The 40,669-nt window shown below is 65.0% G+C and carries 36 protein-coding genes, 1 tRNA gene and 1 pseudogene; 7 read left to right on the top strand and 31 right to left on the bottom strand.

Translation table 11 applies throughout. The features are described from left to right. Together FNL14_RS23640 and FNL14_RS13330 are read right to left on the bottom strand one after the other, a co-directional pair. Positions 1-109 (bottom strand): annotated as a pseudogene (locus FNL14_RS23640) (co-chaperone YbbN); the annotation flags it as partial. Between the two features lie 52 nt (positions 110-161). Then, complete coding sequence (locus FNL14_RS13330; protein ID WP_181762627.1) at positions 162-1,865, bottom strand: hypothetical protein; 1,704 nt, start codon at positions 1,863-1,865, stop codon at positions 162-164. A gap of 191 nt (positions 1,866-2,056) precedes the next feature. Here FNL14_RS13330 and FNL14_RS13325 point away from each other — a divergent pair, with 191 nt between their 5' ends. Further along, entirely contained in the window at positions 2,057-3,364 is a 1,308-nt protein-coding gene (locus FNL14_RS13325; protein ID WP_142060753.1) for an AI-2E family transporter, read from the top strand. Positions 3,365-3,417: 53 nt separating this feature from the next. Here FNL14_RS13325 and FNL14_RS13320 read toward each other — a convergent pair whose 3' ends face one another. Together FNL14_RS13320 and FNL14_RS13315 are read right to left on the bottom strand one after the other, a co-directional pair. Beyond that, complete coding sequence (locus FNL14_RS13320; protein WP_142060751.1) at positions 3,418-4,218, bottom strand: alpha/beta hydrolase; 801 nt, start codon at positions 4,216-4,218, stop codon at positions 3,418-3,420. A 35-nt stretch (positions 4,219-4,253) separates the two neighbouring features. Continuing rightward, positions 4,254-4,610 carry an ATP/GTP-binding protein gene (locus FNL14_RS13315; RefSeq protein ID WP_142060749.1) on the bottom strand — a complete coding sequence of 119 codons (357 nt, stop codon included), beginning with the start codon at positions 4,608-4,610 and terminating at the stop codon, positions 4,254-4,256. Between the two features lie 138 nt (positions 4,611-4,748). Here FNL14_RS13315 and nucS point away from each other — a divergent pair, with 138 nt between their 5' ends. Then, positions 4,749-5,444, top strand: a complete 696-nt coding sequence (gene nucS, locus FNL14_RS13310; protein ID WP_142060747.1) for an endonuclease NucS — start codon at positions 4,749-4,751, stop codon at positions 5,442-5,444. Between the two features lie 324 nt (positions 5,445-5,768). Beyond that, positions 5,769-5,972 carry a cold-shock protein gene (locus FNL14_RS13305; RefSeq protein WP_011692441.1) on the top strand — a complete coding sequence of 68 codons (204 nt, stop codon included), beginning with the start codon at positions 5,769-5,771 and terminating at the stop codon, positions 5,970-5,972. Positions 5,973-6,128: 156 nt separating this feature from the next. Here FNL14_RS13305 and FNL14_RS13300 read toward each other — a convergent pair whose 3' ends face one another. The 26 genes from FNL14_RS13300 to argS all read right to left on the bottom strand — a co-directional run bounded on the left by FNL14_RS13300 (position 6,129) and on the right by argS (position 35,535). Continuing rightward, the gene (locus tag FNL14_RS13300; protein ID WP_370455858.1) at positions 6,129-8,678 is read right to left on the bottom strand and encodes a bifunctional lysylphosphatidylglycerol flippase/synthetase MprF; all 2,550 of its coding nucleotides are present in this window, start codon (positions 8,676-8,678) and stop codon (positions 6,129-6,131) included. Then, a complete protein-coding gene (locus FNL14_RS13295; RefSeq protein WP_142060743.1) occupies positions 8,675-9,985 on the bottom strand; it encodes an alpha/beta hydrolase family protein in 1,311 nt (436 codons plus the stop codon). The genes FNL14_RS13300 and FNL14_RS13295 overlap by 4 nt, the downstream gene beginning before the upstream one ends. Before the next feature lie 5 nt (positions 9,986-9,990). Then, positions 9,991-10,422 carry a DUF2550 domain-containing protein gene (locus FNL14_RS13290; RefSeq protein ID WP_091415706.1) on the bottom strand — a complete coding sequence of 144 codons (432 nt, stop codon included), beginning with the start codon at positions 10,420-10,422 and terminating at the stop codon, positions 9,991-9,993. A gap of 10 nt (positions 10,423-10,432) precedes the next feature. After that, on the bottom strand, positions 10,433-10,717 hold the full coding sequence (locus FNL14_RS13285) for a F0F1 ATP synthase subunit epsilon (RefSeq protein WP_013601509.1): 285 nt from the start codon (positions 10,715-10,717) through the stop codon (positions 10,433-10,435). A 1-nt stretch (position 10,718) separates the two neighbouring features. Continuing rightward, positions 10,719-12,173 carry a F0F1 ATP synthase subunit beta gene (atpD, locus tag FNL14_RS13280; protein ID WP_050054634.1) on the bottom strand — a complete coding sequence of 485 codons (1,455 nt, stop codon included), beginning with the start codon at positions 12,171-12,173 and terminating at the stop codon, positions 10,719-10,721. Between the two features lie 81 nt (positions 12,174-12,254). Beyond that, on the bottom strand, positions 12,255-13,145 hold the full coding sequence (locus tag FNL14_RS13275) for a F0F1 ATP synthase subunit gamma (protein WP_050054633.1): 891 nt from the start codon (positions 13,143-13,145) through the stop codon (positions 12,255-12,257). Positions 13,146-13,218: 73 nt separating this feature from the next. Continuing rightward, the gene (gene atpA, locus FNL14_RS13270) at positions 13,219-14,856 is read right to left on the bottom strand and encodes a F0F1 ATP synthase subunit alpha (protein WP_050054632.1); all 1,638 of its coding nucleotides are present in this window, start codon (positions 14,854-14,856) and stop codon (positions 13,219-13,221) included. 81 nt (positions 14,857-14,937) lie between these two features. After that, positions 14,938-15,765: a F0F1 ATP synthase subunit delta gene (locus tag FNL14_RS13265; protein ID WP_091415705.1), complete on the bottom strand. Its 828-nt coding sequence runs from the start codon at positions 15,763-15,765 to the stop codon at positions 14,938-14,940. Beyond that, positions 15,765-16,316, bottom strand: a complete 552-nt coding sequence (locus FNL14_RS13260; RefSeq protein WP_091415703.1) for a F0F1 ATP synthase subunit B — start codon at positions 16,314-16,316, stop codon at positions 15,765-15,767. The genes FNL14_RS13265 and FNL14_RS13260 overlap by 1 nt, the downstream gene beginning before the upstream one ends. 52 nt (positions 16,317-16,368) lie before the next feature. Continuing rightward, entirely contained in the window at positions 16,369-16,572 is a 204-nt protein-coding gene (gene atpE, locus FNL14_RS13255; RefSeq protein WP_009356484.1) for an ATP synthase F0 subunit C, read from the bottom strand. A gap of 79 nt (positions 16,573-16,651) precedes the next feature. Continuing rightward, positions 16,652-17,452, bottom strand: a complete 801-nt coding sequence (atpB, locus tag FNL14_RS13250; RefSeq protein ID WP_091415702.1) for a F0F1 ATP synthase subunit A — start codon at positions 17,450-17,452, stop codon at positions 16,652-16,654. Positions 17,453-17,533: 81 nt separating this feature from the next. After that, the gene (locus FNL14_RS13245; protein WP_091415700.1) at positions 17,534-17,872 is read right to left on the bottom strand and encodes a hypothetical protein; all 339 of its coding nucleotides are present in this window, start codon (positions 17,870-17,872) and stop codon (positions 17,534-17,536) included. Then, positions 17,865-18,347 carry a hypothetical protein gene (locus FNL14_RS13240; protein WP_091415699.1) on the bottom strand — a complete coding sequence of 161 codons (483 nt, stop codon included), beginning with the start codon at positions 18,345-18,347 and terminating at the stop codon, positions 17,865-17,867. The genes FNL14_RS13245 and FNL14_RS13240 overlap by 8 nt, the downstream gene beginning before the upstream one ends. Positions 18,348-18,444: 97 nt before the next feature. Then, positions 18,445-19,467, bottom strand: a complete 1,023-nt coding sequence (locus tag FNL14_RS13235; protein ID WP_170850657.1) for a glycosyltransferase family 4 protein — start codon at positions 19,465-19,467, stop codon at positions 18,445-18,447. After that, on the bottom strand, positions 19,467-21,335 hold the full coding sequence (locus FNL14_RS13230; RefSeq protein ID WP_091415696.1) for a nucleoside-diphosphate sugar epimerase/dehydratase: 1,869 nt from the start codon (positions 21,333-21,335) through the stop codon (positions 19,467-19,469). Before FNL14_RS13230 ends, FNL14_RS13235 begins: the two co-directional genes overlap by 1 nt. A 99-nt stretch (positions 21,336-21,434) precedes the next feature. Further along, positions 21,435-22,394 carry a glycosyltransferase gene (locus FNL14_RS13225; protein WP_142060741.1) on the bottom strand — a complete coding sequence of 320 codons (960 nt, stop codon included), beginning with the start codon at positions 22,392-22,394 and terminating at the stop codon, positions 21,435-21,437. Between the two features lie 6 nt (positions 22,395-22,400). After that, positions 22,401-23,312, bottom strand: a complete 912-nt coding sequence (locus tag FNL14_RS13220) for a glycosyltransferase (protein ID WP_091415692.1) — start codon at positions 23,310-23,312, stop codon at positions 22,401-22,403. 1 nt (position 23,313) lies between these two features. Then, positions 23,314-24,138, bottom strand: a complete 825-nt coding sequence (locus tag FNL14_RS13215; protein ID WP_255470826.1) for an L-threonylcarbamoyladenylate synthase — start codon at positions 24,136-24,138, stop codon at positions 23,314-23,316. Then, positions 24,135-25,022 (bottom strand): peptide chain release factor N(5)-glutamine methyltransferase, encoded by an 888-nt coding sequence (prmC, locus tag FNL14_RS13210; RefSeq protein WP_142060738.1) that lies wholly within the window; start codon positions 25,020-25,022, stop codon positions 24,135-24,137. Before prmC ends, FNL14_RS13215 begins: the two co-directional genes overlap by 4 nt. Positions 25,023-25,057: 35 nt before the next feature. Next, positions 25,058-26,131: a peptide chain release factor 1 gene (gene prfA / locus FNL14_RS13205; protein WP_091415689.1), complete on the bottom strand. Its 1,074-nt coding sequence runs from the start codon at positions 26,129-26,131 to the stop codon at positions 25,058-25,060. Between the two features lie 368 nt (positions 26,132-26,499). Continuing rightward, a complete protein-coding gene (rho, locus tag FNL14_RS13200; protein ID WP_142060736.1) occupies positions 26,500-28,695 on the bottom strand; it encodes a transcription termination factor Rho in 2,196 nt (731 codons plus the stop codon). A gap of 299 nt (positions 28,696-28,994) precedes the next feature. Next, positions 28,995-29,969 carry a homoserine kinase gene (gene thrB / locus FNL14_RS13195; protein ID WP_142060734.1) on the bottom strand — a complete coding sequence of 325 codons (975 nt, stop codon included), beginning with the start codon at positions 29,967-29,969 and terminating at the stop codon, positions 28,995-28,997. Positions 29,970-29,971: 2 nt separating this feature from the next. Further along, a complete protein-coding gene (gene thrC, locus FNL14_RS13190; protein ID WP_091415685.1) occupies positions 29,972-31,078 on the bottom strand; it encodes a threonine synthase in 1,107 nt (368 codons plus the stop codon). After that, entirely contained in the window at positions 31,079-32,395 is a 1,317-nt protein-coding gene (locus FNL14_RS13185) for a homoserine dehydrogenase (protein WP_142060732.1), read from the bottom strand. It abuts the gene before it with no gap. Continuing rightward, positions 32,396-33,865 carry a diaminopimelate decarboxylase gene (gene lysA / locus FNL14_RS13180; protein WP_142060730.1) on the bottom strand — a complete coding sequence of 490 codons (1,470 nt, stop codon included), beginning with the start codon at positions 33,863-33,865 and terminating at the stop codon, positions 32,396-32,398. It lies immediately after the preceding gene. Between the two features lie 5 nt (positions 33,866-33,870). Continuing rightward, complete coding sequence (gene argS / locus FNL14_RS13175) at positions 33,871-35,535, bottom strand: arginine--tRNA ligase (RefSeq protein ID WP_142060728.1); 1,665 nt, start codon at positions 35,533-35,535, stop codon at positions 33,871-33,873. Between the two features lie 173 nt (positions 35,536-35,708). Here argS and FNL14_RS13170 point away from each other — a divergent pair, with 173 nt between their 5' ends. The 4 genes from FNL14_RS13170 to FNL14_RS13155 all read left to right on the top strand — a co-directional run bounded on the left by FNL14_RS13170 (position 35,709) and on the right by FNL14_RS13155 (position 38,814). Next, positions 35,709-36,185: an FMN-binding protein gene (locus FNL14_RS13170; protein ID WP_142060726.1), complete on the top strand. Its 477-nt coding sequence runs from the start codon at positions 35,709-35,711 to the stop codon at positions 36,183-36,185. A gap of 3 nt (positions 36,186-36,188) precedes the next feature. Continuing rightward, entirely contained in the window at positions 36,189-37,061 is an 873-nt protein-coding gene (locus FNL14_RS13165; protein WP_142060724.1) for an FAD:protein FMN transferase, read from the top strand. Continuing rightward, positions 37,058-38,602, top strand: coding sequence for a ferredoxin--NADP reductase (locus FNL14_RS13160; protein WP_142060722.1), 1,545 nt, complete (start codon positions 37,058-37,060; stop codon positions 38,600-38,602). The genes FNL14_RS13165 and FNL14_RS13160 overlap by 4 nt, the downstream gene beginning before the upstream one ends. A 136-nt stretch (positions 38,603-38,738) precedes the next feature. Next, positions 38,739-38,814: transfer RNA gene (locus tag FNL14_RS13155), tRNA-Arg, on the top strand. 230 nt (positions 38,815-39,044) lie between these two features. Here the strand turns inward: FNL14_RS13155 and FNL14_RS13150 are convergent. Further along, a complete protein-coding gene (locus tag FNL14_RS13150) occupies positions 39,045-40,667 on the bottom strand; it encodes an HNH endonuclease signature motif containing protein (protein ID WP_255470825.1) in 1,623 nt (540 codons plus the stop codon). Positions 40,668-40,669 lie beyond the last annotated feature (2 nt).

Below are 40,669 nucleotides of genomic sequence, written 5' to 3'. Positions count from 1 at the left end.
GGGCGGACGGGGCCGGGCGCTGCTTCAGGGAGGAAAGATCGACGGCGCCGCGCAGGTTAAGCAGGTTGGCAGCGGCAGGAGGGACTGGGCGGGAAGCTGGCGAACTCATGCTTTCCACTCTAGCCACTCCGGCCGCTGCCGGGGGTACAGCACAATCGGGACTACTTGAAGCTGGCCCCTACGAGCCCGCGGGTTGCCGCCACAAGCTTCATGGGGTCGCTGGAGCCTGCGGGCGGAACGTAAACGGCCATTGATTCGGCAAAGCTGAGGACCATCCCGGTGGTGGTTTCCTTGCCGCCGGCCAGGGCGGCGGCGTCGTCGCCGATGGTCAGCTTGTCGCCGGCAGCCTTGGGGGTTCCCTCGAAGCCGAAGTTGATCCGGCCCAGGACCAGCGCGCCGCCGTCTGCGGTGCGGAACACAACGGTGCTTTCCGGAACCACCTTGTGCGTGAACGAGAAGTTTCCGTTCTCGCCGGCCTTGACCACCTCGGACTGGTAGGACAGGGTGTCGGCGATGTACGGCGAGGACTCGCCTTCCACCAGTTTGTCCTTGAAGGCGGAATCGGCGCTGGTCAGACGGTCGGCCAGGCCGGACATGGCTTCTTCACCGCTGTAGAGCAGCCCTGTCTTGTCCGCCGCGGCCAGGGTTTCGGTCCCGCGGTTGATGCTGGGGAAGGTAGTGCCGGGCTGCAGCGGATTGGTTTCCACCAGCTTGTAGTTTTCGCGCGGTGACGCCTGGACGAGGGTCAGCAGCTGCGGCACCACGTTTCCATCACCCTGGGTCACGGCAAGCACGGACCGGGGCCACTCGCGGTCTTTGGTGACCACCGTGGTGAGGAGCTTGGTGGAGCGGACGGGCATGCGTGGCTCGTACGATCCCACCTGGGAGCGGATCTTGTAGTTCTGCGTCCGGACCTCAAGTTCGGTTCCGCCGACGCGCTCTGCCAGCTTCGCTGCGTCCTTGGCTGCGTCACCGGTGTCCGCTGCACTGGAGACCTGCTCCAGGATGCGGCGGAACTGCGCATCCAGCAGCACCGGGGAGCCGGCCTGCTCCTGCCCGGCGGCCGGTGCTGTTGATGCCGGATCCGATGAGGGTGCGGGCGACGCCGCCTGCGCGGCGGTGCCGGCTCCGGCAACCACAGCCACCGAGACCACTCCGGCGGCCACCATACCCAGTCGGCTGGACGTGCGGGCTTCGGACCGGGCACGGGCACGCTGGGCAAACCCGCTGCCCTTGCCGCTGCCTTCACCGTCGCGCTTGCGGGCCGAGAGCAGGGCCAGGACGATGCCGGCCAGGATCAGGAGCGAGCCCAAGACCATCAGCGGGATGGCCCAGGGGGTGGAGGTATCGTTCGGGAACGTCATGGAGATGGAGGCCGGCGCGGGCCGGGTTCCGTCCGAGGCCAGCAGGAGCGTCCAGTCACCGTCGGCAGGCGGTGTCCAGGAGTATTCCAGCTCACCACTTGCGTTCTCGGTGGAGACCCACAGATCGGAGCCGGCCGGGCTGGGAGCCGTGGCTTCGCCGTCGGCGTGATCAACCTGGAGGGACTTTCCGTCCTCCGAAACCCCCGTGATGGTGTTGTGCGCGGCTTGACCCACCCAGGCGTCAACGTCGTCGGGGCGGCCGGCTGTGAGCAGGAAGTTGCCGTCACCCTCGACGTTGATCTTGACGGTGCCGCCGTGCAGCGTGCGCAGCTTCTGGTCAATGACGGTCAGCGGCGCCGCCTGCCCGTCTGCAGGCGCAGAGGCCGTGAACGTTTCGGAAGGGGCCCAGATGGTTCTCTGGCCGATGCCGGCCAGCAGTGTCAGGAGGCCGAGCAGCACGAGTGCGACTGCAGTCTTTAAACGCAAGGGAACACCTATCATCAGCGGGGGTTTAGCTTCAATAGTAACGGTTTTGTTACCACGGCCCCGGACCGGCAGGGGTAACCGCGTCCGGCGGGGCCCACGGAGAACGCCCTTCCGCGGGTGTTGACAAGGCTGCTGATAGTGTTTGCGATGATCATCACACCGGCCCGCAGCAGCGGCGCCACGCACCGAACAGGCCCCACATCCCAGTGACTGACAAGACGGACGAGTCCTCCGCGGCATACGAGAATCCGGAGGGTGCAGAGCCTTCGGCGAAGGCGCCCCAGGACCCTGCCCCGACGCACCGGAGGGGGGCGGCCGCAGCCCTCGGACTGGTGGTCCGCCGCCTTCGCCAGCCGCTGCCAGGAGCCCAGCCGAGGCTCCGGTTCGAGATGCCGCCGGAGTATTCACAGCACGAGGAGCCCAGCGCGGATCCCGACGGCGTGAGCCGGCCGCAGTTCGGTGACCCCGGGCCCCGCATGTCCCCCCAGCACCCGCTGTATATGGGCTTTATGGGCACCGTGGGCGTGGGGGTGGCGCTGCTGGTCTACTGGATCGGGTCCCACACCACCCAGCTGCTGCTGTGGATCGTCGCCGCCCTCTTCATCGCCCTGGGCCTTGAACCGGTGGTCGGGTGGCTGGAACGCCGCAGGATTCCCCGCCCGGCCGGCATCCTGGTGTCCGTCAGCGTGCTAGTGGCGGCCGTCGTCGGCTTTTTCGCCACCCTCATCCCCACCATCGTGGACCAGGTCACCGAGATTGTGGAGCAGGCACCGGTATGGGTCAGGGACTTTATGAACTCGGACCTGTTCCGTACCCTCGATGACCAGTTCGGCGTCCGGGACCGGATCGCCGAGGAAGTCAACAAGTTCGTCAACGACCCCGAAGCCGTGGGCGGCATCGCGGGCGGAGTGGTGGGATTCGGCTCCACGGTGGCCAACGGACTGTTCGGTGCCCTGATCGTCCTGGTGCTGAGCCTGTACTTCCTGGCGGCGCTGCCGGCCATGAAGAGGTGGGGCTACCGGCTTGCGCCACGTTCGCGCCGCCACCGGGTGGAGGCCTTGTCCGAGGAGATCACCAAGTCGGTGGGCAACTACGTCATCGGCCAGGCCTGCGTGGCACTGCTGAATGCCACGTTCGCCTTTATCGTGATGACGATTGTGGGGGTTCCCTTCGCCCTGCTGCTTGCCTTTGTGGTGGCACTGCTCGCCTTCATCCCCCTGGTCGGGGCCATGATCGCCGGCGTGGTGGTGGTCCTCATCGCCCTCACCGTGGGCTGGCAGACCGCCGTCGTCTACGGCATCTGCTACTTTGCCTACCTGCAGTTCGAGGCGTACTTCATCTCGCCGCGCATCATGCAGAAGGCCGTGGCCGTCCCCGGCGCGGTGGCCGTCATCTCGGTCATCGCAGGCGGCAGCCTACTGGGTGTCCTGGGCGCCCTGATCGCCATTCCCACCGCGGCGGCCATCCTGCTGCTGATCAAGGAAATCTATATCGTACGGCAGGACAAGCACTAGGAACCGGAGCTCCGGGGCACCGGAGTTCCCAAGGCACCGGAGCGGCCAATCCGCTAGGCCGGCGCGTTGGCCACCGGCCCGTCCCATTCCTGCGGAAGGCTGGTTCCCGCTGATCCTGCGCCGGTCACTTCATGCACTATCTCGTTCAGGACCCGCGCGGCGTACTTCTCCCCCACCCACAGGTGTTTGGCACCCTTGACGCCCACCAGGCGGGCCTGCGGCACCAGGCTGAAGCGCTCCTTCGCGGCCTCCGGCTGCAGGTAGTCGTCATGCTCGGGCACCAGCACCGTGAGCGGCTTCCCGGACTGTGCCCACTGCTTAAGGTGGGAATCCTTGGCCCGGTGCAACGGGGGCGAGAGCAGGATGGCACCCTCGATCTGCGCCGCCACCGGTTCAACCGCCCCGTACATCAGGGCAAGCTCGGTGCCAAAGGACCAGCCCACCAGCCACCGGTTGGGCAGGCCGCGTTCCACGGCGAAGCGGACGGCCGCGTCCACATCGTGCTGCTCCCCGATGCCTTCTTCAAAGGCTCCCGTGCTGGTGCCACGGGGGGACTCCGTGCCGCGGGTGTTGAACCGGAGCACCGCGATACCGGCCAGGGCCGGCAGCCGGTAGGAGGCCTTGCGGTACACATGCGAATCCATAAAACCGCCGTGGGTGGGCAGCGGATGCAGGGTAATAAGGGTGGCGTTGACCGGTCCGGATTCCGGAAGCGCCAGTTCTCCCACCAGGGTATGCCCGTCCTGCGTCTTCAGCTCCACGTTTTCACGCCTGGCCGGCAGGACAGTGGAAGCACGGATGGGCGTGGGGCCCGTGGACTGGCTGAATTCGTACGACGACGGATCAAAAGTCATGCCTGCCAGCTTAGCGACAGCCGCGCCGCGTGCCGTTACCGGTACCGGTAGCTGCGGGTCTGCCAGCAGTTGGTGTGCCAGTGCCGCCGTTCCGCCAGGCCGGCTGCCGCGCCGAAAAGATGGTCATCCTTCCACACCACCAGGTGGGCAACTCCGGGCAGCACGGCGGTGGAGCACTCAGGGCAGATGTAGGTCTTTTCCGCGTTTTTGGCGGTCATGGTGCGGACCATCCACTCACCGTCGGGAGCACTCTCCCGGCGGGCAATGCCTGCACGCGCGCGTTCCAGGTCCAGCTCGGGAACGTCAGCGCTTCCTTTCTTTCCCCCCGCCGGGCCGGACCCGGCTCCGGCTTTTCCGGACACTGGACGGCGGGGTCGGTTGGAACGCGGCATGCCTCCATTCTGCCCCAGCCCGGCCCGTGCCAGCTCCCGCCTGTCTTCTCCCGGACGGCTGGTGCCGCCGTGGCAAAATCCCGTCCGCAGACCCGTCCCGGGCGGGCACTTGCCGCGCCAGACGGTAGTCTGTACGGCGTGCGACTTGTCATAGCCCGATGCTCTGTTGATTACGTTGGCCGGCTTAAAGCCCATCTTCCCCTTGCCACCAGGCTCCTGCTGGTCAAGGCCGACGGCTCGGTCCTGGTCCATTCGGATGGCGGCTCCTACAAGCCGCTGAACTGGATGAGCCCGCCGGCCACCCTACGGGTTTCGTCCCCGGAAGACGTGGACCTGGAACTGGGCGTTGTTGAGCAGTGGACCGTGCAGTCTGCCAAGACCGATGACCGCCTCATCATCAACATCCACGAAAAGCTGAACGACTCCTCCCACGACCTGGGCGTGGACCCTGGCCTCATCAAGGACGGCGTGGAGGCGGACCTGCAGCGGCTTCTGGCCGAGCAGATTGAAACGCTGGGCGAAGGGTATTCGCTGATCCGCCGGGAATACTTCACGGCAATTGGGCCTGTGGACATCCTGGCCAGGGACGCGGACGGTGCAACGGTGGCCGTGGAACTCAAGCGGCGCGGCGATATCGACGGCGTTGAGCAGCTCACCCGGTACCTTGAACTGCTGAACCGGGATCCGCTGCTGGCGCCGGTCCGCGGAATCTTCGCGGCCCAGCAGATCAAGCCCCAGGCCAAGGTCCTGGCAAACGACCGCGGCATCGACTGCGTAACCCTCGACTACGATGCAATGCGCGGCGTGGACGACGTTGAGTCCCGGCTTTTCTGACGCTGCTTTTAATCAGGACTCAGATAATCAGCAGACTGCCCTTCCCGGGGCGTTGAATTCGTTCCAACAAGGACATTTAACCGGCCTTTTACCTAAAATTTATGCGTTTGACCGCCCAAACCGTTGACCTCCGCCTACTGGCATGAAATTCTTATCTCAGTCTTTGTGTAGGTGTTTTTCATGCTCGCAAGACATGTTGCGAGCGCGAAGCTCCTGCAGCGCCAGTCCCTTTCCGGACAGGCAATCCAGGATTCTTCTCGCGGAGTGACCAAGGCCGGCACGAGGTGTGCCGATCTTAAAAAGTTCCACAATGAGGAGAAATAAATGGCACAGGGAACCGTCAAGTGGTTCAACGCTGAAAAGGGCTTCGGCTTCATTACCCCGGATGACTCCGATGGTGATGTCTTCGTTCACTACTCCGAGATCCAGACCGGCGGCTTCAAGACCCTCGACGAGAACCAGCGCGTTCAGTTCGAGATCGGCCAGGGCGCCAAGGGTCCCCAGGCTACCGGCGTCACGCTGGTTTAGTCCCCGCCTGCCGCCCGCTTAATGCGGCCGGCAGCGAAACAAAGGCCTCCGGCAATTCTGCCGGAGGCCTTTGTTGTTTAATTCAAACCCGTCCTGCACCACTAGCAGACTGTATTATCCGGGGCAATGCGGATTGTGCGTGTGAATGCAGCCGCATCAGTTCACCAATTTGCCGACCAGCCGGGCGCCCTGCGGAAGGGAAAGCCCGGGCAGGTAGGCCCGCGTCAATGCCCGGCCTATCGCCGGCAGGTGCAACGGATCCTGATAGTAAAGATAAAGGGCGCGGTACTCGGGTTTGAACCGCGACTTGAATGCGGCCAGTGATCGGAATCCGTAGATCGGTTCAAGGGCGTGCCCCACCAGGTCCAGGATGCGGACCAGGTTGTCCGCCCGGTCCTGCCCGTCCGGATTGGCCTCGGCCCCGGAGCCGGGAAGGCTCGCCAGCGGAGACCCCGAGAGGGAGATGACCTCAACGGAATCGCGCAGCTCAAGTACCGCGGAGGCGATCAGGAATTCCATCACGCCCGGAAATCCATCAGCACCCCGGCGCATAACATCCAGCGTCCTGCTGACCAGCCGCCCGCCGTCGTACACCGGCAGCCAGCTGGTCACGCCATGGACTGTACCGCTGGCATCCACGGCGAGGCAGCACAGCACCTCAGGGTCGTCGAGCTCGTCGATCCCGCCCAGGGTAAAGCCCATTTCGGGAACTGTTTTTCCGGCTGCCCATTCCTCCGAGACTTCGCTGAGCTTTGAACGGAGGACGGCCGGCAGGGAGGCATACGTTCCCCAACGGGCTTCGACCCCCAGCTTCGCGGCGCGGTTCAAGGCGGTCCGGACGTTCTGCCATTCCTTCCCCTTGAACTCCAGTTCGCGGATGGCCAGGCGGGTCTCCTGGGCCACGGCGACCCGGGAATACCCCCGCTCCTGCAGCATCGGCCAGACCGCATCGTCGCAGGAGTAGAGCGCCGGGATCATGGCCTCGCGCCTGCAGTAACCAAGAAACTCCTCGGTCACGCGGACTTGGGCGTCTGCGGACCCAAAAGCGCCGCCGAGTGTCAGTGCCACGCTGCCGTGCCGCTGGAATGCGAATGCGCCCCGGCCGTCGGGGCTGAACCAATACATGTTCGGTTCCCACAACGCCATCCAGGAGAGCGGTCCGCCGCCCTGGTGGAGCAGATGCCGCGCCTTGATCCTGTCCTGACGCCCGGAATCGTTGCCGTGGTGTCCGCTCAACAGGGCCCACCAGACAGTCACCAGGGCAATAACCCAGAACACTGGGCCCGAGTAGGCAAAGAGGACCGCTTCCACCGTGTTCCGGTCGGCAAAAACGCGGTGGTACTGCTGCGGAATAGGTACCGGCACGTACTGCCGGGCCAGCTCGGCAAAGAGCCCCAGCAGGCCGCCGTCGCGCATCAGTCCCCCGGCCCACAACCAGGCGATGGCGTAGCCGGCGGCCAGGACAAGCCACGAACCTCCCACCACGAAGGCCAGCATCCGGCGTGCGGCCGGAACTGTCTGGACGCGGAACTGACGCCGGTTCAGCCAGAGGAGCACCGCCAGCAGCAGGGGTACGCAGACCAGTGGAAGCACGTGGGCAAAGGCCGAACCCATGGGCGGCGCGGAGGTACCGTGCGGCCGGGACGGAACCAGGGCGAAAAGGGCGAGATAGACGGCCGCCAGCGCGGTCACGGCCAGTTGGATGGCAATGGCGATGTTCAACGCAAGGCGGCGGCCCCGGCGTATCCCGTCGGCGCAGATCAGCAGCAGCACCACCGGGACCACCGCCAGGGCGAGGCCGAAGGGCCCGGCGAAACCCGCCCTTCCGGCTTCCAGGCAGGATGCCTCCACCGTGGTGCCGCAGTTGAATGCCAGCTGAGCAAGGGTGGGCATCGGATTCAGGACCACCTCCCGCAGGAGTGCCAGCGGACCTGTGGGCGCACGCGCGATGCCCGTCAGGATCGGGCCCACCGCAAAGACGGCAACCGTGAGGGCAAGCAGGTTCCGGGCCTCACGGCCGGTGGAACGGTGCCGGTGCAGCTGGCCGTGGTCACCCTGGATCCACCAACCCACGAGGAGTCCCAGGACGGCGCCAATCAGGCCGATGACCGTTTCGGCATGCCCGACATACAGCACCAGCAGGAGCGAAATCGAAAGCACGCCGGTCCGCAGCCGGCGCTGCCAGAGGACGGGCAGCCGTCCGGTGGCTGCAAGGCCTGCCGCCAGGACTGCCGGGTAGGGTCCGATCAGGATGTCCTCTGCCATCCGGTCGAGCCATCCGTCACCAACGTAGCCGGCCAGTTGGGTGATCAGAAGGAAGATCGTGACGGCCCCGAACTGGCCGCCGAGGAACAGCGCCACCGTGGCGGGTGTTCCCAGCCTCCGCTCCGCCAGGCCCAACAGCAGGAGGATCATCAGCGACGCGGAGATGTAGGCCAACGGGTTGGTGGCGAAGAAGAGGCTGGTAAAGAGGGACCACCAGTTCCCGGCACGCAAGCCCGGTCCGCTGACTCCGGCCCCGTCGAGCAACTGCTCCGGCGGCCCTGCCAGGAAGCTGCCCGTGACGGCGCCGGTGACCAGGAGCACCGCGAGCACCGCCACCGAGAACGGCATCGATTTCAATCCGGTAAGGATCCGGTCCCGTGCGGGGCGTACCACTGTTGTCCAGGCCAGGGATGCCGTTCGTATCTGCTGTCCGGAAGTCACTGGCCCAACCCCCATCTGTCGGAAAGGAACTGCAGGGCATCGGCAATCCGCTTGGAGGACGTGTCCCAGGAATGGCCCGTATGCTCCACCGTGTAGGCGCGGACGTCGAAGCCGGCGTCCCGGGCGGCAGCGGCAAGCGTATTAAGGTAGGCCACAAACTCCGGGTCGTCCTGTCCCGCCGTCAGGTACACGCCGCTGGACTCGAAGCGCCGGTCTTTCATCAGGGCCAAGGGGGTCTGCCGCTCGAACTCCTCAGGTTTCCCCGGGAAGGCGGCATCAATCGTCTTTTGCCGCTCCTTGGCAAGAGCCGGCTCGGCTTCGCCGGAGAACGAAAGGATGGCGGGGAACAGGTCGGGGTGCCGGGTTCCCATCTGCAGCGCGCAGGTGCCGCCGAAGGAAAAGCCGCCAATAGCCCATTGGTGGTGGTTGGTGTCTACGGCCAGCGTTGAACTGATCCAGTCGGGGACATCGCGGGAAAGGAACGTATCGGCCTGCGCTATCCGGCTGTCCATGCACATTGTGTTTGCGGACTGGGAACCGTTGGGATCGGGAATGACCACCACCGGCGCCAGGCCTCCATGGGCCGCGGCGAAGGAGTCCATGTGTCCGTCCAGCGCCCCGCCGGTGAGCCAGTCCGGGGGCCCGCCCGGCTGGCCGGCAATCAGCACCAGCACGGGCAGGGCAGGCCGGTTCCTGGCGAAGTACGCAGGCGGCAGGTAGATATACGCGTCGCGGGTGGCCATGCCGGAAGCGGTGCCCGGAATGGCAGCCTTGCGCAGGACTCCCCCGGCCGGAAGCTCACCCTGCGGCGCCCACCCGTGGAGCGGGACGCCGTCGGCCGCTCCGTCCTGCCGCATCAGCCCAGGTTCAAGCATGGGGATTCGGGCCACGGCAGTGCCGAGAAGGTCACTGACGGTCCGGTTCAGGCCGAAGTAGGCGTTGACCTGTACGCAGGACAGGGCCGCGACCAGCAGAACCGCGGCCAGGCCGGTGGCGCGGCGGGGCCAGCTGCTTCGGGGCAGCCGGAGCAGGAGCAGGAGCAGGGCGGCCACGGCGGGCACCACCCAGAGCAGGACGGCATCGGGGATGTTTTCCGGGAAGACGGAGAAAAGATTAATCAGCGCCCAGTGGACCGTGGCCACCAGGGCGAAGGCTGCTGCAACGGCGGCAACCACCTGGACAAGCCAGCGCCGTCGGCCCGTCGGTGCGGGAGGTGCGAGCAGATACACGGCACCCGCCAGGCCCAGGACCAGGGAAGCCCAGTACACCGGGCCGTCGGTGAGACGGACGTCAAAAACCCAGTCCACAGTGGCTAGCGCCAGGTGCCCACGCCGATGACCGGCCCGGCTTCCAGCCAGGAGGACAGCCCGGCGTAGGCGTCGAACTTCATGGCAAGGCGGAGATCCTGCCCCTCGTAGCGGAGTTCAACAATAACGACGTCGGGCTGGACCTTCACTGCCTCGGCCTCCGTGGGCTTGCGGCGGCCCAGCAGCTCCAGTGAATGCCTTTTGAATTTGTGTTTCGGCCGGACACTCAACGAGAACAGACGGAACCACTCGAGGTCGTTGTCCTGATAACGACAAACCCCCACCTGCCAGCTGTTTCCAGCCGTGCAAATGGAGGCGTCCACCGTGCCGAGGGCACGCCGCAGGTTGAAGCGGCGCACCCCCGAAAGGCACAGTGCAAATACCAGCAATCCAAACGTGATTGCCATGGCGATGAACGGAAGACTCGGTGCGTCCATCAAGGTGGTGCTAGCGGATCCCAGCGGTAGCCGAGCCGCCCAGGTGGGCGTTGTCAGCAACAATAACCACACGGTTGTTGTCCACGGAGAAGAACCCGCCGTCGACATCTACCGCAATACGGTCCCCGGAGACCGGCTGGATAGCCAGCTCACCCTCGGCCAGGATCGCCAGCAGGGGCGAGTGGCCGGGCAGGATTCCGATTTCACCATCGCTGGTGCGGGCCTTGACCATCTTGGCCGCTCCGGACCACACGAAGTGGTCCGCTGCGACAATCTCAACCTCAAGCTCAGCCATATTACTTGGTCTGTTCCTGGATCTTGGCCCACTGGCGCTCAACGTCATCGAGGCCGCCGACGTTGAAGAACGCCTGCTCCGCGATGTGGTCCAGCTCGCCGTCGCAGATGGCTGAGAAGCCTTCGACGGTGTCCTTGATGGAAACCGTGGAGCCCTCGACGCCGGTGAACTGCTTGGCGGTGTAAGTGTTCTGCGAGAGGAACTGCTGGATACGGCGTGCACGCGACACGACGATCTTGTCCTCTTCGGAGAGTTCGTCAACACCAAGGATGGCGATGATGTCCTGGAGTTCCTTGTTCTTCTGCAGGATCTGCTTCACACGGACAGCCGTGTTGTAGTGGTCCTTGCCGATGTACTGGGGATCCAGGATGCGGGAGGTGGACGTCAGCGGGTCAACAGCCGGGTACAGACCACGGGAGGCGATTTCACGGGAAAGTTCCGTGGTCGCGTCGAGGTGTGCGAAGGTGGTGGCCGGTGCCGGGTCCGTGTAGTCATCTGCGGGAACGTAGATGGCCTGCATGGAGGTGATGGAGTGGCCCTTGGTGGACGTAATGCGCTCCTGCAGGAGGCCCATTTCGTCAGCCAGGTTGGGCTGGTAGCCCACAGCCGAGGGCATGCGGCCGAGGAGGGTGGAAACCTCGGAACCTGCCTGGGTGAAGCGGAAGATGTTGTCGATGAAGAGCAGCACGTCCTGGTTCTGCACATCGCGGAAGTACTCCGCCATGGTCAGTGCGGACAGGGCCACGCGCAGACGCGTTCCCGGCGGCTCGTCCATCTGGCCGAACACAAGGGCGGTGTCCTTGAGGACGCCTGCCTCTTCCATTTCAACCCAGAGGTCGTTACCTTCACGGGTACGCTCACCCACGCCGGCGAATACCGAGGTACCACCGAAGTTGCGGGCAACACGGGTGATCATTTCCTGGATCAGAACGGTCTTGCCGACGCCGGCGCCGCCGAACAGGCCGATCTTTCCACCCTTGATGTACGGGGTGAGGAGGTCGATGACCTTGATGCCGGTTTCGAGCATCTCGGTGGAGCCTTCGAGCGAAGCGAAGCTCGGTGCCTTGCGGTGGATGGGCCAGCGTTCGCTGATCTCCAGTTCCGACTCGGTAACGTCCAGGGGCTGGCCCAGGACGTTGAAGATGTGGCCCTTGACACCGTCGCCGACCGGCACGGAGATGGGGGCACCGCTGTCCACTACGGACGTGCCGCGGACGAGTCCGTCGGTGGCCTGCAGGGAGATGGCGCGGACGAGGTTGTCACCCAGGTGCTGGGAGGTCTCGAACGTGATCGTTTTGGTTACACCGTTGAGAGTAATCTCGGTGGTGAGGGCGTTGTAGATGGACGGGATTGCGTCGGCCGGGAATTCGACGTCGACAACCGGGCCGATTACGCGCGCAATGCGGCCGGTGGCACCGGACGTTGCGGCTACGTGTTCGGTAGCAGTGGCAGTCATCTCTCTCACTTCACTCAGTAGATGGCGTGGGTTTAAGTTTATCTGTGGTGGTGCAGGTCCAGCGGAACCGGCTGCAGCAGGCTAGGACGCGAGGGCGTCGGCGCCGGCAACAATCTCGGAAAGCTCCTGCGTAATTTCAGCCTGGCGGGCCGTGTTGCGCAGACGCGTGTACTTCTTGATGAGGTCCGTGGCGTTGTCGCCGGCGGACTTCATGGCGCGCTGGCGTGCAGCGAGCTCGGAAGCTGCTGCCTGCAGCATGGCCGCGAAGATGCGTGACTCGATGTAGCGCGGCAGCAGGGCGTCAAGAACACGCTCGGTTTCCGGCTCGAACTCGTACAGCGGCAACAGGTCCGATTCAGAAGCTGCCTGCTCTTCCACTACTTCCAGGGGAAGCAGGCGGATGACCGTGGGCTCCTGGGTGACCATGGACTTGAAGCGGGTGTACACCACGTGGATCTCGTCCACGCCGCCCTCTTCATAGTCGGTGGCGAATTCCGTGAGCAGCGCCTCGCCGATTTCACGGGCGGTGGCGAACTCCGGTGCGTCGGTGCCTCCGGTCCAGACCCGTGCATATTCGCGGTTCCGGAACTCGAAGTAGGCCTGCGCCTTGCGTCCGACGAGGTACGTCTTGACTTCCTTGCCTTCGGCGTGGAGCAGCTCGTTGAGACCTTCCGCCTGCTTGAGCACGCTTGCCGAGTAGGATCCGGCCAGGCCGCGGTCCGAGGTGATTACCAGGACGGCGGCACGGCGGATCTGCTCCGGCTCAGTGGTCAGCGGGTGGTCGATTTCGCTTTGGCTGGCGACAGCAGAAACGGCGCGCGTGATCGCGTTCGCGTAAGGCAGTGAAGCTGCTACGCGCGCACGGGCCTTGCCGATGCGCGAGGTAGCGATCAGTTCCATCGCCTTGAAGATCTTGCGCATCGACGTGGTCGAGCTGATCTTCTGGCGGTAGACCCGAATCTGGGCTCCCATACTTATCCTTTCCTAACATTCCCTAAACCGGGTGTGCCGGACCTTGGCGGCCCGGCACACCCGGTCAGTGGAATTAGCGCTTCTGCTTGACGATCTTTTCCTGGTCAACGTCGCCCTCGGAGATAGCGTCATGCTCCTCGTGGCCGGCACCTACCAGGTGGTTGTCACCCTCGCCGAAAAAGCCCTTCTTGAAGTCCACAATGGCGGACTTCAGAGCTGCAACGGTGTCATCGTCCAGCACGTTGGTCTGCGCCAGCGTGGTGAGGATGGAGGACTTGTGGGACAGGTGCTCCAGGAACTCCGACTCGAAGCGGCTGATGTCCTCAACCGGAACGTCGTCGAGGTAGCCGTTGGTGCCGGCCCAGATGGACACAACCTGGTTCTCCACCGGGAACGGCGAGTACTGGCCCTGCTTCAGCAGTTCCATCAGGCGTGCACCGCGGGTCAGCTGCTGGCGTGAAGCGGCGTCCAGGTCCGAGGCAAACATGGCGAAAGCCTGCATGTCGCGGTACTGGGCGAGGTCCAGCTTCAACGTGCCGGAAACCTTCTTCATGGACTTGACCTGTGCGGCACCGCCCACGCGGGACACAGACACACCAACGTCAACAGCAGGACGCTGGTTGGCGTTGAAGAGGTCCGACTGCAGGAAGATCTGGCCGTCGGTGATGGAGATCACGTTGGTGGGGATGTAGGCCGAAACGTCATTGGCCTTCGTTTCGATCAGCGGCAGGCCGGTCATGGAACCTGCGCCCAGCTCGTCGGAGAGCTTTGCACAACGCTCCAGCAGGCGGGAGTGCAGGTAGAAGACATCGCCCGGGTACGCTTCGCGTCCCGGCGGGCGGCGGAGCAGCAGCGACACTGCACGGTAAGCCTCAGCCTGCTTGGACAGGTCATCAAACACGATGAGGACGTGCTTGCCGCCGTACATCCAGTGCTGGCCGATGGCCGAACCGGCGTACGGTGCCAGGTACTTGAAGCCTGCGGGGTCGGATGCCGGGGACGCCACGATGGTGGTGTACTCCAGCGCGCCGTTGTCCTCGAGGGTCTGGCGGATGGCGGCAATGGTTGACGCCTTCTGGCCGATTGCCACGTAGATGCAGCGGACCTGCTTGGTCACATCGCCCGAAGCCCAGTTGGCCTTCTGGTTGATGATGGTGTCGATCGCGATCGCAGACTTGCCGGTCTGGCGGTCGCCAATGATCAGCTGGCGCTGGCCGCGGCCGATCGGAATCATGGCGTCGATGGCCTTGAGTCCGGTCTGCATCGGCTCGTGCACCGACTTGCGCTGGGTTACGCCGGGAGCCTGGAGCTCCAGTGCGCGGGTGGTCTCGGCCTTGATCTCGCCGAGGTCGTCGATGGGCACGCCCAGCGGGTCGACAACACGGCCGAGGAAGGCGTCGCCAACGGGAACGGACAGAACCTGTCCGGTCCGGTGGACTTCCTGGCCTTCTTCGATGCCGGTGAAGTCACCGAGGATGATAACGCCGATTTCGCGGACGTCCAGGTTCTGGGCCAGGCCCAGGGTGCCGTCCTCGAAGCGCAGCAGCTCGTTCGCCATGACCGAGGGAAGGCCCTCAACACGGGCGATGCCGTCACTAGCGGTGGTTACGCGGCCGACCTCTACGCGTTCTGCGTTTCCGGGTTCGTAGGACGCCGCGAACTCGTTCAGCGCATTACGGACGTCGTCGGCGTTGATGGTCAATTCGGCCATCTGCAGTCCCTGCTCTCCTGTTTTGTGATCATCGTTGTCACGATGACCGGGGTTTCTATCAGTTGTGGTGTGCTTGTCCGGCTAGCCGGCCAGCTGGCGTTGCAGCTGGCCCAGGCGGGTGATGACCGAAGCGTCGAGCACTTCGTCACCAACCTGGACGCGGATGCCGCCAATGAGTGCCGGGTCAACATTGACGTTGACCTTCAGTTCCCGCCCGTACAGTGCATTCAGGCCCGCCTGGAGGCGTGCCAGCTGCGTCTGCGTCAAGGGACGGGTCACGCTGACCGTTGCAATCCAGCGCTGCTGCCGCTTGGCCGCCAGTTCGGCGAACCGACCCACCAGCCGGGTGGCCTTGATGCCACGGGGCTGGGTGACCGCCTGCGTGATGAGGACCCTTGCTTCCTCGCTCACACCGGGAACCAGCCTTTCGGCCAGCGTCGCCTTGGCTGCAGCACTGGCCTGCGGTTCGGACAGAGCACGTTGTACCTCGTGGTTGGAGGCAACGGCCTGGTTGAAGGAGAACAGATCGTTCTCCAGCTCCTCCAGGCCAGAGATTCCGGAGGCAGAAACGGCCGACTTGTTTTCAGCAACGGAAATGACCACCGTTGCGGCAAGAGTCTCGAGTGCATCGCCGATATCCCGCGCGTTTGCCCAGCGTGAGCTGGCCAGTCCGCCCGCGATCTCTGCAGCATCAGCGGAGACTTTTCCGCCAACCAGCTGCCTGACCAGCGCCGACTTTTCGTCTCCGTTGCGGGACGGGTCAGTCAGGGCGCGGCGCAAGCCAGCCGAGCTGTCCACCATTCCCAGAATTCCGAAGAGTTCCTTTGCCAGCTGCAGCGACGCCGTCGGAAGCTTGGCTTCCAACTCGGCCAGGGCTGTTGCCAGCGATTCGCTCGATACGCCTGCCATTACTTAGCTGCACCTGCGTTCTGGGTCTCCAGATCTGCCAGGAAGCGGTCCACAACCCGTGCTGCACGATCGTCGTCGTTCAGCGATTCGCCGACGATGCGGCCGGCGAGGGTAGTGGCGAGGGTGCCGACCTCCGAACGCAGCGACACAACGGCCGCCTGGCGCTCGGATTCGATCTGGGCGTGGGCCTGGGCCGTGATGCGGGCAGACTCTGCAGCTGCCTTTTCCTTCAGGTCCGCGAGGATCTGGGCACCTTCGGCGCGGGCTTCCTCACGGATGCGGTTGGCTTCGGCGCGGGCGTCGGTCAGCTGCTGCTTGTACTCTTCGAGTGCAGCAGACGCCTCAGCCTGGGCCTTTTCAGCCTTTGCAATGCCGCCTTCGATGGCCTCGGCACGCTCGGCGAAGGTCTTTTCGAACATCGGGACAACGAACTTGACCACGATGAACATGAGGATGGCAAAGCCCACGAGGACAACGCCCATTTCCCAGACATTGGGAACCAGGGGGTTGACTTCGCCCTCAGTGGCGGCTGAGATGATCAGCTGATTCATATTTCACCCGTCCTTTTCTACTCGGTTCTGTAAGTTCGCTTCGTTCTAAGGACTAGAGAACGAAGGCGAAGACCAGGCCGAGGATGGCGAGGGCTTCGGTCAGCGCAAGGCCGAGGAATGCGATCGGCTGCAGGACACGCTGTGCTTCCGGCTGGCGGGCGACGCCGTTGATGTAGGCAGCGAATACGAGACCAACACCGATACCACCGCCGATTGCGGACAGACCGTAACCTACGAGGTTGAGATTGCCTTCCATTTTTCTTCCTTTCAAGATGCCACCCATGTGGCAGGTTGTTTGGGTTGCTCTATCCCCGCGAGGGGAAGCTTAGGGTGCCTTAGTGGCTGTCGGCGTGAAGCGCGCCTTCGATGTAGATCGCTGTCAGCAGGGTAAACACGTAGGCCTGCAGGACCATGATCAGGGCTTCAAGCATGTACATGGCGATGGCACCGGCCAGGACCAGGACGGAGGTTCCCTTGAGCAGGACGTTCTCCTGCATGATGAGGAACTCGATGCCGTAGCCGGCGATCATCACAATGAGGTGTCCTGCGAGCATGGTCGCGAACAGACGGAGGCTGTGCGTGACGGGCCGGACCAGGAAGTTGGAGATGATCTCGATCGGGATGACGATCGGAAGGATGAACCAGGGAACACCGGAGGGCACGGTGGCCAGCTTGAAGTAACGGAGTCCGTTCTTCTTGACGCCAATGGCGATCCAGGTGAAGTAGACAATGCCCGCCAGTACATAGGCGCCGCCGACGTGAGAGAACGTGGGGAGCTGGAAGAACGGGATGGCGCCGTAGATGTTGTTCACCAGGATGAAGAAGAACAGGCTGAACAACAGCGGGACGTACTTGATGAAGTCCCTGCCGCCGATGATGTCCTTGGCAATTCCGTTGCGGACGAAGCCGTAGGCGGCTTCGCCGGCGAACTGGAGCTTGCCGGGTACCAGCTGCTGCTTGCGTGCGGCGAGCACGAAGAAGACGGCGATAAAGACGACAGAGAGGAGGACCAGCAGCATCTGCTTGGAGAATCCTTCTGCGGCACCCCACGGCAGGATTGCCGGCAAATGCATTTCGTTAATACCAGGAGGAGTAAACTCTCCTGAATCTTGGGCCGGGAGCGCAAGCGCGATCAACGCGTTTCCTCTCTGCAGTGTCCATCATTGGGCGTTGGGCGGGGACCGGCAGCCTGATGGCCTGCTGTTCCCCCTGTGAAATTATTTGGCATTAGTGTCGCCGTCCTGGGACGGCCCGCTGGCAGCATGACGCTCCCCAGCATTTTTTCGAGAACTGGTCAGGCCATGCATGTGGGAAAGGTAAAAACCTCCGACGGCTCCAAGCAGAGCGCCTGCGAGCACAATCCAGCGCGTTCCCCACAGATAATCCAGTCCCCACCCTATCAAACTCCAGACGATGATTCCGCCAATGATGTAGCTGAATACGGCCATGCCGGCGTTGTATCCGCCGCTGGTTCCGTCGCCTGATACATCGGGAGCTGAAGCCTTTGATCCCCTGTTGCCGTTGGTGCCTTCCGTGGGCTTCCTGGGATCACGCATCGGGGGTTTCCTTGGTTTCTGGATCGTTGTAGATCTGGAGGCGGGCTTTGCTGAAACCATGGATTTCTGCAGCCTGCCAGAGGACGACGGCAGTTACGGCCCCGGCGACGAACCAGCGGCCGTTCAGCCACGCCGGAGCACCGACCACAAACAGGACGGCGGCAAAGCCCACCACTTTGACAAAGTAGGTGGCCACGAACATGCCGATGGCTCCGGAAGGGTTGCTGCGTCCCACAAAGTGCCCCACCAGGAGGCTGATGCCGAAGAACAGCATCACCAGCAACCCGCCGGCAGTACTGGAAAGGGCGCCGCCGGGTCCTGCGAGGATTGCTGCAGGAACGGCGCACAGGACAAGTCCGGCCGCCGCGGCCAGCGAACTGCGCTTGAGGAGGTTCAGCCAGAGGGACGGCGTGGGACCGGATGCGCCAACTCTTCCGTTGCCGGACGCAGGTCCGGACTCGGCGTTGGAGGTCATTCGATCCCAATCGTCGGCACCAAAAGGCAGGTGGCCAAAAGGCAGTGTGGAGGGCAGCTTTGGCTGCCCTCAAATTCTACACGAGATAGAACACGGTTCAGGTCACGGGCAGGCGCGTGACCTTGGACGGGCGGCGGTACCGGCGGATCAGGTCCGGGCTGGCCAGGTACAAAGCCAGCACCAGCACGCTGGCAGCGACGCACAGCGCAACAATCGGAAGCGTGGCCGTCGCCGCGACGAACCCGAGGATGATCACTGCGGCCGTGCACAGTGTGACGATTCCGGCCGACATCAGGTGCGAGAAGCCCACGTCCGTGAGCCGCTGGTACACGTGTTCCCGGTGGGATGCGTACCACCGCTCCCCCGCCTTGATCCGGCGGAGCAGGGTGTAACCGGTGTCCGCCGCGTACACCAGGATCGGCGAGAGGACGTACTCGACGTACACGCCGCCGAGGAAGCCGGCCACCGCGAGTGCGGCTATCGACGCACCCAGCAGGTAGCTGCCGACGTCGCCCAGGAATACCGAGCCGCGGCCCAGGTTCCATGGGAGGAACCCGAGGAAGGACATTGCCAGAACCGTGCCGCCCGCGGTCAGCCAGGGCTGTTCTGACAGCAGCCCGGCAACAGCGTAGGCCACCCCTGCTGTCACCCCGTGCAGGCCGGAGATGCCATTGACGCCGTCCATGAAGTTGGCGATGTTGACGTAGGCGGCGATGGCCAGTGCACCCAGCGGAAGCCACCAGAACGACTGTCCCGTGAGGACGATGAGTACTGCGGAGCCGGCGGCACCGATCCCGAGCTGGGCGGCTGCCCGGCCGCGGATGGACATGCCGCGCAGGTCCTCGACCCAGCCCACGGCGGCACAGGCGGCAATAATGGCCAGCACGACGGCGGAGATGGAGCGGTCCACCGTCACAAACCCCAGCAGCAGCGCTGCCGCGTATCCGATCGCCGTGGCCAGTGCCGTGGCCAGGCCCATGCCGCGGATTGTTACTTTCACGTGCGATGAGCGTGCCGAGGGAACATCCACCACTCCCATCCGGACCAGGAGCGGCTTCACGGCCAGGGGAAGCAGCAGGCTGGCTGCCAGTGTGATCCCTGCTACGAGGAGCAACGGCATCACGATGCCACCCGCACTTCACCGGCGTCAGTGGCCTCGTCGTCGGGAATGGCGGCGATGCTGGCGCCCTGTTCTGCCTCACAGCGGGCCAGCCAGATGTTGAGGTCAAGCTTGGCGGGATCCTGCTCCATGGCCCTGGTGTGCGAAATCTTCGGGTGCAGGGGGCGCTTGTCGAGTTCACCGGTGCCCACCAGTTCCTCGTGCAGCTTCTCCCCCGGCCGCAGGCCGGTGTAGATGATCTCCACGTCCTTGCCCGACATCGCGATCATCCGTTGCGCCACATCGAGGATCCGGACCGGTTCACCCATGTCCAGGATCAGCACGTCCCCGCCGGTACCGATGGCACCGGCCTGGATGACGAGCTGGCAGGCTTCGGGGATAGTCATAAAGAAGCGTGTAACGTCGGGGTCTGTCACCGTGACCGGACCGCCGACGCGGATCTGTTCGGTAAAGAGCGGCAGCATTGAGCCGCGGCTGCCCATCACGTTGCCGAAGCGGACGGAGACGTACTTCCCGGACGTCTGCCCCGCCATCCAGGCGGTAAGTTTTTCGGCAACCCTTTTGGAATGGCCAAGGGCGGTGGTGGGATTGGCCGCTTTATCGGTGGAAATGTTCACGAAGTGCGTGACGCCGGCGCGCTGGGCAGCGCGCAGCACGTTCAGGGTGCCGCAGACGTTCGTCTTCCAGGCTTCCACCGGATACTGCTGCAGCAGCGGCGCGTGCTTGAGGGCTGCGGCATGGAACACCACCTCCGGACGGCGGTCCTCGAAGATGTCCAGCAGGGCTTCGCCGTCGCGGATGTTGGCCAGCACGGTATCCCGGCCTGCCAGGAGTCCGTGGCCGGTGATGGAGATCTGGGTCTGCTGCAGGCCTGTTTCGTCGTGGTCCAGCATGATCAGTTCCGCCGGATCGAACTGCACGATCTGGCGGCATAGTTCCGATCCGATGGAGCCTCCGGCTCCGGTCACCAGCACCCGTTTGCCTTTGATGTACCCGGCAATTTCGTCAACCTCGATGTCCACCGGACGGCGTCCGATCAGGTCCTCCACCGCGACGTCGCGGAAGTCGGAGAAACCGGCGGGTGCACCGGTGCCCAGCATGTCCCGCAGCGGGGGCAGTACCAGCACGCGCACGTTCAGGCCGGCCACAGCGTCCGAGATGCGGCGCACCACGGTGGCTTCCACGTTGGCGAAGGCAAGGACCAGCACTTTGGCCCGGGTGCGGCGGATGATCGCCGGCAGGTCGTCGCCGCGGCCCTGCACCTGGACGCCGGAAAGCCGCAGGTGCTTCTTGGCGGGGTCGTCGTCCACCAGCCCCACCGGGAAGTACGGGGAGTCCGGGTCCTGCAGCATCCTGGTCACCAGGGAGTTGCCGAGGAATCCGGCGCCGTACACCAAGGTGTTTTGGGCTCCGTCCCCGGGCCGGGTCTTGCCCTCTACATAAAGGCGTTTGGCATAGCGGGCCGCGCACATGAAGAGGCAGGCGAAGGGGAAGGCGATCAGGCCCACGCTGCGGCCGATGTTGATCTCCGCGTACAGCACCAGCAGGCTCACGGTGATGGTTGCCGCCACGATGACGGTGACGAAAACCAGAGCCCTGGCCTCCTGGAAACTGCCGAACGGATACCTGCCCCGGTAGAGGGCGAGGGAGTAGCCGGCCAGCATTTGGGCCACCACCGCGATCGCGGCGATGAGGCAGGCTCCGGCGAGCTGTTCCACCCGGATACCCATTTCGTAGCGCAGCAGCAGCGCCAGGCCGATCGCAACCACCCACGACATGGAGTCGAGGAAGAGCTGGATCCAGATCCAGAGGGCGGGCTTCTCGTCCCGTACTGCGGCAGGTGCGCGCGTTTCTGATTGTGTACTCAACGAAAGATGCAACCGACTTCCACTACCACGGCGGCCAGGCGCCTGTTTCAAAATACCCCGCCGCGAAACTGTCGGACGGCGTCGGGGCTTAGAACGATACTAATCGCTTCGGGTTCCGCTGCCCGGATACACCGGCAGCGGCGGCATGGGTTTCCACCCGGCGTCGGCAAGGATGGTGCGCGATTCACGCCACCCTTGCCAGAGCGCACCGGACCCCTTCAGGGTCCGCTCAACCAGGACCAGGCGGACAAGTTCCTTGAGGAAGGTCAGCGCGGTGCCCGCGGCGAAACCGGCCCGGTTGAATTTGCCGTGGGCCCGCAGGTAGTGCGCCACATGCCCGCGGTTTCGCATCACGTAGCGGCGGCTGAGGTCGGATGAATCGTTGAGGTGGCGCAGGCCGAGGTCCACTTGGCGCTGGGCACGGACCTTCTTGATGACAAAGGCGTTGACGTAAACCACCGGGGTTTGCTGCGCGGCCAGCCAGCCGTAGATCAGGTCGTCCCACGTAATAAAGAAGCGCGGATCCGGCAGGCCGATGTTCCGCGCCACGGAGGCGTTGATGAGCATGCCTTCAAAGTTCCCCACGTTGGTGCGGAACACCTCGGAATGCCGGAACACGTCTCGGGAGACCGGCAGGAAAATGCCGAGTGCCTCGACAAAATGGTGCTGCCAGAAGAACGGTTTGCCGTTGGCGTCATAGCGGCGGCCGATCATGCAGGAGTAATCCGGCGTGAATTTCGCCAGGGCGTCCACCGCGCCGGGAAGCACTTCGACGTCGTCATCCATCAGCCACAGCCATTCGGCGCCGGACTCCAGTGCCAGTTCCACGCCGCGGGAAAACCCGCCGGCCCCGCCGACGTTCTGCTCCAGCCGTTCGTACTGGATGGGCAGCCCGGCTGCAGCCGCCCGGGCAATTACGTCCGGCGTGTGGTCGCTGCTCGCGTTGTCCACCACCAGGATCCGCGCCGGGGCAGTGTCCAGCCGGGCGAAGGACTCGAGCAGGTTGCGCAGGAAGTCGGCGCGGTTATAGGTGACGACGACGGCGTACAGGTTCTCCACGGCGGCCTAGCTGTTGGCGGACATCAGTTCCGCGGGCGAGCCGAAGCCCTTGCCGCGGAAGCCGGTGGAATATGCCCTGAACCAGTGTGCGAGGCCCTTGAGGTCACCAGTCTTCAGGAAGTAATAGGGGAAACCGACGATGTCCGCGCTGAACCAGCGAAGGTTGCGGTACTTGCGGGTCAGGTAGCCACGGTTCCGGAAGTAGCAGTAGCGCTTGAACTCGCCCTCGGGAATGACCGGGGTGATGAACCCGCCAAAAACGGGCTTCATCTCCGTCCATGTGGCAGGATGCTGCACGGCAACAGTGGCCAGCGTACCGTACTTGAGCCCGGCCTTTTTCACTCGCGACAGGAAGTCCACTTCGTCCCCGCGGATAAAGAACTTCACGTCCGGGATACCGATCCGGTAGAAGACCTCGGTCCGGATCAGTGCACCGTTGAAGAAGTGCACCATGTCCGGCAGGTAGCCCATCGGAGCCAGGCGGGAGCGGTCGTTGGTGAGCAACCCGTTGATGCGGAAATTGAAGGACAGCCGGTTGGGATCGGCGGTGGCTGCTACCAGGGGGCTGATGATGTCCAGCTGGTGCTCCTCTGCGGTGCGGAGGAGCTCGGCCAGGCAGCTGGCGTCTTCGGGATGGCCGTCGTCGTCCATCATCCAGATCCACTCGGCGCCGCTGGCCATGGCGGCCAGGATGGCGTACGCAAACCCGCCGGCGCCGCCAAGGTTCGCTTCGGAGCGCAGGTAGTTGATGTTCTGCGCTCCCCCGGCGTTAACGACGTCGGTGGCCGGGACGGTGCCCGAGTCCACCAGGGCGATGGAATGGATGGGCGCGGTCTGCTCCGCCAGCCCTTTCAGGAGCAGGGCAAGCTCCTCGTGGCGGTCGAACGTTACGGCCGCAACGGCGACTTTGGGCTGCATGTCAGTTCTCCGCATTGTTGTCGTTGGTACTGACGGCACTGCTGCCGGCCGCGCTGCGGGCTTCGGCAGCCGCAGGGCCCGCTGCCGCAGAATCCCCGGCAGTCTCCGGAGTGTCGGACGCCTCCGCAGTCACCGGTTCCTCCGGTTCTTCCGGCGCCATGGGGATCTCGCCTAAACCCAGGACACCCGGAACGTGTTCCCGGAGCTGGTCCAGGCTGACGGCTCCGTTGCGCACCACACGCAGGAGGGGCCCGGTGGCGTCCACAATGGTGGAGGGCACGGCGGTCTCGCCTTCCTTCGGCCGGAAGCCGCCTTCGAGGTAGACCTCAACGGATTCTGCAAGCTGCTCGCGGGCAGCGGCGGCAGTTTGTCCCGGTGCCTGGCCGGTGCGGTTGGCAGAGGAGACGGCCAGCGGGCCGGTCAGTGTCAGCAGCTCAAGGGCGATGTCATCGGCGGGCATGCGCAGGGCCACGGTCCCCTTGGTTTCGCCGAGGTCCCAGTCCAGCGACGGCTGCGCGTGCAGGATCAACGTCAATCCGCCGGGCCAGAATGCCTCGGCCAGCTTGCGGGCGTCAGCGGAGACGTCCGTGGCGAGCCCGTCCAGGGCGTTGAGGCGCGGAATGAGCACCGGTGGTGGCATGGTGCGGCTGCGCCCTTTTGACACCAGCAGCATGGTGACGGCCTGCGGTGAGAAGGCGTCGGCCCCGATGCCGTAAACCGTATCGGTGGGGAGCACGACGCACTTCTTTTCACTGATCGCGCGCTGTGCGTGCTCCAGGCCCCGTGCCCGCTCGTCATCACTGGTGCAGTTATAGGTTGTGGTCACTGGCCCATTCTTTCATTGCGTAGGGTCTGGTCCGCGAGCACGGCGCTGGTGGCGCGCTCCTTGCCGTTGAGGTCCCGGTGGGTGCTGATGCTGGTCCACGATCCTGACCGGCCCAGCATTGCCGCGATCCATTCCGCCTGGACTTCTGCATGTTCCATCACAAAGTAGCCGCCCGGCACCAGCAGCCGGGCAGCCGAGGCGGCTGCCGCCGTCGGAAGTTCCATACCGTCAGCTCCCCCGCCGTACAGTGCTTCCGGCGGGTCATGCAGGGCTACTTCGGGCTCGTTGGGGATGGCCTCGGACGGGATGTACGGCGGGTTGGAAACCACGACGTCGACTGTCCCGTTCAGCTCCTGAAGTGCGTTCCGCAGGTCCCCCAGGACGAGGTGGACGCCCAGGGGGGCGAGGTTTTTCGCGGCCCAGGCGTGGGCGAAGGGGCTGAACTCCACGGCGTGGACTTCGGCGCCGGGCACTTCGTGGGCGATGGAACCGGCGATGGCGCCGGATCCCGTGCCCAGGTCCACGATCCGGGGATGCGCCATGTCCTTGACGTGGTCAATGACCAGCTGGACCACGGATTCGGTCTCGGGGCGGGGAATGAACACGCCGGGCCCCACGGCCAGCTCGAGGTAGCGGAAGTGCGCCACGCCGGTGATGTGCTGCAGCGGAATCCTGCTGGCCCGCTCGGCCACGAGGGCTTCGTAGCCTTCCGGGGCGGGTGTGTTGCCGAGCATCATGGCGCGGAGCCGGCCCAGTCCCACGTTCAGCAGGTGGTCGGCGAGCAGTTCCGCGTCCACGCGCGGGCTGGGAACACCGGCGTCGCGCAGGATTGCCGTGGCCGCGGTGACGGCGTCAGCGAGCGACTGGCCTGGCCCGAATGTCATGTCCTGAATGTCGTGTCCTGATGTCCAGGGCGGAACTAGTCGCCAATGGCGTCCAGGCGTGCCTGTTCGTCCATCTCGATCGCGGATTGGATGACCGGTTCCAGGTCGCCGTTCATGACCTGGTCCAGGTTGTATGCCTTGTAGCCGGTGCGGTGGTCCGCGATGCGGTTTTCCGGGTAGTTGTAGGTGCGGATGCGCTCCGAGCGGTCCATGGTGCGAATCTGCGACTTCCGCTGGGCCGAGTTTTCGGCGTCGATCTGCTCCTGCTGGTGGGCCAGGATGCGGGCACGCAGGACGCGCATGCCGGCCTCGCGGTTCTGCAGCTGCGACTTTTCGTTCTGCATGGCCACCACAATGCCGGTGGGAAGGTGGGTGATACGCACGGCTGAGTCGGTGGTGTTCACGGACTGACCGCCCGGGCCGGAGGACCGGTAGACGTCGATTTTGAGGTCGTTCTGGTTGATCTCGAGCTCTTCGGGTTCGTCCACTTCGGGCAGTACCAGCACGCCGGCGGCCGAGGTGTGGATACGGCCCTGCGATTCGGTGACCGGAACGCGCTGCACGCGGTGCACGCCGCCTTCGAACTTCAGCCGGGCGTAGACGCCCTCGGCGGGATCGTTCGAACTGCCCTTCACGGCAACCTGGACGTCCTTGTAGCCGCCAAGGTCCGATTCGGTGGCGGAGATGATTTCAGTCTTCCAGCCGCGCGACTCCGCGTACCGGGTGTACATGCGCAGGAGGTCGCCGGCAAAGAGTGCAGCCTCGTCGCCGCCTTCACCGCCCTTGACTTCAAGGATCACGTTGCGGGCGTCGTCAGGATCGCGCGGGATGAGCAGGCGGCGCAGTTTCGCGGCAGCAAGCTCAAGCGCTTCTTCCAGTTCAGGAACCTCGGCAGCGAACTCGGGATCCTCGTCAGCCATCTCCTTGGCCGCAGCAAGGTCGTCCCGGATGCCTTCCCACTTGTGGTAGGCCTCAACAATGCCATTAAGCTGAGCCGACCGACGCCCCAGCTTGCGCGCAAGCCGCTGGTCAGCATAAACAGCAGGATCCCCCAGCTGCGCCTGGATAGCATCATGCTCATCAAGCAGGCCCTGTACGGACTCAAACATTTTTCAAAACCTCTTTCGACTTGTACAAGTCTAGTAACTGCAACGCGGGGTCACTTACAGCCCTCAAAACCCGCAAAGATGGGCGATATCTGACTCCGCGTTGCCAGAAGGCGGCGGCAAGGCGACCAGACTGAACAGCCGTTCGGTTTTGCCGCCCCGGGAGCGTTCGCTGACTCCCAACCTTCGCAAGCTCAGGTCGGGGCCCTCGTCATCTCTCTTACGGGCCTGCCGGAGCTGGGCGGCTAACGATCGAAGATCGAAAGCCGCCCAGCGTAGGGGCGGGGGCAGCAAAACCGAACGACGAAGGCGGGGGCGAAAAACCCGCGCGGCGAACCACGCGAGGCATCCGCACCCCGCCCCTAACTCAGCTACTTGTCGTTATCGGACTTCGCGCCAAGTGTTGTCTTCTGAACCTGCATCAGGAACTCAACGTTGCTCTGGGTTTCCCGGATCTTGTTGGTCAGGAGTTCAAGGCTCTGCTGGGTCTCGAGTCCGGAGAGGACGCGGCGCAGCTTCCACATGATCTTGACTTCCTCGGGCGAGAGCAGGTTCTCCTCGCGGCGGGTGCCGGACGCGTTGACGTCCACGGCCGGGAAGATGCGCTTGTCTGCCAGCTGGCGGGACAGGCGGAGCTCCATGTTGCCGGTGCCCTTGAACTCTTCGAAGATGACTTCGTCCATCTTGGAGCCGGTTTCCACCAGGGCGGTGGCCAGGATGGTGAGCGAGCCGCCGTTTTCGATGTTGCGGGCTGCCCCGAAGAAGCGCTTGGGCGGGTACAGCGCGGCGGAGTCCACGCCACCGGACAGGATGCGGCCGGAGGCCGGTGCTGCCAGGTTGTAGGCGCGGCCCAGGCGGGTCATGGAGTCCAGCAGGACCACCACGTCCATGCCCATTTCCACGAGGCGCTTGGCGCGTTCGATGGAGAGTTCGGCCACGGTGGTGTGGTCATCGGCGGGACGGTCGAAGGTGGAGGCAATGACCTCACCCTTGACGGTGCGCTGCATGTCCGTGACTTCTTCAGGGCGTTCGTCAACGAGCACCATCATGAGGTGGACCTCAGGATTGTTGGTGGTGATCGCGTTGGCGATGGACTGCAGGATGAGCGTCTTGCCGGCCTTCGGCGGCGAAACGATCAGGCCACGCTGGCCCTTGCCGATCGGGGCGACGAGGTCGATGACGCGGGGACCGATCTTCTTGGGATCGGTCTCGAGGCGCAGCCGCTCGGACGGGTAGAGCGGAACCAGCTTGGCGAACTCGACGCGGTCCTTGAGCTCTTCGGCGGTCTTGCCGTTGACGGAGGTGACCCGTACGAGGGCGTTGAACTTCTGGCGGGCGGACTGCTGGCTGCGGTCTTCGCCGTCACGCGGGGCACGGATGGCGCCTACGACGGCGTCGCCCTTGCGGAGGTTGTACTTCTTGACCTGGGCCAGGGAGACGTAAACGTCGTTGGGGCCGGGCAGGTAGCCGGAAGTACGGATGAAGGCGTAGTTCTCGAGGACGTCGAGGATGCCTGCAACGGGCAGCAGGACGTCGTCCTCAGTGACCTCGACGTCGTCGACGTCCGGTCCCTGGGCGCGTCCGCGGCGGCGGTCGTTGCGGTCGCGGAAGCGGTCGTTGCGGGAGCTGTTGTCCCGGTCCTGGCCACCGGAGCGGTCGTTGCGGTCGTTCCGGTCGCGGCGGTTGCGGCGGTTGCGGCGGCTGCCGCCGTCGGAATCATCGCTGTCGCGGGTGTCGCGGGTGTCCTCGCGGCGGGCGCCTTCGCGCTGGCCTGCCTCGCGGCTGCCGGCGTTGTCCCGGCCGCTGTCGCCCTCACGGGTGTCCCGGCCACGTCCGCGGCCGCCTTCGCGGCGGTCGGTGCGCTGGCCGGCTTCTTCGGTTTCCGTGCGGTCGGCAGTGCGCTGCTCTGTGCGCGGCTCCGCCGTACGCTGCTCGGTGGTACGCGCTTCACCAGTCCGCTGTTCAGCTGTGCGCTGCTCGGCGTCGGCCTGCTCTGCAGGTGCCTCGGCAGCTTCTGCCGCCTGCGGTGCTGCCACAGCTGCTTCGCCGCGGCGGCGGTTGCGGGTGCGGGGCTGGCGGCGTTCGGCAGCGCCTTCGGTTGCTTCGGGAGCTTCCGCGGCGGCGGGAGCCTCAACCGGAGCGGCCGGGGCTTCGGCGGCTGCATCAGCAGCTGCCGGTGCCACAACTCCGTCGCTGACGGCACGGCGGCTGCGGCCGCGGCCCCGGGCACGGGTGCCTTCGGCGGGCGCTTCCGTGGTTTCGGCCAGCGCGGCGGCTGCAGGTGCAGCAACAGCGGCAGCTGCCGGTGCGGCGACGCTTTCGGTGCGCTTTGCGGCTGACTTGGCCGGAGCCTTAGTCACGGGAGTACCGGCGCGGTGGGCGGAGATGGCCGCAACCAGGTCCCCCTTGCGCATCCGGGAACCGCCGGAGATCCCGAGCTGGCTGGCGAGTGCCTGCAGCTGGGCGAGCTTCAGGCCGGCAAGGCCGCTGCTCTTGGCGGGTGCTGCCGAATCGGCAGCAGAAGATGATAGTTCCACAGCTGGCGACAGCTCAGTGGTTTCGGTCACGAAGGATCCTTCCCCCTCGACGGCGTCCAGACGAGGAGCTGGGCGCGATGATTTGATCTGGGCTGCAGTTCAGATCTGCAGCCGGGATTGTACGGCCTTGCCGGATGAAATATCGGCCAGCAGGGCCGGATACTGATTCACGCTGCGCTCCGCCCAAGGTGGAACTGTGGACTGACGTTTCAGGGGCAGTTTCAATGCTGCAGATTCCTGCGACAGACCAAGCAGGTGGCACCGGAATAGATTGCGCAGTAGGAGATCAGGTTGCAACTAAGTGCAGAAGCAGATCAGATAGGCGTCAATTACCGCCGGTGCAACTCCACCTTAGCACCTTCAACGTCCACTGCCAGCTTCAGAACACGCCATCGGATGTCCGGCGTGTTCGCTTCGGTGAACTCTTCGATGAAAGCAACGACGGCGGCCGCTTCAGCCTGTCCGTCGGCCAGGACCAGCACCGTCGGCCCGGCGCCTGAGACAACTGCTGCGTGGCCGGCCGTGCGGAGCGCCGAGATGAGGGCGGCGCTGGGACGCATGGCCTCTGCGCGGTAACTCTGATGGAGGTAGTCCTCGGTGCCGGCAAGCAGGAATTCCGGTTTGGTGGTGAGCGCGTGGATCAGCAGGGCGGCGCGCCCGGCGTTCATGGCTGCAGCGTGGTGCCCCACGGATGCAGGCAGCAGCGCCCGTGCCGTTTCCGTCGACAGCTCGAAGTCCGGAACCGCGACCACCGGCACTACATATCCGGACACGGCGGCACTGGTGCTGCTGTACTGGTCACTGTCCTGCCACGACAGCGCCAGTCCGCCGAAAATGGCTGGTGCCACGTTGTCCGGGTGGCCCTCAAGTTCGCTGGTGAGCTGGAGGATCCAGTCCTTTCCACGGCGGCTTGCCGCCGGTACCAGCGCGTTGGCTGCCGAAATTGCTGCCACCACCGCCGACGCCGAGGAACCCAGTCCGCGGCCGTGCGGAACAACGTTTTCCGCTGTCACCTTGAGCCCGCCGTGCCGGAAACCCAGCCGTTCGAAGGCAGCTTCCATCGCACGGATGACCAGGTGGCTGCCGTCCCGGGGCAGGGTTTCCGCGCCTTCGCCGGCGAGGTCGAACACGAGTTCCTCGGATTCGAGGCTCTCCACCGTCAGGGTGTCGTGCAGCGCCAAAGCCAGACCCAGGCTGTCGTAGCCCGGGCCCAGGTTGGCGGTGGTGGCCGGAACGCGCACGGTAACACTTTGTCCGGCTTCAATGAGCTGCACGCCGACGGTGGCCTGCGGGGTGGTGTCCAAGGCTATTTTTCTTCCAGTCCCAGTTCAGCAGCAACGGTGACAACGTCGTTGGAGACCTTGACCGGCTGGACGTCGCTGCCGTCCTCGGTGCGCAGTGCCCACTGGGGGTCCTTCAGGCCGTGGCCGGTGACCGTGATGACGATGGTTTTGCCGGACGGCACCTCGCCGGCGGCGTGCTTCTTGAGCAGGCCTGCGACGCCGGCCGCGGAACCGGGCTCCACGAAGACGCCTTCGCGTGCGGACAGCCAGCGGTGGGCATTGAGGATTTCCTCGTCGGTGACGGCGTCGATGAATCCGCCGGACTCATCGCGGGCAGCGATGGCGCCGTCCCAGGAAGCGGGGTTGCCGATCCGGATGGCGGTGGCGATGGTGTCCGGTTCAGTGATGGGGTGGCCGGCAACGAACGGCGCGGCCCCTGCTGCCTGGAAACCCCACATCGCGGGCGTTTTGGTGGAGACGGCGGGCAGCGTGCCGGCAGTCTCGGACTCGAAGGGAGCGGAGTACTCCTTGTAGCCCTTCCAGTAAGCGGTGATGTTACCGGCGTTGCCGACCGGCAGGACGTGGATGTCCGGGGCGTCGCCCAGGGCGTCCACGATCTCGAAGGCACCGGTCTTTTGGCCCTGGATGCGGGCGGGGTTGACGGAGTTGACCAGGAAGACGGGGTAGGACTCCCCCAGCTTGCGGGCGATGTCCAGGCAGTTGTCGAAGTTGCCGTCCACCTGGAGCAGCGTGGCGCCGTGGGCGATCGCCTGGCTGAGCTTGCCCATGGAGATCTTGCCTTCGGGCACCAGCACAGCGCACTTCAGGCCGGCCGCCGTTGCATATGCTGCGGCTGAGGCGGAGGTGTTGCCGGTGGAGGCGCACACAACGGCCTTGGCCCCGGCGGCCACGGCGGCGGTCATAGCCATGGTCATGCCGCGGTCCTTGAAGGAGCCGGTGGGGTTCATGCCCTCCACCTTCAGGTACACCTCCGAGCCCGTGAGCTCTGAAAGCTTCTGCGCGTGCACCAGCGGGGTGCCGCCTTCACCCAGGGTGATGACCCTGGTGGATTCCGTCACGGGCAGACGGTCAGCGTATTCGCGGATAACCCCGCGCCATTGGTGAGCCACTTAGACTCCTTCTACCCGCAGAACGGATGTAACTGAATTGATGACGTCCAGGCCCTTCACGGCCTCGACGGTGGCTGCAAGGGCAGCCTCTGATGCGCGGTGCGTAACGATCCGCAGTTCGGCCGACTCAACGTTGGACTCGGCGTCGCGGTGGATGGTCTGCCGCATGATTTCAATGGACACGCCGTGCTCGGCAAACAGCTGGGCGATCCTTGCCAGGACGCCCGGCTCATCCGCAACGTCGAGGCCGATGTAGTAGCTGGTGACGGCCGCGTCGATGGGCAGCGCAGGTACATGGCCGGTGGTGGTTTCAGTGCGTCCCGGGCCACCGAGGACCAGGCGGCGGGCAGCGGAAACGAGGTCGCCCAGTACTGCAGATGCCGTGGGGGTTCCGCCGGCGCCCTGGCCGTAGAACATCAGCTCGCCGGCGTTTTCCGCCTCGATGAATACGGCGTTAAAGGCCCCGCGGACGGCGGCCAGCGGGTGCTCGCGCGGCAGGAGCGTGGGGTGGACGCGGACGGACACGCCCTCGCCGCCGTCGGCATCACTGAGCTTCTCGGCAATAGCCAGCAGCTTGATGACGAAACCCGCATCCTTGGCAGCGGCGATATCCGCGGCGCTGACGGAGGTGATGCCTTCGCAGTGCACATTCTCGAGGGCGAACCGGGTGTGGAACGAAAGTGACGCGAGGATCGCGGCCTTCGCGGCGGCGTCGTGGCCCTCGATGTCGGCAGTGGGGTCCGCTTCCGCGTAGCCAAGGCGCTGCGCTTCTGCCAGGGCGTCGGCGAACTGGGCCCCGGTGGAGTCCATCTGGTCCAGGATGTAGTTGGTGGTGCCGTTGACGATGCCCAGCACGCGGGTGATCCGGTCGCCGGACAGGCTGTCGCGGATGGGGCGCAGGATGGGGATCGCTCCGGCCACGGCTGCCTCATAGGACAGCTGGACGTGGGCCTTGTCCGCCTCTTCGTAGAGGGTGGGACCATCCTGGGCGAGGAGTGCCTTGTTGCCGGTGACCACGCAGGCGCCGTTGCGCAGCGCGGAGAGGATCAACGTGCGGGCAGGTTCGATGCCGCCCATCAGCTCGATCACCAGGTCTGCGTCTTTGACCAGGGTCTCGGCGTCGGTGGTGAACAGTTCCTGGGGCAGGTCCACGTCGCGGCGGGAGTTGACGTTGCGCACCGCAATCCCGCTGAGCTGCAGGCGGGCACCGGTGCGGGCGGCAAGGGCGTCGGCATCCTCAATGAGAATCCGCGCAACCTGGGCCCCAACGTTGCCACAGCCCAGCAGGGCTACTTTCAGGGTTCGCATTTCCGTCATTCAGGCTCCCATGTCGCGGTTCAGCAGATCTTCTTCGGTTTCCCCGCGGACAATCAGCCGGGCAGATCCGTCGCGCACCGCGACAACGCCCGGCCGGGCCAGATAGTTGTAGTTGCTTGACAGGGCCCAGCAGTAGGCGCCGGTCCCCGGTACAGCAAGCAGATCACCGGCTGCCACGTCCTCGGGCAGATATACATCTCTAACAACTATGTCGCCGCTCTCGCAATGTTTGCCCACCACGCGGGACAGCTGGGGCGCGGCGGAGGACGTGCGGGAGGCCAGGACGGCCGAATAATCCGCGTCGTACAGCACCGGCCGGGCGTTATCGCTCATGCCGCCGTCCACCGAAACATACCGGCGCGGATACGTAACGTTGTTGCCGCCGTCACTGGCAGTTCCGGGGGCATCCACGCGCACGGTCTTCAGGGTTCCCACCTCATACAGGGTGAAGGTGGTGCTGCCCACGATGGCGCGCCCCGGCTCAATGGAGATGCGGGGGGCGTCAATGCCCAGGTCAGCGCAGGTGGAGCGGACGACGGCGGCCATCGCCGTTGCGATCTCTGCGGCAGGGCGGGGTGTGTCCACAGGCGTGTAAGCGATGCCGTAGCCGCCGCCGAGATCAAGTTCCGGCATCACGATGGAGTACTTTTCCTGCATGGCGGCGAGGAAACGGAGCAACTTCTCCGCAGCGAGCGCGAAGCCGTCCGGTTCGAAGATCTGGGAGCCGATGTGGCAGTGCAGTCCCAGCAGTTCGATGCCCGGGTGGGCGGACGCTGCCGCAACGGCTTCCTCCGCGGCTGACAGGCCTGCCTGCCCGGTGGTGTCCTCCGCCATGGAGAGGCCGAACTTCTGGTCCTCGTGGGCGGTGGCGATGAACTCGTGGGTGTGGGCGTGGACGCCGGGAGTGAGCCGCAGCATGACCTTTGCCTGGTCACCGCGGGCCTGGGCGATGGCCCCGACCCGTTCCAGCTCGGCCAGGCTGTCCACCACAATGCGGCCCAGCTTCATGTCCAGCGCACGGTTGATCTCGGCGTCGGACTTGTTGTTGCCGTGCAGGGCGACGCGCTCCCCCGGGATCCCGGCTCGGGCGGCCACGGCCAGTTCGCCGCCGGAGGCGGTGTCCAGGCGCAGCCCTTCCTCCTCCACCCACTTCACCACAGCGGTGCACAGGAACGATTTACCGGCGTAGTAAACGTCCACGCCGCCGCAAATGTCCGCGAAGGCTGCATCGAACGAATCCTTGAACGCGCGTGCCCGGGAACGGAAGTCCGACTCGTCCATCACGAACAATGGAGTGCCGAACTGTTCCTTCAGGGCGGCAACGGAAACGCCGGCAACTGCCAGGCCGCCGTCGTCATTCCGTTCAACAGTCCTGGCCCACATCGGTTCCTGCAGGGCATTCAGGTCCTCGGGGACTGCAAGCCATTCGGGCGCCAAGGGGGACTCGGTGTTGCCGGTCTGTACAGACATTTCCGTCACATCCGTTCCGGCGCCGAAACGCCGAGCAGGTCCAGGCCGTTCGCCAGCACCTGGCTGGTGGCATCGTTGAGCCATAGCCGGGTGCGGTTCACGTCGGTCACCGGTTCCTCGCCCATCGGCGCAATGCGGCAGGCGTCGTACCAGCGGTGGTAGGCGCCGGCGATCGCTTCGAGGTGCCGTGCCACGCGGTGCGGCTCGCGCAGTTCCGCGGCCTTGGCCACGATGGAAGGGTAGCTGCCCAGGTAGGAGAGCAGTTCGTTCTCGGTAGCGTGGTCCAGGAGCGCGGCGTCGAAGCTGTCTTTGCCGTCCACCTGGCGTTCCACCCCGGCTGCCACCGCGTTGCGGGCGGCGCCGCGGGAGCGGGCATGGGCGTACTGGACGTAGAACACCGGGTTTTCGTTGCTGTGCTTTTTCAGCAGCTCCGGGTCCAGCGTCAGCGGCGAATCGGCCGGGAAGCGTGCCAGCGAGTAGCGGACAGCGTCCTTGCCGAGCCAGTCGATGAGGTCCTTGAGCTCGATGATGTTGCCGGCGCGCTTGGAAAGCTTGGCGCCGTTCACGGACACGAGCTGGCCGATCAGCACCTCGATGTTCACCTCGGGGTCGTCTCCGGCAGCGGCAGCGATGGCCTTGAGGCGGTTGATGTACCCGTGGTGGTCGGCGCCGAGCAGGTAGATCTTCTCGGTGAAGCCGCGGTCCTTCTTGGAAAGGTAGTAGGCAGCGTCAGCGGCAAAGTAGGTGGGTTCGCCGTTGGCCCGGATCATCACGCGGTCCTTGTCGTCGCCAAAGTCCGTGGTCCGCAGCCAGACGGCACCGCCGTCGTCGAACACGTGGCCCTGCTCGCGAAGGCGGGCAACGGCACTTTCGATAGCGCCGGCGTCGTGCAGTTCCTGCTCCGAGAAGAACACATCGAACTCGACGCCGAAGTCCGCCAGGGTGTCCTTGATGTCCTTCATCTGGGCTTCATACGCGGCCGTGCGGATGACCGGCAGCGCGGCAACTTCGGTGAGTTCGCGGATGTCCGGGTGTGCGGTGAGCACCTCGTGGCCAAGGTCAGCGATGTACTGTCCGGGGTATCCGCCGTCGGGGACGGGGAGGCCGTGCAGGCGGGAGTACACGGAGGTGGCAAAGGTGTTCATCTGCGAGCCGGCGTCGTTGATGTAGTACTCGGCCGTGACGTCCGCTCCGGAGGCGCGAAGCACGCGCGCAATGGCGTCGCCCAACGCGGCCCAGCGCGTATGGCCGATGTGCAGGGGGCCGGTGGGGTTGGCGGAGACGAACTCCATATTCACCGTGTGCCCGGCGAGCGCCGTGTTGGTTCCGTACTGCTTGCCGGCCTCAACGATGACCTTGGCGAGCGCGCCGGCCGTGGCTGCATCCACGGTGATGTTCAGGAAGCCCGGCCCGGCGATATCCACTGCGGAGACGCCGTCGATCGATTTAAGCCGCGCGCTCAGCACGGTGGCAAACTCGCGCGGGTTGGTGCCGGCCTGCTTGGCAAGCTGCAGGGCAATGTTGGTGGCCCAGTCTCCGTGCTCGCGGTTCTTGGGCCGCTCCACGCGTACCTCGTCTGGCACTGCTGATGCTGAAAGGGCGATCTCGCCGGCGGCGACGGCGTCTTTCAGGCAGGCGGATATGGCGAGGGAGAGTTCTTCGGGAGTCACCCCTCTAGCCTACCGGGGGCTGGTGACAGCAAAGGAATTGGGACGTTCAGCGCCGTGACAGGCATTCCACAGGAAATACACAAGCCAGCTACAAGGTGAACCAATACGCTGGGTTTGACGTTGACACCTCCGTAAACACTGCCCACGAACACTTAAACGAAATGAGAGCCTTGATGAGACCGTCAGTCCGCAAGAGTGTTTTCGCCGGAATCGCCGGCCTGTCCCTCGCTGGAACTGTGGCCGGATGCGCGCCTTCCGCCGCCGAGGGCACACCCGCGGCCCCCGGAGGCAACGCCGCGGAGACTTCCGCCGCAACCCCGTCAGGCGGGACGTCCTCGCTGGCCAGCAGCGGTTCCACGTACAAGGACGGAACCTACAGCGCTGATGGAAATTACGTTTCCCCCAATGGAACGGAGACGGTGGGGGTGGAACTTACCCTGGCCGGTGACACCGTCACGGGCGTCAACATCACCCAGCACCCGTCCAACCCGAACACCCGCAAGTTCCAGGGGCAATTCGCCGGCGGCATTGCGGCGCAGATCGTGGGCAAGAACATAGACGAACTTAATGTCTCCAAAGTTGCCGGTTCTTCGCTGACCAGCGGCGGGTTCAACCAGGCAGTGGACAAGATCAAGCAGGAGGCGCAGTAGCCTGTGCCGGACGCGGACTGGGAGGATTTTGCGTTCGAAGGGATCGGGACGCAGTGGGAGATTTCCACGCCCGTTCCGCTGAGCGGGCCGGTCAGGGCGCGCCTGGCGGAACGGGTGGAGCGTTTCGACGCCGAGTGGTCCCGTTTCCGTTCCGATTCCCGCGTCAGCGCCCTCGCCCGCAGGCCGGGAAGTTATGAGTTTGCGGATGAGGCCGTTCGGCTGGGTGCCCTGTACAGGACCCTGTACGGCATGACCGACGGCGCGATGACCCCACTGATCGGCGCTTCCCTTGAGCGGCTGGGATACGACGCCGGATATTCCCTTAAGCCCTCGGGCTCCCCTCTGGCGGCGCCGCCCTGGGACGCGGTCCTGGAGTGGGCGGGCACCACCATCACCACCACTGCCCCGGTGGTGCTGGATATCGGGGCTGCGGGTAAAGGCCTGCTGGTTGACCTGCTCGCGGACGAGCTTCTTGCCGAAGGGCTGGATGCATTCATCATCGATGCCAGCGGCGATTTGCTTGCGTGCGGTCCACTGCCCACCGAGGTGGCGTTGGAGCATCCCTACAATCCTGCACAGGCCATTGGAATCGTTCCCTTGGCGGACCGGGCCCTGTGTGCTTCTGCTTCCAACCGCCGTGCCTGGGGTGACGGACTGCACCACATGCTGGACGGCACCACCGGGCAACCAGTCAGGACCGCCGTCGCCACCTGGGCCCTGGCGGACACCGCGATGCTGGCGGACGCACTGGCCACTGCCCTGTTCTTTGTCCCGGGAGACCAGCTCCAGGAGGAATTCGATTTCTCCTGGCTCACCGTGTTTTCCGACGGCGGCGCGGCCCGCTCCGCCAACTTTGAAGGGACACTGTTCACATGAGTCCTGTTGAAACACCAAAAGCCGGATCGGTCCCCTCCGTGGCAGGACGGCTGGATACGGTCCTGGGCCGCTTCACGATGTACCGGCTGATCCTCCTGGTCCTCGCGGCGCTTGCCGCCTACAGCCTGTTGCTCAATGTCCTGGGCTGGCTGACTTTTGGTATCCCCGAGATGCTGGGCCACCTGGTTTTGTGCCTTGGCTTGACCTACGCCTCGAACAGGGCCCTGGCCGCGCTGTTCCGTGTACGGCCGCACTCGGAGTCCTCGCTGATCACCGGCCTGTTGCTGTATTTCCTGTTCTGGCCGTCCTTTGTGCCCACCGATGTGGCCGGCATCGCACTGGCTTGCGTGCTGGCGTCGGCGTCGAAGTACGCCCTGGCGTGGCGCGGGCGGCATGTCTTCAATCCGGCTGCTGCGGGCGCCTTCGTGGCAGGCCTCACGGGGCTCAACATCGCAACCTGGTGGGCGGCTACACCGGCCATGCTGTGGCTGCTGGTTCCCGGCGTCCTCCTGGTCCTGTACCGCACCCGGAAGTTCCTTATGGCCACGGTGTTCCTCGTGGTGGCTATCGCCATCATCAGCCAGGAACTGCTGCAGGCCGGCATGTCGGCAGGAATGGCCTTGTGGCAGGCCCTTGCCCAGCGGCCGCTGCTGTTCTTTGTTGGGTTCATGCTCACCGAGCCGCTGACCTTGCCACCCCGAAGATGGCAGCAACTGGGGTTGGCGGCTGTGGTGGGCGTGGCCTTTGCGGTTCCCTACAATTTCGGGTTCCTCGCGAATTCACCCGAGGCGGCGCTGCTGCTGGGCAATCTGTTGGCCTTTTTGGTGGGTCAGCGGGGCGGCGTGAGGCTGACCTTCGCCGGGGCCAGGCCACTGACGCCCAGCACCACCGAATTCTCCTTCGAGCCATCCCGCCCGGTCCGCTTCCTGCCAGGACAGTACATGGAGCTGGACCTTCCGCACGCGAAGGCGGACGGAAAGGGACGACGACGGGTGTTCAGTTTGACCGGTTCCCCGGGTGATCGCCTGGTGAAGTTTGGCGTGCGGACAGCCGAGCCCGTGTCCGCCGCCAAGAAGGTCCTGCTTTCCTTGAAGCACGGCGATGCGGTGACAGCCACATCGGTGGGCGGCGACTTTGTGCTCCCCCGCGATCCCCGGAAGCCAGTGCTTCTGATTGCTGCCGGGATCGGCATCACGCCGTTCCTTTCGCATATCTCCTCCGGCGGACTGCGGGACCGCGACGCCGTCCTCGTCCTGCTCGCCAGGAGTGCCGACGAGCTTGCCTACGCAGACGAGCTGATCGCAGCAGGCGTTCGCGTGGTCGCCCGGATCGCGGATGGCTCGGAGCCCCCCGCGCACATCTCTGCCTTCCCGGCGGACGGATCCGCGCTGGAGGGGGAAGCCCTCAAGGCCGCGGTCCCGGATGTGGCCGAGCGCGATGTGTATATTTCGGGTTCCCCGGCCAGCGTCGCCTCATTGCGGCGGGCGGCGCGCCAGGCCGGCGCGCGGCGCGTGCATGTGGACTCGTTCTCCGGGTACTGATGTCCGAAGCCTCGTGGTCTTGATAGCTGGCCTTGGCTGGCTTTGAAGGACTCGCGGCGGGGGCGATTTTCCCTTGCGGGCCACCTTACTGCTAAGCTCTAGGACGTCCCGCCAGCAACGGCAGGAACCCCGGATTGCCCTCGTAGCTCAGGGGATAGAGCGTCTGCCTCCGGAGCAGAAGGTCGTAGGTTCGAATCCTATCGAGGGCACCATCTGAAGCACCCTGGTCTCACGGCCGGGGTGCTTTTCTTTAATGCTGGGGTTTTCTCTTTAATTCGGGGTTAGCGGCCAAAATGTGGGGTTATAGGACAAAACGTGTGTAATTCCCGGGTGTGTCATGTGCGGCCTGCCCATCCTTTGCGGTGCCAGAGGCCTTCGTCTGGGCCGATAACGCCTAACCCGCTAACCCACTAACCCCAGACGGCCGGCGTACAGGGTTGGGCTAGCAGGGGTGATAGCGGGTCGTGGGCGGGCTGTCTCCCGACAGGAACCAGTCCGCGAAAGTCTCTTCCGGAATCTCGTCTTGAAAAAGTTCATGGGGGAAAGGTGGTTCTTCCGGCGGAGGGCTGACTTCGGAAAGGTCCTCCCGCGGTATCGGTACTCCGGCAGGGTCATCGGGCGGTTCCCATTGGTCGAGGAGGTCATCGAAGGCGCGGATACTCTCGGGCACGGCGGAGTCTGGCCAGTGGGGTGGTTCCCAGTCCTGGTGTTCGCTTTTGTAGTGGCGGCCTGTGGGTGAGATCCAGCCGGGTGGTTCGGTTGTGCTGGCCGGGGTGGGTTTCCAGCCGCTCGTGTGGCGCAGCTTGTGGTGTTTCGGGCAGGGCTGTCCCAGGTTAGAAATCCCCGTACTGCCGCCTTTGTGCCAGGCGAGAACATGGTCGGCCTCGTTGTCCAGGGATGGGTTGTTGCAGCCGGGGAACGGGCATTTGCCGTCCCGCAGCCGAAGCCATTGCCGCATCGCCTTGCTCACCCGGTAGTTCGTGCGGCCGATCTCCAAGGGCGCCCCGTCCCGGGGGTCGACCAGGACGCGGTAGAACGAGGCCGCACCATCCGCGACGAGCCTGCGTGCCATCGAAGGCGGGATGGGTCCGTGTCCGTCCAGCATTGCTGGCTCATCCGTCAGGCCCATCAGCGAGCACACCGGTACCGTGACCAGCACCTGCGCCCGGATCGGGGATGCCGGGCCCGCCGCTGTTCCCTCACCGCCACTGGCCAGTTCATCACCACCGGGCGTACCGGCCACGTTGTTCCCGGACCCGAGTTCAGCGCCCGCACCGTCCGTCTCGTCGTTCCCGGCACCGGTGTGCCCGCCGGTACTGTCAGCACCGTCGCTGACACTGCTTGCGCTGATGTCATCGCCAGCCCCGCGGTCGCCGCCGCCATTGTCGCCAGCTGTGGTGCCGGTGTTCAGGAGCGATTCGGTGAAGGTGTCGGCTTTAATCTCGGGCAGGGTGCGGGGCTCGGTGGGGCCCTGCTTTCCGCGGGCGATGGCGGTGAGCCGGTTGCAGATTGCTGAGGCATGGTCTGCTGGCAGGAGCGCGGCGACCCACGCCATCCCGTCGTTGTCCGGCCAGTACTCCACCCGCCGGTCCGCCAGGGACTTGGCGTGGCGTTTTTCCAGGCTTTCAGGGTGGTGGCGTTCCCGCCAGGTCCTGGCCCTGGCCTTGAACCGGTACGCCGGCATTTCCCCGATCGGGCACCCGCGGGCCGCGCCCGGCGCATCCGGGTCCAGGAAATGGGCCTCCAAGGCCGCCGCCGCAGCAGGGTCCAGGCAGGAGGTCTGCTCCACCATGGTCCGGGCGTGCGCCCAGGACATCATCCCGGCCTGCAACGCCGCCAACGCCCGCGGCAACGACGTGGTCAACGCGTGGGACTCTGCCAGCAGCGCACCGGCGGCCCGGTCGCCGATCGCCAGCGCACACCCGACCTCAGCCACCAGGCTCCGGTCCTGCGCCGACGCCTCATAAGGAGACGAAGCCGGACCATTCAACGCCTTCGTCCCCTCAGCCACCACCGCCACGGCCAGTGCCTTCACCGCCGCGATCTTCGCCTCCGACCGCCCCACCG

This window comes from Pseudarthrobacter sp. B4EP4b (assembly GCF_006680095.1).
In the GTDB taxonomy this organism is placed as follows: domain Bacteria; phylum Actinomycetota; class Actinomycetes; order Actinomycetales; family Micrococcaceae; genus Arthrobacter.
This window is presented reverse-complemented; position numbering and strand designations above follow the sequence as displayed.

Bases quoted from the DNA above. Each gene is read 5' to 3' on its own strand.
- FNL14_RS13330 (WP_181762627.1), bottom strand. From the start codon at position 1,865: ATGATAGGTGTTCCCTTGCGTTTAAAGACTGCAGTCGCACTCGTGCTG.
- FNL14_RS13320 (WP_142060751.1), bottom strand. From the start codon at position 4,218: ATGACTTTTGATCCGTCGTCGTACGAATTCAGCCAGTCCACGGGCCCC.
- FNL14_RS13315 (WP_142060749.1), bottom strand. From the start codon at position 4,610: ATGCCGCGTTCCAACCGACCCCGCCGTCCAGTGTCCGGAAAAGCCGGA.
- FNL14_RS13305 (WP_011692441.1), top strand. From the start codon at position 5,769: ATGGCACAGGGAACCGTCAAGTGGTTCAACGCTGAAAAGGGCTTCGGC.
- FNL14_RS13290 (WP_091415706.1), bottom strand. From the start codon at position 10,422: ATGGACGCACCGAGTCTTCCGTTCATCGCCATGGCAATCACGTTTGGA.
- FNL14_RS13285 (WP_013601509.1), bottom strand. From the start codon at position 10,717: ATGGCTGAGCTTGAGGTTGAGATTGTCGCAGCGGACCACTTCGTGTGG.
- atpD (WP_050054634.1), bottom strand. From the start codon at position 12,173: ATGACTGCCACTGCTACCGAACACGTAGCCGCAACGTCCGGTGCCACC.
- FNL14_RS13275 (WP_050054633.1), bottom strand. From the start codon at position 13,145: ATGGGAGCCCAGATTCGGGTCTACCGCCAGAAGATCAGCTCGACCACG.
- atpA (WP_050054632.1), bottom strand. From the start codon at position 14,856: ATGGCCGAATTGACCATCAACGCCGACGACGTCCGTAATGCGCTGAAC.
- FNL14_RS13265 (WP_091415705.1), bottom strand. From the start codon at position 15,765: ATGGCAGGCGTATCGAGCGAATCGCTGGCAACAGCCCTGGCCGAGTTG.
- FNL14_RS13260 (WP_091415703.1), bottom strand. From the start codon at position 16,316: ATGAATCAGCTGATCATCTCAGCCGCCACTGAGGGCGAAGTCAACCCC.
- atpE (WP_009356484.1), bottom strand. From the start codon at position 16,572: ATGGAAGGCAATCTCAACCTCGTAGGTTACGGTCTGTCCGCAATCGGC.
- FNL14_RS13245 (WP_091415700.1), bottom strand. From the start codon at position 17,872: ATGCGTGATCCCAGGAAGCCCACGGAAGGCACCAACGGCAACAGGGGA.
- FNL14_RS13240 (WP_091415699.1), bottom strand. From the start codon at position 18,347: ATGACCTCCAACGCCGAGTCCGGACCTGCGTCCGGCAACGGAAGAGTT.
- FNL14_RS13235 (WP_170850657.1), bottom strand. From the start codon at position 19,467: ATGCCGTTGCTCCTCGTAGCAGGGATCACACTGGCAGCCAGCCTGCTG.
- FNL14_RS13220 (WP_091415692.1), bottom strand. From the start codon at position 23,312: ATGCAGCCCAAAGTCGCCGTTGCGGCCGTAACGTTCGACCGCCACGAG.
- prmC (WP_142060738.1), bottom strand. From the start codon at position 25,022: ATGACATTCGGGCCAGGCCAGTCGCTCGCTGACGCCGTCACCGCGGCC.
- prfA (WP_091415689.1), bottom strand. From the start codon at position 26,131: ATGTTTGAGTCCGTACAGGGCCTGCTTGATGAGCATGATGCTATCCAG.
- FNL14_RS13185 (WP_142060732.1), bottom strand. From the start codon at position 32,395: ATGACGGAAATGCGAACCCTGAAAGTAGCCCTGCTGGGCTGTGGCAAC.
- lysA (WP_142060730.1), bottom strand. From the start codon at position 33,865: ATGTCTGTACAGACCGGCAACACCGAGTCCCCCTTGGCGCCCGAATGG.
- FNL14_RS13170 (WP_142060726.1), top strand. From the start codon at position 35,709: ATGAGACCGTCAGTCCGCAAGAGTGTTTTCGCCGGAATCGCCGGCCTG.
- FNL14_RS13160 (WP_142060722.1), top strand. From the start codon at position 37,058: ATGAGTCCTGTTGAAACACCAAAAGCCGGATCGGTCCCCTCCGTGGCA.